The sequence below is a fragment of the Streptomyces tibetensis genome (genome assembly GCF_007655005.1).
Taxonomy (GTDB): domain Bacteria; phylum Actinomycetota; class Actinomycetes; order Streptomycetales; family Streptomycetaceae; genus Streptomyces; species Streptomyces tibetensis.
In genome coordinates, this window is the sequence record NZ_SZVW01000014.1 from 111669 (window position 1) to 166723 (window position 55055).

58 protein-coding genes, 1 pseudogene and 1 riboswitch (1 of these 60 only partly in view) are annotated in these 55055 nt (G+C 72.0%); of the genes and pseudogenes, 21 read left to right on the forward strand and 38 right to left on the reverse strand.

All coding sequences use genetic code 11. The annotated features are described in order from the left end of the window. From FDO69_RS24155 to FDO69_RS24170, 4 genes are all read right to left on the reverse strand, one after another. A protein-coding gene (locus tag FDO69_RS24155) for a hemolysin family protein (RefSeq protein WP_104781949.1) crosses the window boundary here: on the reverse strand, positions 1-299 show its 5' end (the start). Its footprint begins 1042 nt before the window's first position; the window shows 299 of its 1341 coding nt (coding positions 1-299); the start codon lies at positions 297-299; its stop codon lies beyond the left edge, outside the window. A gap of 176 nt (positions 300-475) precedes the next feature. Further along, entirely contained in the window at positions 476-901 is a 426-nt protein-coding gene (locus FDO69_RS24160; RefSeq protein ID WP_104781950.1) for a GNAT family N-acetyltransferase, read from the reverse strand. A gap of 55 nt (positions 902-956) precedes the next feature. Further along, positions 957-3524, reverse strand: a complete 2568-nt coding sequence (locus tag FDO69_RS24165) for an ABC transporter permease (RefSeq protein WP_104781951.1) — start codon at positions 3522-3524, stop codon at positions 957-959. A gap of 4 nt (positions 3525-3528) precedes the next feature. Next, on the reverse strand, positions 3529-4350 hold the full coding sequence (locus FDO69_RS24170; protein ID WP_104781952.1) for an ABC transporter ATP-binding protein: 822 nt from the start codon (positions 4348-4350) through the stop codon (positions 3529-3531). A 134-nt stretch (positions 4351-4484) separates the two neighbouring features. On the opposite strand from FDO69_RS24170, the gene FDO69_RS24175 reads away from it, so the two are divergent. Further along, positions 4485-4760 carry a toxin-antitoxin system HicB family antitoxin gene (locus FDO69_RS24175; protein WP_104781953.1) on the forward strand — a complete coding sequence of 92 codons (276 nt, stop codon included), beginning with the start codon at positions 4485-4487 and terminating at the stop codon, positions 4758-4760. 4 nt (positions 4761-4764) lie between these two features. Then, entirely contained in the window at positions 4765-5139 is a 375-nt protein-coding gene (locus FDO69_RS24180) for a fic family toxin-antitoxin system, toxin component (RefSeq protein WP_104781954.1), read from the forward strand. Here the strand turns inward: FDO69_RS24180 and FDO69_RS24185 are convergent, their stop codons facing one another. The 6 genes from FDO69_RS24185 to bioB form a co-directional block, all read right to left on the reverse strand. Then, positions 5140-5814, reverse strand: coding sequence for a class I SAM-dependent methyltransferase (locus tag FDO69_RS24185; RefSeq protein ID WP_104781955.1), 675 nt, complete (start codon positions 5812-5814; stop codon positions 5140-5142). 255 nt (positions 5815-6069) lie between these two features. After that, a complete protein-coding gene (locus tag FDO69_RS42905; RefSeq protein WP_199838304.1) occupies positions 6070-6390 on the reverse strand; it encodes a hypothetical protein in 321 nt (106 codons plus the stop codon). Between the two features lies 1 nt (position 6391). Further along, positions 6392-7249 carry a class A beta-lactamase gene (bla, locus tag FDO69_RS24200; protein ID WP_104782086.1) on the reverse strand — a complete coding sequence of 286 codons (858 nt, stop codon included), beginning with the start codon at positions 7247-7249 and terminating at the stop codon, positions 6392-6394. Positions 7250-7378: 129 nt separating this feature from the next. Then, positions 7379-8104 (reverse strand): dethiobiotin synthase, encoded by a 726-nt coding sequence (gene bioD, locus FDO69_RS24205; RefSeq protein ID WP_104781956.1) that lies wholly within the window; start codon positions 8102-8104, stop codon positions 7379-7381. A gap of 1 nt (position 8105) precedes the next feature. Then, positions 8106-9422, reverse strand: a complete 1317-nt coding sequence (locus tag FDO69_RS24210) for an adenosylmethionine--8-amino-7-oxononanoate transaminase (RefSeq protein ID WP_104781957.1) — start codon at positions 9420-9422, stop codon at positions 8106-8108. Further along, the gene (gene bioB / locus FDO69_RS24215) at positions 9415-10590 is read right to left on the reverse strand and encodes a biotin synthase BioB (protein WP_104781958.1); all 1176 of its coding nucleotides are present in this window, start codon (positions 10588-10590) and stop codon (positions 9415-9417) included. The genes FDO69_RS24210 and bioB overlap by 8 nt, the downstream gene beginning before the upstream one ends. A gap of 150 nt (positions 10591-10740) precedes the next feature. Between bioB and FDO69_RS24220 the strand changes: the two genes are divergently transcribed. Then, positions 10741-11868 carry an 8-amino-7-oxononanoate synthase gene (locus FDO69_RS24220; protein WP_104781959.1) on the forward strand — a complete coding sequence of 376 codons (1128 nt, stop codon included), beginning with the start codon at positions 10741-10743 and terminating at the stop codon, positions 11866-11868. Positions 11869-11931: 63 nt separating this feature from the next. On the opposite strand, the gene FDO69_RS24225 is transcribed toward FDO69_RS24220, so the two are convergent. Together FDO69_RS24225 and FDO69_RS24230 are read right to left on the reverse strand one after the other, a co-directional pair. Beyond that, positions 11932-12162: a DUF397 domain-containing protein gene (locus FDO69_RS24225; protein ID WP_104781960.1), complete on the reverse strand. Its 231-nt coding sequence runs from the start codon at positions 12160-12162 to the stop codon at positions 11932-11934. A 9-nt stretch (positions 12163-12171) separates the two neighbouring features. Next, entirely contained in the window at positions 12172-13032 is an 861-nt protein-coding gene (locus FDO69_RS24230; RefSeq protein ID WP_104781961.1) for a helix-turn-helix domain-containing protein, read from the reverse strand. A 213-nt stretch (positions 13033-13245) separates the two neighbouring features. Here FDO69_RS24230 and FDO69_RS24235 point away from each other — a divergent pair, with 213 nt between their 5' ends. Further along, entirely contained in the window at positions 13246-13704 is a 459-nt protein-coding gene (locus FDO69_RS24235; RefSeq protein ID WP_104781962.1) for an ATP-binding protein, read from the forward strand. Positions 13705-13866: 162 nt separating this feature from the next. Here the strand turns inward: FDO69_RS24235 and FDO69_RS24240 are convergent, their stop codons facing one another. From FDO69_RS24240 to FDO69_RS24255, 4 genes are all read right to left on the reverse strand, one after another. After that, a complete protein-coding gene (locus FDO69_RS24240) occupies positions 13867-14496 on the reverse strand; it encodes a DUF6328 family protein (RefSeq protein WP_104781963.1) in 630 nt (209 codons plus the stop codon). Between the two features lie 82 nt (positions 14497-14578). Next, positions 14579-15052 carry a C40 family peptidase gene (locus tag FDO69_RS24245; protein ID WP_104781964.1) on the reverse strand — a complete coding sequence of 158 codons (474 nt, stop codon included), beginning with the start codon at positions 15050-15052 and terminating at the stop codon, positions 14579-14581. Between the two features lie 3 nt (positions 15053-15055). Beyond that, a riboswitch (cyclic di-AMP (ydaO/yuaA leader) is annotated at positions 15056-15252 on the reverse strand. 351 nt (positions 15253-15603) lie between these two features. Beyond that, entirely contained in the window at positions 15604-15912 is a 309-nt protein-coding gene (locus FDO69_RS24250) for a hypothetical protein (RefSeq protein ID WP_104781965.1), read from the reverse strand. Positions 15913-15919: 7 nt separating this feature from the next. Continuing rightward, positions 15920-16555: an ATP-dependent Clp protease proteolytic subunit gene (locus tag FDO69_RS24255; protein ID WP_104781966.1), complete on the reverse strand. Its 636-nt coding sequence runs from the start codon at positions 16553-16555 to the stop codon at positions 15920-15922. A 90-nt stretch (positions 16556-16645) separates the two neighbouring features. Here FDO69_RS24255 and FDO69_RS24260 point away from each other — a divergent pair, with 90 nt between their 5' ends. After that, positions 16646-16930, forward strand: coding sequence for a type II toxin-antitoxin system Phd/YefM family antitoxin (locus FDO69_RS24260; RefSeq protein ID WP_104781967.1), 285 nt, complete (start codon positions 16646-16648; stop codon positions 16928-16930). Between the two features lie 184 nt (positions 16931-17114). Here the strand turns inward: FDO69_RS24260 and FDO69_RS24265 are convergent, their stop codons facing one another. Next, a complete protein-coding gene (locus tag FDO69_RS24265) occupies positions 17115-18107 on the reverse strand; it encodes an ABC transporter permease (protein ID WP_104781968.1) in 993 nt (330 codons plus the stop codon). 126 nt (positions 18108-18233) lie between these two features. On the opposite strand from FDO69_RS24265, the gene FDO69_RS24270 reads away from it, so the two are divergent. The 8 genes from FDO69_RS24270 (at position 18234) to FDO69_RS24305 (ending at position 25451) form a co-directional block, all read left to right on the forward strand. Further along, a complete protein-coding gene (locus tag FDO69_RS24270; RefSeq protein ID WP_104781969.1) occupies positions 18234-18875 on the forward strand; it encodes a TetR/AcrR family transcriptional regulator in 642 nt (213 codons plus the stop codon). Between the two features lie 113 nt (positions 18876-18988). Then, positions 18989-19291: an urease subunit gamma gene (locus FDO69_RS24275; RefSeq protein WP_104781970.1), complete on the forward strand. Its 303-nt coding sequence runs from the start codon at positions 18989-18991 to the stop codon at positions 19289-19291. Positions 19292-19304: 13 nt separating this feature from the next. Further along, positions 19305-19616 carry an urease subunit beta gene (locus FDO69_RS24280; protein ID WP_104781971.1) on the forward strand — a complete coding sequence of 104 codons (312 nt, stop codon included), beginning with the start codon at positions 19305-19307 and terminating at the stop codon, positions 19614-19616. Further along, on the forward strand, positions 19609-21330 hold the full coding sequence (locus tag FDO69_RS24285) for an urease subunit alpha (protein ID WP_104781972.1): 1722 nt from the start codon (positions 19609-19611) through the stop codon (positions 21328-21330). Before FDO69_RS24280 ends, FDO69_RS24285 begins: the two co-directional genes overlap by 8 nt. Before the next feature lie 17 nt (positions 21331-21347). Beyond that, positions 21348-22022, forward strand: a complete 675-nt coding sequence (locus FDO69_RS24290; protein ID WP_104781973.1) for an urease accessory protein UreF — start codon at positions 21348-21350, stop codon at positions 22020-22022. Positions 22023-22140: 118 nt separating this feature from the next. After that, entirely contained in the window at positions 22141-22818 is a 678-nt protein-coding gene (ureG, locus tag FDO69_RS24295; protein WP_104781974.1) for an urease accessory protein UreG, read from the forward strand. Further along, a complete protein-coding gene (locus tag FDO69_RS24300; RefSeq protein WP_420878536.1) occupies positions 22815-23588 on the forward strand; it encodes an urease accessory protein UreD in 774 nt (257 codons plus the stop codon). Before ureG ends, FDO69_RS24300 begins: the two co-directional genes overlap by 4 nt. Positions 23589-23843: 255 nt before the next feature. Continuing rightward, positions 23844-25451 carry an alpha/beta hydrolase gene (locus FDO69_RS24305; RefSeq protein ID WP_104781976.1) on the forward strand — a complete coding sequence of 536 codons (1608 nt, stop codon included), beginning with the start codon at positions 23844-23846 and terminating at the stop codon, positions 25449-25451. Positions 25452-25507: 56 nt separating this feature from the next. Here the strand turns inward: FDO69_RS24305 and FDO69_RS24310 are convergent, their stop codons facing one another. Then, positions 25508-26539, reverse strand: a complete 1032-nt coding sequence (locus tag FDO69_RS24310; protein WP_234388060.1) for an NAD-dependent epimerase/dehydratase family protein — start codon at positions 26537-26539, stop codon at positions 25508-25510. Between the two features lie 60 nt (positions 26540-26599). Next, positions 26600-27319 (reverse strand): lysophospholipid acyltransferase family protein, encoded by a 720-nt coding sequence (locus FDO69_RS24315; protein WP_104781978.1) that lies wholly within the window; start codon positions 27317-27319, stop codon positions 26600-26602. Between the two features lie 354 nt (positions 27320-27673). On the opposite strand from FDO69_RS24315, the gene FDO69_RS24320 reads away from it, so the two are divergent. Beyond that, on the forward strand, positions 27674-28129 hold the full coding sequence (locus FDO69_RS24320) for an RpiB/LacA/LacB family sugar-phosphate isomerase (protein ID WP_104781979.1): 456 nt from the start codon (positions 27674-27676) through the stop codon (positions 28127-28129). A 1-nt stretch (position 28130) separates the two neighbouring features. Here the strand turns inward: FDO69_RS24320 and FDO69_RS24325 are convergent, their stop codons facing one another. The 5 genes from FDO69_RS24325 to FDO69_RS24345 all read right to left on the reverse strand — a co-directional run bounded on the left by FDO69_RS24325 (position 28131) and on the right by FDO69_RS24345 (position 35010). After that, positions 28131-29369 carry a PP2C family protein-serine/threonine phosphatase gene (locus FDO69_RS24325; protein WP_104781980.1) on the reverse strand — a complete coding sequence of 413 codons (1239 nt, stop codon included), beginning with the start codon at positions 29367-29369 and terminating at the stop codon, positions 28131-28133. Positions 29370-29434: 65 nt separating this feature from the next. Further along, on the reverse strand, positions 29435-31894 hold the full coding sequence (locus FDO69_RS24330; RefSeq protein WP_104781981.1) for a SpoIIE family protein phosphatase: 2460 nt from the start codon (positions 31892-31894) through the stop codon (positions 29435-29437). A gap of 366 nt (positions 31895-32260) precedes the next feature. After that, positions 32261-33541 (reverse strand): ornithine--oxo-acid transaminase, encoded by a 1281-nt coding sequence (gene rocD, locus FDO69_RS24335; protein WP_234388061.1) that lies wholly within the window; start codon positions 33539-33541, stop codon positions 32261-32263. Further along, complete coding sequence (gene ddaH, locus FDO69_RS24340; RefSeq protein ID WP_104781982.1) at positions 33538-34368, reverse strand: dimethylargininase; 831 nt, start codon at positions 34366-34368, stop codon at positions 33538-33540. The genes rocD and ddaH overlap by 4 nt, the downstream gene beginning before the upstream one ends. 126 nt (positions 34369-34494) lie before the next feature. Beyond that, a complete protein-coding gene (locus tag FDO69_RS24345) occupies positions 34495-35010 on the reverse strand; it encodes an Lrp/AsnC family transcriptional regulator (RefSeq protein ID WP_104781983.1) in 516 nt (171 codons plus the stop codon). 122 nt (positions 35011-35132) lie between these two features. Between FDO69_RS24345 and FDO69_RS24350 the strand changes: the two genes are divergently transcribed. Genes FDO69_RS24350 through FDO69_RS24365 form a run of 4 tightly spaced genes read left to right on the forward strand, consistent with a single transcriptional unit; the run spans position 35133 to position 39234 of the window. Beyond that, a complete protein-coding gene (locus tag FDO69_RS24350) occupies positions 35133-35882 on the forward strand; it encodes a LytR/AlgR family response regulator transcription factor (protein ID WP_104781984.1) in 750 nt (249 codons plus the stop codon). 2 nt (positions 35883-35884) lie between these two features. Continuing rightward, positions 35885-36283, forward strand: a complete 399-nt coding sequence (locus tag FDO69_RS24355; protein WP_104782088.1) for a hypothetical protein — start codon at positions 35885-35887, stop codon at positions 36281-36283. Between the two features lie 27 nt (positions 36284-36310). Further along, positions 36311-38023, forward strand: a complete 1713-nt coding sequence (locus tag FDO69_RS24360) for a sodium/solute symporter (protein ID WP_104781985.1) — start codon at positions 36311-36313, stop codon at positions 38021-38023. After that, positions 38020-39234: a sensor histidine kinase gene (locus tag FDO69_RS24365; RefSeq protein WP_104781986.1), complete on the forward strand. Its 1215-nt coding sequence runs from the start codon at positions 38020-38022 to the stop codon at positions 39232-39234. Before FDO69_RS24360 ends, FDO69_RS24365 begins: the two co-directional genes overlap by 4 nt. A gap of 60 nt (positions 39235-39294) precedes the next feature. Here the strand turns inward: FDO69_RS24365 and FDO69_RS24370 are convergent, their stop codons facing one another. The 5 genes from FDO69_RS24370 to FDO69_RS24390 form a co-directional block, all read right to left on the reverse strand. After that, positions 39295-39474: a hypothetical protein gene (locus FDO69_RS24370; protein WP_167526674.1), complete on the reverse strand. Its 180-nt coding sequence runs from the start codon at positions 39472-39474 to the stop codon at positions 39295-39297. Positions 39475-39554: 80 nt separating this feature from the next. Next, complete coding sequence (locus tag FDO69_RS24375) at positions 39555-40505, reverse strand: cytochrome c oxidase assembly protein (protein ID WP_104781987.1); 951 nt, start codon at positions 40503-40505, stop codon at positions 39555-39557. A gap of 184 nt (positions 40506-40689) precedes the next feature. Beyond that, positions 40690-41715: a 6-phosphofructokinase gene (locus FDO69_RS24380; protein WP_104781988.1), complete on the reverse strand. Its 1026-nt coding sequence runs from the start codon at positions 41713-41715 to the stop codon at positions 40690-40692. A gap of 203 nt (positions 41716-41918) precedes the next feature. Next, a complete protein-coding gene (locus FDO69_RS24385; RefSeq protein WP_104781989.1) occupies positions 41919-42647 on the reverse strand; it encodes a type 1 glutamine amidotransferase in 729 nt (242 codons plus the stop codon). A 23-nt stretch (positions 42648-42670) separates the two neighbouring features. Next, a complete protein-coding gene (locus tag FDO69_RS24390; RefSeq protein WP_104781990.1) occupies positions 42671-43909 on the reverse strand; it encodes a MurT ligase domain-containing protein in 1239 nt (412 codons plus the stop codon). 158 nt (positions 43910-44067) lie between these two features. Here FDO69_RS24390 and def point away from each other — a divergent pair, with 158 nt between their 5' ends. Then, the gene (gene def / locus FDO69_RS24395; protein ID WP_104781991.1) at positions 44068-44616 is read left to right on the forward strand and encodes a peptide deformylase; all 549 of its coding nucleotides are present in this window, start codon (positions 44068-44070) and stop codon (positions 44614-44616) included. A gap of 53 nt (positions 44617-44669) precedes the next feature. On the opposite strand, the gene FDO69_RS24400 is transcribed toward def, so the two are convergent. Further along, a complete protein-coding gene (locus FDO69_RS24400) occupies positions 44670-45314 on the reverse strand; it encodes a TetR/AcrR family transcriptional regulator (RefSeq protein WP_104781992.1) in 645 nt (214 codons plus the stop codon). Positions 45315-45485: 171 nt separating this feature from the next. On the opposite strand from FDO69_RS24400, the gene FDO69_RS24405 reads away from it, so the two are divergent. Next, positions 45486-46712, forward strand: coding sequence for an acyl-CoA dehydrogenase family protein (locus tag FDO69_RS24405; RefSeq protein ID WP_104781993.1), 1227 nt, complete (start codon positions 45486-45488; stop codon positions 46710-46712). Here the strand turns inward: FDO69_RS24405 and FDO69_RS24410 are convergent. From FDO69_RS24410 to FDO69_RS24445, 8 genes and pseudogenes are all read right to left on the reverse strand, one after another. Next, entirely contained in the window at positions 46709-47230 is a 522-nt protein-coding gene (locus tag FDO69_RS24410) for a cupin domain-containing protein (protein WP_104781994.1), read from the reverse strand. The two genes, FDO69_RS24405 and FDO69_RS24410, sit on opposite strands and share 4 nt — an antisense overlap. Positions 47231-47237: 7 nt before the next feature. Next, positions 47238-48209: pseudogene (locus FDO69_RS24415) on the reverse strand (cytochrome P450 family protein); the annotation flags it as partial. Next, entirely contained in the window at positions 48169-49230 is a 1062-nt protein-coding gene (locus FDO69_RS24420) for a type III polyketide synthase (RefSeq protein WP_104781995.1), read from the reverse strand. The gene FDO69_RS24420 and the pseudogene FDO69_RS24415, both read right to left, overlap by 41 nt. A gap of 211 nt (positions 49231-49441) precedes the next feature. Continuing rightward, entirely contained in the window at positions 49442-49678 is a 237-nt protein-coding gene (locus FDO69_RS24425; RefSeq protein WP_033307522.1) for a DUF6213 family protein, read from the reverse strand. Between the two features lie 25 nt (positions 49679-49703). Beyond that, positions 49704-51089, reverse strand: a complete 1386-nt coding sequence (locus FDO69_RS24430; protein WP_104781996.1) for an NADP-dependent succinic semialdehyde dehydrogenase — start codon at positions 51087-51089, stop codon at positions 49704-49706. 76 nt (positions 51090-51165) lie between these two features. Continuing rightward, positions 51166-51624, reverse strand: a complete 459-nt coding sequence (locus tag FDO69_RS24435) for an NUDIX hydrolase (protein WP_104781997.1) — start codon at positions 51622-51624, stop codon at positions 51166-51168. Then, positions 51621-53159 carry an ATP-dependent DNA ligase gene (locus FDO69_RS24440; RefSeq protein ID WP_104781998.1) on the reverse strand — a complete coding sequence of 513 codons (1539 nt, stop codon included), beginning with the start codon at positions 53157-53159 and terminating at the stop codon, positions 51621-51623. The genes FDO69_RS24435 and FDO69_RS24440 overlap by 4 nt, the downstream gene beginning before the upstream one ends. A 136-nt stretch (positions 53160-53295) precedes the next feature. Then, a complete protein-coding gene (locus FDO69_RS24445; protein ID WP_234388063.1) occupies positions 53296-54345 on the reverse strand; it encodes an NAD(P)/FAD-dependent oxidoreductase in 1050 nt (349 codons plus the stop codon). A 77-nt stretch (positions 54346-54422) separates the two neighbouring features. Here FDO69_RS24445 and FDO69_RS24450 point away from each other — a divergent pair, with 77 nt between their 5' ends. Further along, a complete protein-coding gene (locus FDO69_RS24450) occupies positions 54423-54995 on the forward strand; it encodes a helix-turn-helix domain-containing protein (protein WP_104781999.1) in 573 nt (190 codons plus the stop codon). Positions 54996-55055 lie beyond the last annotated feature (60 nt).

Consider the following 55055-nt stretch of genomic DNA (forward strand, 5'->3'; position numbering starts at 1 on the left):
GACGCCGAGCGCGAGACGCCGAGGTCCTCCAGTGGCCCGGCGATCAGGGCGGCGATCGACGGCTCGGCGAGCATGCCGACCACCAGGTTCGTGACCGTGATGCCGAGCTGCGCCCCGGAAAGCTGGAACGTCAGGTTCCGTACGGCCTTCAGCGCACCCTGCGCACCCCGCTCGCCGCGCTCGACGGCCTGCTCCAGCTCGGCGCGCTCGACCGTGGTGAGGGAGAACTCGGCCGCCACGAAGGCACCGCAGGCCAGCGAGAGCGCGATCGCCGCCAGAAGGAGGAGCACTTCGGTCATCGGTTCACCCCCGTTCCATGGTTCTCCAGGACGGGGCGGAACGCGCGGTGTCGCGCGCGGGCAGGCTCGCCCATGGGTGGAGGCTCACAACCTTTCATGCAGGACCGAGTGGCCACTCAAGAGTAAAGGATGGGCAAAGTCCGCCTCTGGTCGTGATCACGGCCTCGCGGTCATGACTACTCGGTGAGCGGCTTCACCCAACGTCGCCACTGCTCCTCTGCCCCGTATCCGGCCGCTCCCCACGTCCGCTGCGCGGTCTCGTTGCGCGTGAGCACCATCGCGTCTGCGCGGCGCCCGCCGAGCCGTACGAACCGCGCCTCCGCGGCGGCGAGCAGCGCGGTCGCGATGCCCCGGCGGCGCTGGTCCGGATGCACGGCCAGCCGGTACAGATGGCAGCGCCAGCCGTCGAACCCGGCGATCACCGTGCCGGCCAGTTCGCCGCCACGTTCGGCCAGGATCAGCGCCTCGGGGTCACGCGCGACGAGCCGCTCCACCCCGGCGCGGTCGTCGCTGATGCTCGTGCCCTCGGCGGCGACCTTCCAGAAGGCCAGCACGGCGTCGAGGTCCTCGGGCGTCGCGGCCCGGATATGCAAGTCGGTCATCGCATGATCACATCACTCGCGCCTGCCCGTGGCAGACCGTTTCACCATCCGGACCTCACTCGTGCGCGATGGCCGCCAGCACGTTCATGCGGGAGGCGCGCAACGCCGGCAGCAGCGCCGCCACCACTCCGACCACCGCCGAACCGGCCACCACCAGCACGATCGTGACCCACGGGATCGCCAGGGCCGTCATGCCCTGGAGCGCCAGTACCTGATGCATGCACACACCCCACACCAGCCCCAGCGCCAGCCCGAGGACCGCGCCGAACACCGCGATCACCACCGACTCCAGCCGGATCATCCGCCGCAGCTGGCGCCGGGCCAGCCCGATCGCCCGCAGCAGGCCGATCTCCCGGGTGCGTTCGACGACCGACAGCGCGAGCGTGTTGACCACGCCCAGTACCGCGATGATGATCGCCAGCCCGAGCAGCGCGTACACGAGGTACAGCAGGACGGCGATCTGGTCATGGACCAGCTGCTTGTAGTCGGCCAGGTCCCGCACCTGCACCTGTGGGTACGGGTCCAGGGTCTGCTCCAGGTGCGCGCGCAGATCGTCGTCGCTCGTGCCTGCGGCGGCGTTGACGTACAGCGCGGAGTCCCGCCCGCCCGGCGCGTACCGCTCCAGGGTGCCCAGCCCGAAGAACAGCCCGCCCTGGGTGCCGAACCCCTCGGCGGCGTCCTGATCGGTGAGCGCGCCGACCGTCAGCCCGGCCGAGCGTCCGCCCGGGAACTCCACCGGGAGGACGCCGCCCACCCGGACGCCGTGGTCGCGTGCGAAGTCCCGGTCCATGGCCAGGTGCCCGCGTGCGAGCGCGGCAGCCGAGTGCCCTTGCGCGTAGGTGATGTCGGCGACCTCGTCGAGCCGCGGATCGTAGCCCGCCGCCGTGGTCTCCACGCGGTCGCCGTCCGGGAGGCGCACCGCGACCGGTGTGAACCTTCCGCGCACGACCAGGCCCACGCCGTCCGTGCGGCGCACCTTGTCGGTGACCTCCTGCGGGAACGGCTGGAAGTTGGTGTTCTGCACGACGAAGTCGGCGCCGAGCGTCGTGTCGATCTGCCGGTCGAACGACGCGGTCATCGACTCGCTCGCCACCGACATCCCGCCGACCAGGGCGATTCCCACCATCAGAGCCGCCGCGGTGGCTCCGGTGCGACGAGGGTTGCGCAGGGCGTTGCGCTGGCTCATCCGGCCGATCGGACCGAACAGCGCGGGGAAGGCCGCGCCGAGCACCCGGATCACCGGGCGCACCAGCAGGGGCCCGGCGATCACCGTCGCGATCAGGGTGAGCACCACGCCGAGCCCGAGCAGGGAAGCCGCCGACGACGTCTGCCGGGACACGGCGCAGCCCGCGAGCGCCGCCGCACCGGCCGCCCCCACGAGCGCACCCGCCACCGCACGCACCCGCAGCGGCCGGCCCACCCCGGCCACCTCGGCGTCCGAGAGCGCGGCCATCGGCGAGACGCCCGCGGCCCGCCGGGCCGGGAGGTACGCGGCGACGAAGGTGACGCCGAGCCCGACGACGTACGCCGCCACGGGGGTCACCCAGCCGATCTGCATCTCGTCGGCGTCGATGTTCATGCCGAACAGGCCCATCAGCCCGATCAGCCCGGCCGCCAGCCCGATGCCCGCGGCGAGTCCCAGCGTGGAGCCGACCAGGCCGAGCAGCAGCGCCTCGGTGAGCACCGAGGCGCGGACCTGGCGCCGGTCGGCGCCCAGCGCCCGCAGCAGGCCCAGCTCGCGGGTGCGCTGGGCGATGAGCATGGAGAAGGTGTTGACGATCAGGAAGACGCCGACCAGGACGGCGATCCCGGCGAAGCCGAGCATCACGTACTTGATGACGTCGAGGAACCCGCCCAGCTGCTCGACGTCGGACTCGGCCTGTTCGCCGGCCGTCCTGAAGTCATAGGTGTGCGCGCCGAGCGCGCCGGCCACGCGCTGTTCGAGCCGGTCGTCGCCGACGCCCTGTGCCGCGTCGACCGAGATGCTCGTGGCCGTGCCCGCCCGGCCCAGCAGCTTCGTCTGGGCGGTCGGGGTGTCGAAGTAGAGCAGGGCGGAGCCGGGGTTCGTGGTCGTGAACGTGACGATGCCGACCACCCGGACCCGGAACGACCCGGGGGGTGCGATGACCGTGAGGGCGTCACCGATGTGCACGTTCTTGCGGTCGGCGGTCTCGGAGTCGAGCAGCGCCTGCGCGGGTCCGCGCGGGGCGTTGCCCGAGGTCAGCCGCACGGGGCTGCGTTCGTGCGGGTTCCAGGCGTAACCGAGCGTGGGGGCCCCGGTGGTCGGGCCCACCGGTTCGTTCTCCTCGTTCACGACCGTGAGGCCGTTGACCTTGACGTCGGCGCGGGCCGCTACGACCCCGTCGACCTGCCGGACCCGTTCGGCGAGCGCGGCCGGCAGGGTGGCCGTGCGGCCCGACGGCAGCGCCTCGTCGAGGTCCTTCTTCGGGCTGACCGTGACATCGGCCGCGGTGGAGGCGAACAGCCGGTCGAACGTGTGGCTGACGGTGTCCGAGAAGATCAGGCTCCCCGTGACGAACGCGACGGACAGCAGGACGGCGAGCGCGGAGAGCAGCAGCCGCCCCTTGTGCGCCAGGAAGCTCCGCAGGGTCGCCTTGAGCACGGGCTCAGTTCTCCTCGCCCGACGCCGGGGCGCCGGCGTCCTCGGAGCGGGTGCGGATCACGTCGAACCTCTTCATCCGTTCCAGGACCGCCTCCGCCGTCGGGCGCCGCATCTCGTCGACGATCCGGCCGTCCCCGAGGAAGAGCACCAGGTCCGAGTGGGCGGCGGCGCCCGGGTCGTGGGTGACCATGACGACCGTCTGCCCGAGCCGGTCCACCGCCTCGCGCAGGAAGCCGAGCACCTCCAGCCCGGCGCGCGAGTCGAGGTTGCCGGTCGGTTCGTCCGCGAAGATCAGCTCGGGCCGGGAGGCCAGCGCCCGCGCGCAGGCCACGCGCTGCTGCTGCCCGCCGGAGAGCTGCGAGGGCCGGTGCCCCAGCCGGTCCCGAAGGCCCAGGGTGTCGATCACCTGGTCCAGCCACTTCCCGTCCGGTTTCCGGCCCGCGATGTCCATGGGCAGGGTGATGTTCTCCAGTGCGTTCAGGGTCGGGATGAGGTTGAACGACTGGAACATGAACCCGATCCGGTCCCGGCGCAGCCGCGTCAGCTCGCGCTCCCTCAGCCCGGTGATCTCCGTGTCCCCCAGCCACACCTGACCGGCCGAGACGGTGTCGAGCCCGGCCAGACAGTGCATCAGCGTGGACTTCCCGGAACCCGACGGGCCCATCACCGCGGTGAACCGGCCCCGGACGACGTCGACGTCCACCGAGTCGAGCGCGAGCACGGCCGTCTCGCCCGTGCCGTACGCCTTGGTCAAACCGCGGGCGCGGGCCGCGATTCCGTCGGCCGGCGCGAGGCCGGGAGCGTGCTCCGCAGCAGGTGTGGACAAGGCCGCCTCCTCTGGGTGGACGTGCGTGGCTCCAACCCTGCCCGAGAGTAATGTGACCCGGCCCACACTCGGTATCCTCCGCGGGTCGGACACCGCCCTTGCCGGTGCTAGCACCTCCGCGCTAGCTTCGAGGTATGGCGAAGACCCAGCTGAACGTGCGCGTCGACGAGGGCACCGCGCGCGCCGCCCGCGAACGCGCCCTGGCCCGTGGGATGAGCGTCAACCGTTACATCGAGGAGTTGGTCAGACAGGACACCGGCGAGGTGGGCCACACCTTCGTGGAGGCCGCCGCGGACTTCATGAAGCAGTACGAGTCCGTCTTCGCCGAGGAGTTCGGTGGGGGTGCCCCCGCTCGAGCGAAGCCGAGAGTGGGGGAGGACCGCGAGGGCACGCGCGAAGGTCGCCACTGAACCGTTGAACAACCTCGAGATCGACCTCGCCTGGCTGCTGATGCTCGCCGAGCACAAGACCCCGGGGGACCCCCAGGTCACAGACTGGGGAGCCCTCGTCGCCGCCGTCGCCCGCCACCAGGCCGCCGTGTTCGACGTCCCCGTCTACGACAGCCCGCACGCCCGCGCCGCCGCCCTGCTCCAGCTGCTGATCCACGTCCCCGCGCTGGAACGCTCCAACGCCCTGTTCGCCTCCGCCGTCGCCTATGCGTACCTCGTCGCCAGCGGCGTCAAGGTCATCACCTCGCCCGAGCAGGTCCGCGACCTCGCCCGGCTGGTCAAGAGCGGCGAGGCCTCCGTGCGGGAGATCGAGCAGGAGCTGCGTCAGTGGAGCCTGTGATCACCCGCCGACCGGGCGCCACGCGGTCCCGAGCACGCAGTACGAGGTGGGCAGCTGCGGCCCCTCCGCAGGCATCAGCACCTGCCGGTAGGGGCCGAGTTCGAACCCGGCGTCCCGCAGCGCCCGCACGGGTTCCCGCGCCACATGGCAGCCCCCGCTCAGCACCGGCCACACCGTCCGGTCCAGCGCCTGCTGCGTGAGGGTCATCGCTCGGCCGCCGCCCCGGCCGTGTTCGAAGAACCGCACCTCGCCGCCCGGCCGCAGCACCCGCCGCAGCTCCGCGAGCGCCCGGGGCACGTCCCGCACGCTGCACAGCACCAGCGACACCACGGCCGCGTCGAAGCCCTCGCTCTTGACCGGCAGCGCCTCGGCCGCACCCGGCACCACGTCCACCGGCACCTCGGCTCGCAGAGCGGCCTCCACGGCCAGGTGGCGCAGCCGCCGCTCCGGTTCGATCGCCACGACCTCCGCGACGGTGCCCGGGTAGTGCGCGAAGTTCAGCCCGTTGCCCGCGCCGATCTCGATCACCCGCCCCGACAGCCCGCCGAGCAGTCTCCCGCGTATCGGGCCCATGCCCATCCGGGTCTCTGCGGCCACGCTGATCCGGGCGTAGCAGCGGGCGAACAGCGGATGGTGCACGGCGTCTTGCGACACCTTGCCGGAGCGGAGCGGCATGGGAACCTCCCTGACGAGGCCGGCCTTGCGCCTTACCGGGATTGTCCCCCGGACGAGCCCGGCGCACCCCTGCCGCCTACCGCAGGAGTACGCGGCCCAGCACCGGAAGGTGGTCGCTGTCTGGCTCTGGCTGTTCGGCGGGATGTGGTTCTCCTCGCCCCCGTACGACCTGACCGTCGTCCAGCACCACGTGGCCGACGACAACGTCGATCCCGCTCACCTCCCGGTTGCACGCGCCGTCCGGGAGCTTCGCGTTCAGCCGGCCGGCCTGCCGGTGCCGAGGACCGACCAGGTGCTGGGCCGGGGGGTGAGGCTGACGGAGGTGTCGGCGCTGGAGGCGACCGCGACGACGGCGGGTGCCAGACAGGCGAGCAGTCCCGGCACCGACCGTCTGAGCGCGGCGAGGCGGGCGAGCAGCGGCACCGCCGAGCCCAGCCACGGCAGGAACGTCTCCAGCAGGCTCCCCAGCCGCCCGACCCCGTCGGGCACGGCGGAGTGCAGGGCGAGCAGACCGGCGACCCCGAGGGCGCCGGTCACCGGCCAGGCGTCCCACGACGTCCTGCCGAGGCCGGTCACGCTAGGCGAGTTCCGCCGCCAGCAGTGCGGCCGTCCGGGCCACCAGCGGGTTGTCGGCCGGGGCGTCCTCCTCCGACCGGGTGGTCAGCACCGACATCACGATCGGCGGACCGTCCGGCGGCCAGGTGATGCCCACGTCGTTGTTGCTGCCGTACTGCCCGCCCCCCGTCTTGTCGGCGAGCAGCCAGTCGGCCGGCAGACCCTTGCGGAACCTCTCCAAGCTCGTGGTGTTGCGCAGCAGCCAGTCCGTGAGCCGGGCCTTGTCCCGGGGCTCAAGCACGTCGCCGAGCACCAGCCGGGCGTAGGTCAGGCCGATGGCGCGCGGGGAGGTCGTGTCGGTGACGCGCCACGGCTCCGCGGAGTTGAGCTCGGGCTCCCAGCGGTCCAGCCGGGTGACACGGTCACCCGTCGAGCGGGCGAAGCGCGTGATCGCGGTCGGTCCGCCCAGCTCCTTCAGCAGCAGGTTGCCCGCGGTGTTGTCGCTGAAGCGGATGGTGGCGTCGCACAGTTCGCCCACGGTCATTCCGGTCGCCACGTGATTCTCGGTGACGGGGGAGTGTTGCGACGCGTCGACGTAGGCCTGGGTGTAGTGGATGCGCCGGGCCAGGAACTCGCCGTCGCGGTCGAGGTCGCGCAGTACCGCCGCGGCGGCCAGTGTCTTGAACACCGAGGCCATCGGGAAGCGCTCGTCGGCCCGGTAGGCCACCGTCCGGCCCGTGCGCATGTTGCGGGCGTACACGCCCAGCCGGGCGGTGTGCTCCTGCTCCAGTTCCCGTAACCGCGCGGTCGCCCCGCCGGTGGCGGTCGAGGCGTGTGCCGTGCCGCCGCCCAGCGCGAGAGCGGCTGCGGCCGTGCCCATCGCGAGGGCCGTGCGGCGGGACGGGCGTGATGCGTTCGTGTGCAAGGTGGTCCCTTCGGAGGCGATCAGGTACGTGGTTGAACACGCGATCACGTCCGCTCCGGTTTCACCGCGCGTCAGCCGGGACCCTCAGAGCGCCTCGGGCGCCTCCCGTACCCGGAAGGCCTCCGCGTCCCAGGAACCGTCCAGCCCGGGCGCGAGCCAGTGCGGCGCTGCTGCCCGGAAGGCGGTGGGGGGCAGGGCGCCGGACCCCTCCGGGACGGAGCCCAGCAGCGGCGCTCCGGCCACGTCCGGCAGGTCCGCGAGATTGCAGCGCGCGGCGAGATCCGGGGCCGCGGGCCAGCTCCCGATCACGATCCCGGCCGGTTCCAGCCCCCGGGAGCGCAGTTCACGCGCCGTCAGCTCCGTGGTGTTGAGGGTGCCGAGCCCCGCGGGCGCCACGACCAGCACCGGCGCCGACAGCGACCGGGCCGCGTCCGCCAGGGTCCCGCCGGCCGCGTCGAACCGGACGAGCAGTCCGCCCGCCCCTTCGACCAGCACCAGGTCGTGCTCGGCGGCCAGCTTGGCGGCGGCCTCCGCCACCTCGTGCGGATGGACCGGGGCCCGGCCGGCCCGGCGCGCCGCCGTGGCCGGGGCCAGCGGCTCGGGATACCGGGCCAGTTCGGCCGTCGTCACCGGGCCCGCCAGGCGCGCCACCTCGGCGGCGTCCCCGGGCTCGTCCGGCCGTACGCCCGTCTGTGCGGCCTTCAGCACGGCCACCGAACGGCCCGCCGCCAGCGCCGTCGCCGCGACGGCGGCGGTCACGACCGTCTTGCCGACCTCCGTGCCCGTGCCCGTGATCACCAGTACCGGCATGTCACCCCTCCCGCGCCGCCGCGCACACGGCGCGCGCGATCCTGGCCAGGTCCGCGTCGCCCGTCACGTACGGCGGCATGGTGTAGATCAGATCGCGGAACGGCCGCAGCCACACGCCCTCGCGCACGGCAGCCCGCGTCGCCGCCTCCATGTCCACGGCGTGGTCCAGCTGGACCACGCCGATGGCGCCGAGGACGCGTACGTCCTTCACGCCCGGCAGGTCCCGGGCGGCCGCGAGCCCGTCCCGCAGTCCCGTCTCGATCCGCTTGACCTCCGCGAGCCAGTCCTGACCGAGCAGCAGCTCGATCGAGGCGCAGGCCACCGCCGCCGCGAGCGGATTGCCCATGAACGTCGGCCCGTGTGCGAGCACCGGCACCTCGCCCCGCGAGATGCCGTCGGCCACCCGCGCGGTGCACAGCGTCGCCGCCATGGTCATATAGCCGCCGGTCAGCGCCTTGCCCACGCACATCACGTCCGGCGTGACGGCCGCGTGCTCCGCCGCGAACATCGCACCCGTACGGCCGAAGCCGGTCGCGATCTCGTCGAACACCAGCAGCACGTCGTGCGCGTCGCACGCCTCGCGCAGCACCCGCAGATAGGCAGGGGAGTGGAACCGCATCCCGCCCGCGCCCTGCACCACCGGCTCGACGATCACCGCCGCCAGTTCACCGGCGTGCTGTTCGATCAGCGACCGCAACTGCTCGGCGTACGCCTCCTCGAACTGTGCCGGGGGCGGGTCGGCGAACACCTGACGTTGCAGCACCCCGGTCCACAGGCCGTGCATCCCGCCCTCGGGATCGCACACCGACATCGGCTGCCAGGTGTCGCCGTGGTAGCCGCCGCGCCAGGTCAGCAGCCGCTGCTTGCCGGGGCGGCCGAGCGAACGCCAGTACTGCAGACACATCTTGACCGCCACCTCGACCGACACCGACCCGGAGTCGGCCAGGAAGACGTGCTTCAGGCCCTCGGGCGACATGTCGACAAGGAGCTTCGCCAGCCGCACGGCGGGCTCGTGGGTGAGCCCGCCGAACATCACGTGGGACATCCGCCCGAGCTGCTCGCGGGCGGCCTCGTTGAGCACCGGGTGGTTGTAGCCGTGGATCGCCGACCACCAGGACGACATCCCGTCGACGAGCTCGCGCGGGCCGTCCGGCACACCGGAACCGTCTGCGACGTGCGAGCCGTGGGCGAGCCGCAGTCGCACCCCGCTCGCCGACTCCACGACGAGCGGTTCCTGCCGCCCGGGCATCGGGCCGTACGGATGCCACACATGCCGCCGGTCGAGCTCCAGCAGCTCGGGCACCGTCAGCTCAGGCATTGGGCGCGAGGTCCGTTCCGGCGCCCCGGCGGCGGACGGCGATCAGGTCGGTACGGGCGTCCGGGGCCGTACGGGGCTCGGAGACCTCCGGCGCGGCGTCGGAGCCGCAGGCTCCGCCACCCCCGGAACCGCAGGCGCCGCCACCGTCGTGGCAGCCCCCGGCGGCCCGGTGCTCCGGCAGCGTCACCTGGTCGGTGCCCTCCACCTCGAAGCCGGCGTCCGCGATCATCTCCAGGTCGGCCTTGCCGGCCTGGCCCTCACTCGTGAGGTAGTCGCCGAGGAAGATCGAGTTGGCCAGGTGCAGCGCGAGCGGCTGCATCGTGCGCAGATGGACCTCGCGCCCGCCCGCGATCCGCACCTCGACGTCCGGGCAGACGAACCGCGTCATCGCCAGGATCCTGAGGCACCGCTGGGGGGTCAGGTTCCACTCCTTGCCGAGCGGAGTGCCCTCGAACGGGATCAGGAAGTTGACCGGAACCGAGTCCGGGTCCAGCTCACGCAGCGAGTAGACGACGTCCACCAGGTCCTCGTCCGTCTCGCCCATGCCGGCGATCAGCCCGGAGCAGGCGGACAGACCGGCCGCGTGCGCCTTCTGCACGGTGTCGACGCGGTCCTCGTAGGTGTGCGTGGTGGTGATCTCCCCGTACGTCGCCTCGGACGTGTTGAGGTTGTGGTTGTAGGCGTCGGCGCCGGCCTCGCGAAGCCGCTCCGCCTGGCCGTCGGAGAGCAGTCCGAGGCAGGCGCACACCTCGACGCCCTCGTTGTTGTCCTTGATCGCCTTGATCGTCTCGGAGACCCGGTCCACGTCCCGGTCGGTCGGGCCGCGCCCGCTCGCCACCAGGCAGACCCGCTTGGCGCCGCCGGCCACCCCGGCCGCCGCCGCGTCGGACGCCTGGTCGGGCTTCAGCCAGGTGTACTTCAGGATCCCGGCCGTCGAGCCGAGCCGCTGCGAACAGTAGGAGCAGTCCTCGGGGCAGAGGCCGGACTTGAGGTTGACGAGATAGTTCAGTTTCACCCGTCGGCCGAACCAGTGCCGGCGCACCTTTCCGGCCGCGGCCACCACATCGAGCAGATCGTCGTCGGACGTCGCGAGGACGGCAAGTGCCTCGTCGCGGGTCGGCAGCTCGCGCCGAAGCCCCTTGTCCACCAGCGTGTTCAGCAGGTCCATGGGAGCCGATCCTGTCCTAAGGAGGCGCCCGGGGCAAAGGAGAGTTCGCACAACAGAGTCGCTTCGAGGTGTGGGTATTGCCACACACTGACCTGCTGGTGGCCCCGCTAGTGTCTGTGCACTGCCTACAAATTCCCCGGGAGACCACCCATGGCGTTCGGCTGGATCGACGAGCAGGCGGAGCTGCGCGCCCGCGCCGGACTCGTACGGACTCTGCGCCCCCGTCCGGCCGATTCGCCGCTGCTCGACCTGGCAAGCAACGACTACCTCGGGCTGGCCCGCCACCCCGAGGTCACCGAGGGCGCCGCCCGGGCCGCGCGGGACTGGGGCGGCGGCTCGACCGGCTCCCGGCTCGTCACCGGAACGACCGAACTGCACGCCGAACTCGAGCGGGAACTGGCCGATTTCTGCGGTTTCGAGGCGGCCCTCGTCTTCTCCTCCGGCTACGCCGCCAACCTCGCCGCGGTCACCGCGCTGGGCCCCCACGGCTCCCTGATCGTCTCCGACGCGGGCAACCACGCCTCGCTCATCGACGGCTGCCGGCTCGCCCGCGGCACCACCCAGGTGGTGGCGCACGCCGAGCCGGACGCCGTGCGCAAGGCGCTGGCGACCCACGAGGGCACGGCGATCGCCGTGTCCGACACGGTCTTCTCGGTCGACGGCGACGCGGCCCCCCTCGCCGCGCTCGCCGGGGCCTGCCGGGAGCAGGGTGCCGGGCTGGTCGTCGACGACGCCCACGGACTGGGCGTTCTCGGTGACGGCGGCCGCGGCGCTCCGCACGGGGCGGGCCTCGCGGGCGCCGGCGACGTCGTCGCGACGGTCACCCTCTCCAAGTCGCTCGGCAGCCAGGGCGGAGCCGTCCTCGGCCCCGCGCGGGTCGTCGACCACCTGGTCAACGCGGCCCGGACGTTCATCTTCGACACCGGACTCGCCCCCGCGGCGGCGGGGGCGGCCCTGGCGGCCCTGCGGCTGCTGCGCCGCGAGCCGCAGCGGGCGGCACGGGCCCGCGCGGTGGCGGGCGAACTGCACGCACGCCTGACCGCCGCGGGTCTGGAAGCGGTCCGTCCGGACGCCGCGGTGGTCTCGGTGCGGGCGGCCTCTCCCGAGGACGCCGTGCGCTGGGCGGCACAGTGCCGCGCGGCGGGCCTGGCCGTGGGGTGCTTCCGGCCCCCTTCCGTGCCGGACGGGATCTCACGGCTCAGGCTGACCGCACGCGCGGACCTGACCGGTCAGCAGATCGAACGCGCTGTACGGCTGATCGGCGAGACGCGGCCATGAGTCGGCGTGACACGGCCGTGCGTCGCACGATGACGGTCTGATCGAACGCGCCCGCAAGCGCGCCTACATACGGTCCACCCCGGCCGCGAAGGCCTGCCAGCTCCCCGCGGAGAAGAGCAGCGCGGGTCCGGCCGGGTCCTTGGAGTCGCGCACGGCGAGCAGCCCGGCCCAGGGCGGGGCATCCGGGCACCCGGTCTCGACGCAGTTGTTCGCGCCGGTGCTGTAGCTGCTGCGCAACCACCGCACACCGTGCAGTTCGATGCTTGAGGGGACGTGACGAGGCAGTGCACGCATGGTGCCTCCTTACGCGCCGGCGGCTGTCCCGGCGATGAAATCCAACGAGTCCTCGGGCGAAAGGGCGTGGATCTGAAGGGCGTTGAAGGCCTCCGTGTAGGCCTGGAGGTCTTCTTTCCGTTCGAGGTAGAGGCTACTCGTCAAGTGGTCGAGAACAACCACATCCAGATCAGAAGTGCTCGAAAATGAGAAGATAACGAAAGGTCCGGTGACGCCGATGTGTGCTCCGGCGGCGAACGGCAGTACCTGCAGGCGCACTTGGGGCAGCCGGGCCGCCTCGACGAGTCGTTCCAGCTGGCGGGCCATGACCCCGGGTCCGCCCACTTCCCGCCGCAGTACCGCCTCGTCCAGCACGGCGCTCAGTTCCAGCGGGGGATCGGCGCGCAGCACGTCCTGCCGGGCCAGCCGCACCTCGACCAGTGTGTCGAGCCGGTCCTCCGGGAGCCCCTCCACCGCGGCCCGGGTCACCGCACGCGCGTACTCGGGCGTCTGGAGCAGGCCCGGGACGACGGTGGTCTCCAGCGTGCGCATCGCGCCGGCCTGGGACTCCAGGCTGATGAAGTCCCGGTAGGTCGGCGGCAGCACCCCGCGGTAGGCGTGCCACCAGTGGTGGCGGCCGTCGCTGTCCTCGGCGCCCGCCAACATCATGAGCAGTTCGCGGAGTTGGGCGTCCGTGACACCGTAGGCATTCAGAAGTAACCGCACATCGGCCGGTTTCACCCCGCTCGTGCCCGTCTCGATCCGGCTGACCTTGGACTGGTGCCAGCCCACCAGCCGGGCCGCCTCACCGCTTGTGAGCCCCGCCGAGGAGCGCAGCGCACGCAGTTCGGCGCCCAGTTTCCGGCGGCGCACCGCGGGACCGTGCTGCATGCGCTCCTCCTTACTCCTTCGGAGCCACCCAAATACGGTTTCGCGGCGCAGAGTTCACCGCTTTGAGCGACAGATATATGCATATCTTGGTGGATCGCCGACCTTCACGGGTGTTCTGGTGGCAGTCTGACGACGAAGCACCAGTCCGGGACCGTACTCGAACCATCCGCTCCGTGTCGGGCTACGGTCCCGTGGGAAAGGGACGACGTCGCCATGGCAGACCATCTGGAAGCATCCGTCACTCTGCCGAGCGATCCCGCCTCGGTCTCCGCAGCGCGTGCCTATGTGGTGAGCACGCTGGCGGAGTGGGGCCTGCCGGCGGACACGGACGTGTCCGACACCGTCCGGCTCATCATCTCGGAACTCGCCACCAACGCCGTCCAGCACACCTTCGGCCAGTCGCCCACCTTCACCGTGGACGTCGTGCTGGACCGCGACGAACAGCTGCGCATCGGTGTCACGGACAGTCACCCGCGTTTCCCCAGACGCCTGCCCGCAGCCGTCCAGCAGGACAACGGCCGCGGCCTGGTCATCATCCGCTGGCTGACCGCCGAGTGCGGCGGCAGACTGCGCATCCGCCCGACCCGCGAGGGCGGCAAGACCGTCTCGATCGAACTCCCGTGGGCCGTTCCGGTCCGGCCGGTGACGACGGCGGGCCAGCAGGAGCCGTAGCCGGTCGCAGCAGGACCCTGAAAGACCTGAGAACCTGACAGACCTGAAGGCCCCCCATCGGGTGCCCTCGACGCACGCCGGCCCGCGCGACCCGCATCCGGGCCGTCCCACGGCTCTACGCAGCCCACTGAGCGCCTCGCGGCCCTCCGGAGCCCGTGACCGTCACCGGTGCCGAGCCGACGCCTCCCGGTGTGCTGCCGCCCCTCGAAGCCCTGACGGCTGCCGGACAGTGCGCCGCAGCGGTGCGGGGATCCTGATCTCGGCCCCCTCCGGATCCTCCTCGGTGGCCCCCTCGGCGCCGTCCCGTTCCCCGTGCAGCCCCGCCCGTCGCACCAGCCGCGGAAGCACCCCCCACAGTCCGACGCAGACCAGGAAGGTCGCGGCGCCCGCGGCGATGCCACCGGGACGGCCCGTGGTCACGTCGACCACCAGCAGCACCGAGCCGCTGAACGCGAACACCAGCACGCTCAGACCTGTCGTGGCCAGGCGCGAGGAGACCTGCACTATGCGGGGCTTGGCGCCCTGCTGGAAGAGGGAGCGGTGCAGCGCGGCCGGCGCGGTGAAGAGCGCGGCGGCCAGGACCGCCAGCAGCAGCGTGATCACGTAGGTGACGCGCTGGACCGTGTCGAGGTCCCCGAAGCGCGAGGTGAAGGCCAGCGACAGCAGGAAGGCGAAGAGGATCTGCACACCCGTCTGGGTGACGCGGAGCTCCTGGAGCAGCTCGACGAAGTTGCGGTCGGCGCGTTGCAGCGGAGTCTCGTTGCGCGCGGTGCAGGGACGGTGCTCGGCCATGACATCACGGGTATCCACAAGAGCCCGTGTCACGCTCCGGCGTGCGGCGGCGCGTGAAGGACGCCGCCGCACGCCGGGCGGATCACTTCACGCGCCCGTACCAGACGCTCTTGGTCCAGATCTTCTGCAGCCGCACCACGTCCCCGCTCTTCGGGGAGTGCCAGAGCTTGTTCTTACCCGCGTAGATGCCGACGTGGTACACGTTGCTGCCCGAGTGGAAGAACACCAGGTCTCCCGCCTTGCGGCTCTTGGCGGAGATGTGGCGCGTCTTGTTGTACTGCTGGGCAGCCGTGCGGGGGAGCTTTTTGCCGGCCTTCTTGAACGAGTAGAGCGTGAGCCCGGAGCAGTCGAACCGGTGCGGCCCTATCGCCCCGTACTTGTAGGGCGAACCCTTCTTGGATGCCGCGATCTGGAGTGCCTTGGTCGCCGGTGTGGCTGCCGCGGCCTCGGAGGCGAAGCCGGGGGCCACGATCGAACCGCCCACAGCGGCGATGGTCAGCGCCGAGGCCGTACCGGCTCGGGCCATGAGCGACGGGACACGATTGAGCGCAGTCATGCGCAACCCTTCGTCAGCCGCCTGTGAAGGATGACCTGTCGGATTCGGGCTGACAAAGTTGCCCGGCCGCTGACGCGGCTTCACCCCAAGGGCTGCTCGGATCCGGTCATGGCGTGACCGTCCCGGCGACCCGTCGTGCTTGGGTCCTCCACTCCTGCCGATCCACTCCTGTCGACCGGTCATCCGGGCGGCGGCAGGACTCGGCGTCCGCCCGGATCGCCCCGCCACAGCGGCGGGGGCTTGTCGTCAGTAGGGGATCTTGGCGTATGCCTGTCCGGATTTCCCAACGGAACCGGGGATTTGTGTTGTTACTCACCACTCACCCGTTCGGGTGGACACGTGTGCGTTCGCGCCACTGTTCACGGGTTCGCGGACCGTCGGACCAGCGACGGAATGTCCCATTCCCCCCTGCGGCTACGCGCGTTGCGCAACCGGAAGGGTCCCCAAATTGGTCCCCCGCCTACTCCGAACAGGGGTACGTCTTTTGGTTCGTTTCGACTCAGCTCCCCACGCTCCGACGTCGCGTCGGGCATCCGGGCCGACGGCGCGCGTCAACTGACGGACTCCGGGGGCAGGGTGAGCCGGGCCGTGCGCCGCTCGCCGTCCAGTACCCGCAGCGCCCGGGCCAGGGTGGCGGCGTGCAGTTCCGTCTCGCCCCGCTGGTGCATCAGGGCCAGAGCGTCACGCAACGCGGTCGCCTTGCCGACGAGGGCCTGGGCGGCACGCAGCCCGCGGTAGGTGTCACCGTCCCGGGCCGGGTTGATGCGGCCGAGCAGGTCGACCACGTCGAGGTAACGGTCGATCAGTTCCGCCTCGGCGCGGGTCAGGGCGGGCAGCGGTGGCAGTTCGGGCGGGAGCACCGGGTCCTCACTGTCCGGTCGGCGGGGCGAGGGTGGCCTTGCGGCTGGGGATGATGCCGTCCACCAGGCCGTACTCCACCGCTTCGCGCGCGCTGAGGACCTTGTCCCGCTCGATGTCCGCGCTCACCTGCTGCCGGGTGCGGCCCGTGTGCAGCGCGAGCATCTCCTCCATCCGGCTCCGGATGCGCGTCAACTCGTCCGCCTGGATGGCCAGATCGCTCGCCTGACCCCGGATCGGCTCGGGCAGCGCCGGCTGATGAATCACCAGACGCGCGTCGGGCAGCGCGAATCGCTTGCCGGGCGTGCCCGCCGCCAGCAGCACCGAGGGGGCGGCACCGGCCTGACCCAGGAGAATCGTCTCCACGTCGCAGGAGACGTACTGCATCGTGTCGTAGATCGCCGTCATCGCATGGAAGCTGCCGCCGGGAGAGTTGATGTAGAGCGAGATGTCGCGCTCGGGGGCCTGGTGCTCCAGATGCATGAACTGGGCCATCACGTCGTTCGCCGAGGTCTCGTCCACCGGCGCCCCGAGGAAGACGATCCGCTCCTCCAGGAGCTTCGCGTACGGATCCATCGTCCGTTGCCCGGACGTCGTGCGTTCGGTGAACTCGGGCAGCACGTAGCGGGCGGACGGTCGGGTCATGGCGAACCCCTCCTCGCGGGCAGAGCTGTCTCCGGCGACAGCCGTGTCTGTAAAAAATGTACAGGACGTACGTCACGTTATGATGGGGGTATGGCCTACGAGATTCCGGTGACGCAAGCCAGGGCTGAGCTCGCCGACCTGATCAACCGTGTGGTGTACGCCGGTGAACGCGTCGTCGTCACCCGGCACGGCAAGCCCCTCGTCGCCCTCGTCTCGGCCGATGACCTGCGGCGACTCGAAGAGGGCCAGGAGCTCGCGGAGGCCGTGGAGGAGCAGGTGGTCAGCGCGGTGTCCACGGTCCGCCAGGTTGCGTCCGCTCCCGGCGAACCACAGCGGTTCGGCATCGCGGCGGAGCACCGGAGGGCCGGCCACTAGATCCCCGCCCCGTACGGACGGTCCCGGCCCCGTGCAGACGGAAGACCGTGCCCCCCGTCCGCTGCGGCGGGGACGCACGGTCTCCTCATGTGGGCGCGGGCCGGCCGACGGCCGGTAGCTCCCGCCGGTCAGCCGACGGCCGGGAGCTCCTGCCGGTCGCCCGACGGCCGGGAGCTCCCGCCGGTCAGCCGACGGTCGAGAGCTCCCGCCGGTCGGCCGCGGGCGCGGCGCCCGCCTTCCGTGCCCTGAGCGAGCCGCCGAGCAGCACGGCACCCAGGCCCAGCACCGCCCACCAGGTCAGCGTCAGGGCGGGCCCGGTCGCCGCCGCGCCGTCGAAGTACGACACCGAGCGCAGCAGGGTCGTACCCGCGCCGGGCGGCAGCCACTGGCCGATCGCCCCGGCCGGCTCCGGCAGCATCTGAGGGGCCGAGGTGGCGCCGGAGAAGGGGTTGCCGATCAGCATCACCACGGCGGCTCCGACGCCCACGCCGGCGGTGCCGATCAGGGCGGCGAGTCCGGCGACGGCCCCGCCGACGGCCAGCGTGGACAGGCCGAGCACCGACGCCTCCGTCCACCAGTCACCGCTGAGCGCCCCGAGCCAGCTGTGCGCGATCCCGGCCGCGGCCACACCGACCAGGGCGGACGCGCCGAGCAGCGCGATCACGGCCCGGGAGCCGCGCAGCCCCAGCAGGGTGACGACCGCGCCCGCCGCGATGCCGGCCAGGGCGAGGGGCAGTGCGGCGGCGTTCAGCACCGCGCCCCGCGGATCGCTGGCCGGGGCGGACACGACGTCGACCGTCTTGATCTGTGTGCCCTGGGCGACGGCCTGTTGGGCCACGGCCTGCTGGAGGAACTGCGCGACGACCGGACTGGCCGCCGAAGCGGTGAGCAGTTCGGGCCCCTGCGGCGTGACCACGACGGCGCCGTACACGCTCCGCTCCTCGATGGCGTCCCGGGCGGCGGCCTCGTCGGCGTAGCGGTGGATCTCGAAGGCGCCCTCGTGTCGCTCCAGCTGCCGCTCGACCTGGGCCGCCGCGGCGGGCGGTCCGGCCACGCCGAGCGGTAGGTCGCGGGGTGCGATGCGGGAGGCCGGCCAGGCGAAGGCCCACAGGGCCAGGGCTGCCAGGACGGGGACGAGGGCGACGACCGCGATCACAGTGCGGTTGCGGGAAGGCATGAGGGTCTCCTGAAGCGAGCGGAACCGGAACGTCAAAAAGAAGGATCGTTCGTTTTTGCTCTGCCCTCACGGTGCTCCGATGGTGGCCTCTTGTCAAGAATGAATATTCGTTTTACTTTGGGGATCATGGCCCGCGTGTCCCAGGAACATCTCGACGCCCGCCGCCGCCAGATCCTCGACGGCGCCGCGCTCTGCTTCGCTCGCAACGGCTTCCACGCCACGTCCATGCAGGACGTGCTCAAGGAGGTCGATCTCTCGGCGGGGGCTGTGTACCGCTACTTCAGCGGCAAGGAGGAGCTGATCGGCGCGATCGTCACCGAGACGCTCGGTTCCGTCCGCGAGGCGTTCGAGGAGGCGGCACGGCAGAGTCCGCCCCCGCCGCCGGACGAACTCGTCGCCTCCGTCCTCGGCAGGACGCTCGCCGCCCGTGAGTCCCTGGTCGTCGACGGCCGGCCCGCCTTCCCCCGGCTCGTCGTCCAGGTGTGGACGGAGACCCTGCGCAACGAAGAGCTGGCGCTCCTGCTGGGGGAGGGCTACGGCTCGGTCCGCGCGGCCTGGGCGAAGATCGTCGAGGGCTATCAGGAGGCCGGCATGATGCGGGCGGACGTGGCGCCGGACCATGTGGCCCGCACGATGATCGCCGCCGTGCTCGGTTTCATCGCGCAGCAGTCCCTCTTCGGACCCGCCCCGGTGGAGGTTCTCCAGGACGGCCTGCGGGCCCTGACGGGCATGCGGGGCGAGGGCACCGGTGGATCACAGCTCGGTTAACGTGCCCGAAACGCGGTCCAATTAGCCTGCCGATCCACGCCACCTGGCACTTTGCCCCGTGGCCGCGGCAACCGGGCCCCGCACGGCCCCGAGTGACGACTGTGAGGTGGGACGTGCAGCTGACCCCGCACGAGCAAGAACGACTGCTGATCCACGTGGCGGCGGACGTCGCCGAGAAGCGCCGGGCCCGTGGGCTGAAGCTCAACCACCCCGAGGCGGTCGCGCTCATCACCTCGCACATCCTCGAAGGCGCGCGGGACGGCCGGACCGTCGCGGAGCTCATGTCCTCCGGGCGCAAACTCCTGACCAGGGACGACGTCATGGAGGGCATCCCCGAGATGATCCACGACGTCCAGGTCGAGGCCACCTTCCCGGACGGCACCAAGCTTGTCACCGTCCACGAGCCGATCGTCTGACGGGGAGACCGCCGTGATTCCCGGAGAGTTCCTGTTCGCCGAGGACCCGATTGCCTACAACGAGGGCCGCGAGGTCACCCGCCTCACCGTCCTCAATGCCGCCGACCGGCCCGTCCAGGTCGGCTCCCACTACCACTTCGCCGAGGCCAACCCCGGCCTGGAGTTCGACCGTGCCGCCGCGCGCGGCAAGCGGCTGAACGTCGCCGCCGGCACGGCCGTGCGCTTCGAGCCCGGGATCCCCGTCGACGTCGAACTCGTTCCGCTGGCCGGCGCCCGTGTGGTGCCCGGCCTGCGCGGGGAGACCGGAGGTGCCCTCGATGCCTGAGATCTCGCGTGCCGCTTACGCGGACCTGTTCGGCCCGACGACCGGCGACCGGATCCGCCTCGCCGACACCGACCTGCTGGTCGAGATCGAGGAGGACCGTTCCGGCGGCCCCGGTCTCGCCGGTGACGAGGCCGTCTTCGGCGGCGGCAAGGTCATCCGCGAGTCCATGGGCCAGGCGCGGGCCACCCGCGCGGAGGGCACACCGGACACGGTGATCACCGGTGCGGTGATCATCGATCACTGGGGGATCGTCAAGGCCGACGTCGGCATCCGCGACGGCCGGATCACCGGCATCGGCAAGGCCGGCAATCCCGACACCATGGACGGCGTCCACCCGGAGCTGGTCATCGGCCCGGAGACCGAGATCATCGCGGGCAACGGGCGGATCCTCACGGCCGGCGCGATCGACGCGCACGTGCACTTCATCTGCCCGCAGATCGCCGACGAGGCCCTCTCCTCGGGCATCACGACCCTCGTCGGCGGCGGTACGGGCCCCGCGGAGGGCTCCAAGGCCACCACGGTGACCCCCGGTCCCTGGCACCTCGCCCGGATGCTGGAGGCGATGGAGGCCTACCCGCTCAACATCGGCCTCCTCGGCAAGGGCAACACCGTCTCCCACGAGGCGATGCTGTCGCAGATCCGGGGCGGTGCACTCGGCCTGAAGCTGCACGAGGACTGGGGCTCCACCCCGGCCGTCATCGACGCCTCGCTGACCGTCGCGGAGCAGACCGGCATCCAGGTCGCCATCCACACCGACACCCTCAACGAGGCCGGGTTCGTGGGCGACACGCTTGCCGCGATCGCCGGGCGGGGCATCCACGCGTACCACACCGAGGGTGCGGGCGGCGGGCACGCGCCGGACATCATGACGGTGGTCTCCGAGTCGTACGTCCTGCCCAGCTCCACCAACCCGACCAGGCCGTTCACCGTCAACACCGCCGAGGAACACCTCGACATGCTGATGGTGTGCCACCACCTCAACCCGGCGGTGCCGGAGGACCTGGCCTTCGCCGAGTCCCGGATCCGCCCCTCCACGATCGGGGCGGAGGACGTGCTGCACGACCTGGGCGCGATCTCGATCATCTCCTCCGACTCCCAGGCCATGGGGCGCGTGGGCGAGGTCGTGATGCGGACCTGGCAGACCGCGCACGTGATGAAGCGGCGGCGGGGCGCGCTGCCCGGGGACGGCCGGGCCGACAACCGTCGCGTCCGTCGCTATGTCGCCAAGTACACGATCAACCCCGCGCTCGCCCAGGGCCTGGCCCGGGAGATCGGATCGGTGGAGAGCGGCAAGCTGGCCGACCTGGTGCTGTGGGAACCGGCGTTCTTCGGCGTCAAGCCGCAGCTCGTCATCAAGGCCGGGCAGATCGCGTACGCGCAGATGGGCGACGCGAATGCCTCGATCCCCACTCCGCAGCCGATTCTGCCGCGGCCGATGTACGGGGCGATCGGGCGGGCGCCGGCCTCCAACTCCCTCAACTTCGTCGCCCCACTGGCCGTCGAGGCCGGGCTGCCGGAGCGGCTGGGGCTCGGGAAGCGGTTCGCGGCGATCGAGTCGACGCGCGGGGTCACCAAGGCCGACATGCGCGAGAACGACGCGCGGCCCGACGTGCGGGTCGATCCCGACAGCTTCGCCGTGCACATCGACGGGGAGCTGGTCGAGGCGGCCCCGGCGACCGAACTGCCCATGGCCCAGCGGTACTTCCTGTTCTGAGTTCTGAGGGTGTTCTGATGTCACGTGCGGCGCTGCTCGTCCTGGCCGACGGGCGATTCCCCGCCGGGGGACATGCCCACTCCGGCGGTGCCGAGGCCGCGGTCAAGGCCGGGCGAATCAGTGGGGCGGCGAGCCTGGGGGAGTTCTGCCGGGGTCGGTTGCACACGGCGGGGCTGGTCGCGGCGGGGCTGGCGGCGGCTGCCGCGCTCGGGATCGACCCTGTCGCGCTCGACCGTGCCGCGGACGCCCGTACGCCGTCGCCCGCGCTGCGGGTCGCCGCGCGCAAACTGGGGCGGCAGCTGCTGCGGGCCGCCCGTGCGACCTGGCCGTCCGCCGAACTGGACGCGCTCGGCCGGGAGTTCCCGAAGGGTGCGCATCAGCCGGTGGTGCTGGGGCTGGCGGCCCGGGCGGCCGGGCTGGGTCCGGTGGACGCGGCGTACTGCGCGGCATACGAGAACGTGAGCGGGCCCGCCTCGGCGACGGTGCGGTTGCTGAGTCTCGACCCGTTCGACGCGACCGGGGTGCTGGCCCGGCTGGCGCCGGAGGTGGACCGGGTCGTGGACCGTGCGGTCGAGGCGGCACGACAGGCCGTCGACGGCGGGGTCGACGCCCTGCCCGCCGCGTCGGCGCCGCTGCTGGAGATCGGGGCGGAGGCGCACGCGGGGTGGCATGTACGGCTGTTCGCCTCATAGCCGCCCTCCGAACGCCGTGCAGACCGACCCCCTCAGGGGCGCGGGGAACTGCGCGACCAGCCCCCACCCACCCGCACTCCACACCAGCGACCACCCCCCACCCACCAAGGAGCCGCACATGCACCTCGACCACACCGACCACGGCCCTGCCGCGCTCAGCGCCGACGCCCACCGCCCCGACGGCACCCGCAGAGCCCTCCGCATCGGGCTCGGCGGCCCCGTGGGGTCCGGGAAGACCGCCACCGTCGCCGCGCTCTGCCGGGCGCTCAGGGACGAGCTGGCGCTCGCCGTCGTCACCAACGACATCTACACGCGGGAGGACGCCGAGTTCCTGCTCCGCGAGGCCGTGCTGCCGCCCGAGCGGATCACCGCCGTGGAGACCGGCGCCTGCCCCCACACCGCGATCCGGGACGACATCTCCGCGAACCTGGAGGCGGTGGAGGATCTGGAGGACGCGGTCGGGCCGCTGGATCTGGTGCTCGTGGAGTCCGGCGGGGACAACCTCACCGCGACCTTTTCCAAGGGGCTCGTCGACGCGCAGATCTTCGTGATCGACGTGGCCGGGGGCGACGACATCCCGCGCAAGGGCGGACCGGGTGTGACCACCGCGGACCTTCTCGTCGTCAACAAGACCGACCTCGCCCCGTACGTCGGCTCCGACCTCGCCCGGATGGCCGCCGATGCCAAGGCCCAGCGCGCCGAACTGCCGGTGGTCTTCCAGTCGTTGCGCAGCGAGGCCGGGGTGGCGGACGTCGCCGCGTGGGTGCGGGCGCAGCTCGCCGCGTGGCGGGCGTGAGCGTGCGTACCGGTGCCGGGGTGCGGTCCCTCGCACGGATCGTCGCCCGCGACGACGGGCGCGGCGGGACCTCGCTGCCCGTGCTGGAGAGTGACGGGCCCCTGGCACTGCGGCGCACCCGGGCCGCCGGCTCCGAGGCGCGGGTCATGCTGGTCGGCGCGATGAGCGGGCCGCTCGGCGGTGACCACTTCACTGTGCAGGGCCGGGTGGAGGAGGGCGCGCGACTGTCCGTCGGGTCGGCCGCCGCCACCATCGCACTGCCCGGGCAGGCGAAGGGCGAGGCCCGCTACGACGTCCGGCTCGATGTCGCCGATCATGGCGAACTGCACTGGCTGCCGGAGCAGTTGATCTCTGCCCGGGGCAGTGACCTGTACGTCACCACCCGCGTCGAGCTCGCACCCACCGCCCGGCTCGTGCTGCGCGAGGAGCAGGTGCTCGGACGCGTCGGCGAGGAACCCGGACGGCTCACGAGCCGTCTGACCGTGCGGGTCGCCGGGCAGGCCGTGCTCGACCAGGAACTGTCCTGTGGGCCCGGCGCGCCGGGCGGCTGGGACGGACCCGCGGTGCTGGCGGGGCATCGCGCCGTCGGCCAGCTGGTCGTGGTGCGGCCGGAGTTCGCCGCCGAGCCGGTGACGGCCGGGGTGCTGGGGGAGGGAGCCTCGCTGGTGCCGCTCGCCGGGCCCGCCGCGCTGGTGACCGCGGTGGCGCCGGACGCCCTCCGGCTCAGGCGGCTGCTCGACGAGGCCCTGTCGTCGCTGCGGCAGACTTAGGCGTCCGTCCCCGCGGCCCGGGTCCGCCCCCATGGGCCCAGGCGTCCGCCCCCATGGGCCCAGGCGTCCGTCCCCATGGGCCCGGGCGGCCCCCCCGGACCCGGGCATCCGACCTCGCGGACCGGCCGTCCGCAGAGAAGTACACCTTCTCCGTTTATCGGATTGGCAAAGAAGGGCGCTTGCCTCTGTTGTCAGGGACCCCACAACCGGGAGGATCCCCCGTACTGATCTCAACGAGGTACGGGGAGGTCCCCCTTGAGGGGTTCGAGACCGAAGAGGCGGGTGGCGGCGCTCGGTTCGGCCGGCGCGCTCGTCACGGCCACGCTGATAGCCGGCGCCGTCGCGGCGCCCACCGCGAACGCGAACGCGAGCGCGGGCAGCGGACACGGCCGGGACCGGGAGGCCAAGGGCGCCGCGATCGCCGCCGCCCGGGCCGCGAAGGCCGGCATCGACTGGCAGGACTGCCCCGCCGACTGGAACCTGGCCAAGCCGATCCAGTGCGGGTACGTCACCGTGCCGCTCGACTACGCCAAGCCCTACGGCAAGCAGATCAAGCTCGCCGTCGACCGCATCGGCAACACCGGCACCAAGGCCGAGCGGCAGGGCGCGCTCCTCTACAACCCGGGCGGCCCCGGCGGCTCCGGGCTGCGCTTCCCGGCCCGGGTCACCAACAAGAACGCCGTCTGGGCCAACGCGGCCAAGGCCTATGACTTCGTGGGCTTCGACCCGCGCGGCGTCGGCAAGTCCGCGCCCATCTCCTGCGTCGACCCCCAGGAGTTCGTCAAGGCGCCCAAGGCCGACCCGGTGCCCGACTCCGAGGCCGACAAGCTCGCCCAGCGCAAGCTGGCCCGCGAGTACGCCGAGGGCTGCCAGGAGCGCAGCGGCGCGATGCTGCCGCACATGACCACGCCGAACACCGCGCGCGACCTCGACGTCATCCGCGCCGCCCTCGGCGAGAAGAAGCTCAACTTCCTCGGCGTCTCCTATGGCACCTACCTGGGCGCCGTCTACGGCACCCTCTTCCCGGGTCACGTGCGCCGCATGATCGTCGACAGCGTGGTCAACCCCTCGCGGGACAAGATCTGGTACCAGGCCAACCTGGACCAGGACGTCGCGTTCGAGGGCCGCTGGAAGGACTGGCAGGACTGGGTCGCCGCGAACGACGCGACCTACCACCTCGGCACCACCCGTGCCGCCGTCCAGGCGAAGTGGCTGGAGCTGCGCGCCACCGCGAAGAAGAACCCCATCGGCGGGGTCGTCGGCCCGGCCGAACTCATCTCCTTCTTCCAGAGCGCCCCGTACTACGACTCCTCCTGGGCGCCGACCGCGTCGGTCTTCAGCAAGTACGTCGCCGGCGACACGCAGGCGCTCGTCGACGCCGCCGCCCCGGATCTGTCGGACACGGCCGGCAACGCGTCCTCGGAGAACGGCAACGCCGTCTACACCGCCGTGGAGTGCGCCGACGCCAAGTGGCCCACCAGCTGGCAGCGGTGGGACCGCGACAACACGCGGCTCCACAAGGACCACCCGTTCATGACCTGGGCCAACGCCTGGATGAACCTGCCGTGCGCCACCTGGCCGGCCAAGCAGCAGACGCCGCTGAACGTCAAGACCGGCAAGGGCCTGCCCGGCGTACTCATCGTCCAGTCCGAGCGGGACGCGGCCACTCCGTACGAGGGCGCCGTGGAGCTGCACAAGCGGTTCAAGGGCTCCCGGCTGATCACGGAGAAGGACGCGGGCTCCCACGGCGTCACCGGCCTGGTGAACCCCTGCATCAACCCCCGGGTGGACAGCTACCTGCTCACCGGCAAGCTGGACGGCGCCGACGTGACCTGCGCGCCGCACGCCACGCCGAAGCCGTAGCCGTAGCCGTCGTCCGACGGTGGTGAGGGGCGGCCGGGACACCGGCCGCCCCTTCCTCATGCCTGCCGGACCGCGAACCAGGCGTCCTCCGCCGCGTAGTCGAAGAGGTCCGGGTACGCCCGGGCGAGGGTGGGGAACGCCTCCCGCCAGTCCTGCTCGGACAGCCGACGGGTGAGCCACTCGACCGTCTCCGGCAGGCTGTCCTGGTACGTCACGACCGGCCGGTAGCCCAGCTCCCGTGCCGCGGCGGACATGTCGCACAGCACGGGCAATTCCACCGACCAGGGCGTACGGCCCACGGACGCACGCGCGGGACCGTCCAGGGGCACCGTCTCCGTCTCCACGCCCATGACCGCGTCCACCGCCGCCCCGATCTGCGACACGGTCGGCGGCTGCGGATCGCAGGCGCCCAGCACCCGCGAGCCCGGCCGGGCCGCCGCCAGCCGGATCAGTTCGGCGACGTTGCGCGCCGCCGAGGTGTGGAAGAGGCTCTCACCCCGGAACGCGAGCACCCTCCTGCGCCGGCCGTCGAGGTTCCGCTTGACGAAGTGCAGCTCGCGGGGGAGCGGGCTGTGCGGCCCGTGGACCGCGCCCGGGCGCAGCACGGTCGTGGGCAACCGGTCGGCAGCCGCGAGGAGTTCACGCTCCAGGGCCACCTTGCGGGTGCTGTACGTGGCGTCCCCCGGCGGGACCGTGACCTGGTCCTCCGGGATCGGCACCGGGTATTCCGGTAGCCCGTCCGGTTCGCCCATCGTGTCGAAGCCGCGGCCCTTGCCGTCCTCGTACACCGACACTGTCGACACCACCACGGCCGAGCCGATCCGGTCGGCCAGGCCCGTGAGCTGCCGTGCGTGCCGGGCCCCGTAGGCGACCAGGTCGACCACGAGGTCGCAGCCGTCGCCGATCAGAGCGCCGAGCGCCGCGTCGTCCTCGCGGTCCAGTCGCGGTGTCCGCACCTCTGCGGGCCAGTCGTCCCGCCGGCCGCCGCCGCGTGAGGCGGCGGTCACCTCCCAGCCGTCCCGCACCAGCGCCGTCACCGCCGGTCCCCCGATCTGCCCGCCCGCCCCGATCACCACAGCACGTCTCATGCCGCGACCGTAGATCGCCGAAGGCCGGCCGGGGAACGGGATTCTGCCGACAGCAGAGCCTCAACTGAGGGGCATGCGCCGGAACTTCCGCTCCTTCGTGGCGGCGGCCTCCTCGGCCTTCACCACCGCCGCGTAGCGGTCGACGTACTCCTGCTCGGACAGGGAGAGGATCGCGTACATGATCTCGTCGGTGATGGCGCGCAGGACGGCCTTCTCGTTCTCCATGCCCTCGTAGCGGGAGAAGTCGAGGGGCTCGCCGAAGCGGATCACCACGGGGTGGATGTTGGGGATGACCTTGCCGGGCGGCTGGGCCTCGAAGGTGCCGATCATCGCGCAGGGAATCACCGGGACACCGGCCTTGAGGGCCATCACCGCCACCCCGACCTTGCCCTTGTAGAGCCGGCCGTCGTGCGAGCGGGTGCCCTCCGGGTAGATGCCGAGCAGTTCGTCCTTGCTCAGCACCCCGAGGCCCTCGCGGATCGCGGCCTGGCCTGCGTCCTTGCCGGAGCGGTCGACCGGGATCTGCCCCGCGCTGCGGAAGAAGAAGGCCGTCAGCCTGCCCTTGACGCCCGGCCCCGTGAAGTACTCGGCCTTCGCGAGGAAGGTGATGCGCCGTTTGAGGATGGCGGGCATCAGGAAGTGGTCCGAGAACGACAGGTGGTTGCCGGCGATGATGGCGGCGCCCTCCGCGGGAACGTGCTCCAGGCCCTCTATTCGAGGCCGGAAGACCAGTCGCAGCAGCGGGCCCAGCAGCACGTATTTCAGCAGGTAGTAGAACAAAGCGGGCGCTCCTCGACTCTCGCGGTGGCCTCAACCGCCGCGTTCCAGCAGGTCAACCGGCATGTCGTGGGGTGCCAGTGTAGGTGTAGGCGCGGTCACCGGGCACCTCGTGCGGGCGGAGGACACAGATCCTTCGCCAATTGACTGATGGTCAGTCAGGCGCGCGTGTCCGGTGATGCTCCTGCGGCTGGGGAGGGTCGCGGGACCAGCGTGCTGCGCCACCCGGGTGACGGGCAAGCCGAACAGGCGGGGTGGCGCGATAGCGGGGGTGCGTGACCTGCCGGTGGCTCTTGCGGGCGGGACGGCCGCTGTGGGCCGGTGGCCACGGCCGCCCCGGCGAGTAACCTGCCAGGCATGCGGATCGCTGTTTCCTCGGACATGGACGAACCCGTCGCCCGCTTCCTCGTGGCCGCCCTGCGCGAGCGGGGTCATGAGGTGCGCCCGCACGGCGCGCTGCGCCCGGGGGACGACCCGCAGTGGGCGGTGTGCTCCGAGGCGGCGGCCCGCGAGGTCGCCGACGGTGCGGCGGACCAGGCGGTGGTGTGCTGCTGGACCGGCACGGGCGCCTCCATCGCGGCGAACAAGGTGCCCGGAGTGCGGGCCGCCCTGTGCACGGACGCCTACACGGCCGACGGCGCGCGTCGCTGGAACGACGCCAACGTGCTCGCGCTCAGTCTGCGGCTGACGTCGCAGCCGCTGCTGACGGAGATCCTCGACGCGTGGTTCGCCGGTGAGCCCAGCGCGGACGCCGAGGACCGGCAGAACGTCGACCGCGTCCGGCTGCTCGACCACGGCAAGACCCGCATGTAGGTCACAGCCGCACGATGATCAGCGCCGTGTCGTCGGTGGCGCCACCGGGTGGCAGCAACTCCGAGAGAACGGTGTCGGCGAGCGCTTCCGGGTCCTGGCCCCGATGGTCGCGCAGGGCGTCGGCGAGCCGGCCCAGGCCTTTGTCGATGTCCTCGTGGCGCCGTTCGATCAGGCCGTCGGTGTAGAGCACGAGCGTGGCGCCCGTCGCGTACGTGGTCTCGGCCTGGGGTCTCGGGATCGGGTCCGGGCGGGCGTCGAGCGGGGTGTCCGTGGCCTGGTCGAGAAACTCCGTGCGGCCGTCGGCGTGGACGAGCACGGGTGGGGGATGGCCGGCGCTGCTGTACGTGATGAGGTGGCGGTCGCAGTCGATGAAGGTCGTGGCGGCGGTCGCCGACTCGGCCCCGTCGATGACGTGGGCGTAGCGGCCCAGCACGTCCAGGGCCTGGGCCGGCCCGTCGGCGACCCGGGAGGCGGCGCTGAGCGCACTGCGCAGCTGCCCCATCACGCCGGCGGCCTCCAGCCCGTGCCCGACCACGTCGCCCACGGCCACGCCGATCCGGTCGCCGCCCACCAGATCGACCAGGTCGTACCAGTCACCGCACACGTTGAGCGCGCCCACGGCGGGCCGGTACCGGACGGCGGCCGGGTGGTTGCGGACCTGCCGGGGCGCGGGAAGCATCGCCGCTTGGAGCGCCAGCGCCACCTCCCTCTCCCGGGAGTGCGCCTGGCGCAGCCGCTCGTTGAGCTCCTGCAACTCACGAGCGCGGGTGTACAGCTCGGCCTCCAGCGTCCTCGCCCGGCTGCCCCGGTTCCCCGGGGAGCCGCCCCGGGCCCGGATCAGCTCCGTGACCTCCTCCACCCGGTGCAGGATCAGCACGACCTTGCCGTCCGAACCCAGCAGCGGCGCGTTCACCGGGCTCCAATAGCGCTTCTGCCACTCGCCGGGCCGCTCGGGGTCCTCGACGTCGTAGCGCTGCAGGGCCATGGCGTCGCGCTCCCCGGTGGCCAGGACGCGGTACAGCGAGGCCTCCAGATTGCGCATGCCCGTCGCGGCCGGGTCGTTCGGGTTGTCCGGGAAGACGTCGAACAGGTACTTGCCGACCAGCTGCTCCCGCGAGCGGCCGGAGACGCGGACGAACTCCTCGTTGACGTCCGCGTACACGAGCTCGGGTGTCAAGAGCGCCACCATGCCGGGCAGCGCCTTGAAAACCGCACCGTAGTCGATCGCCGTCTCCGCCATGGCTGCCGCCTCACCGCCGCCGGGGTCACACCAGTTTCGCACGGTATGGGCGAACCCCGGGCGTCTCACTCGGGACGATCGGCCAGGGACTGCTCGGCCCAGATGATCTTCCCCTCGGGAACGAACCGCGTGCCCCACCGCTGCGTGAGCTGGGAGACCAGCAACAGGCCGCGCCCGCCCTCGTCCGTCGTCCGGGGATGGCGCAGATGAGGCGCGGTGGCCCCGCCGTCGAGGACCTCGCAGACCAGGGCGCGCTCCCTGATCAGCCGGAGCCGGATGGACCCGGTGGCGTACCGGATGGCGTTGGTGACGAGCTCGCTCACCACCAGCTCCGTGGTGAAGGCCAGCTCCTCCAGGTCCCAGTGCGCGAGCTGCCGGGTGGCCGTGCGGCGGGCGTCGGCGACCACGGCCGGGTCCGACGGCAGGTCCCAGGCCGCGACCTGATCGCTGCCGAGACGTTTCGTCCGGGCCATCAGCAGGGCCACGTCGTCGTACGGGCGGGCCGGGACCAGCGCGTCGACCACGGACCGGCAGTACGACTCGAGCGGGCCCGTCCGCTCCAGGGCCCGGCGCAGCCGCTCCCGGCCCGCGTCGACGGCCCAGATCTCGCCCCGGGCCAGCAGCCCGTCGGTGTGCAGCGCGAGGGTGCTGCCCTCCGGCAGGGACAGCTCGACCGCCTCGAAGGGCGGGCCGCCCACGCCGAGCGGCGGTCCCTGCGGCAGTTCGACGAAGACGACCGAACCGTCGGGCCGTACCACGGCCGGGGCGGGATGCCCGGCCGCGGCCAGCGCGCACCCCCCGTCGACCGGGTCGTAGACGACGTACAGACAACCGGAGCCCACGCCCTGCGTGCCCGCGGAGCCCATCGTCCCGGGCTCCGCGCCCTCCTCCCGCGCCGAACGCGCCACCAGGTCGTCGAGGTGCGCCAGCACCTCCGCGGGCGGCAGGTCCAGGGCCGCCAGGGTCCGCACGGCGGTCCGCAACTGCCCCATGGCCGCGGCGGCGTCGATGCCGTGCCCCGGCACCTCACCCACGACCAGCGCCACACGCGCCCCCGACAGCGGGATGAGGTCGTACCAGTCGCCGCCGAGACCGGTCAGCTCGTCCGCCGGCCGGTAGCACGCGGACACCTCGACGGCGTCCTGGTCGGGCAGGCGGTGGGGGAGCAGACTGCGCTGCAGGACGAGCGCGGCGTCCCGTTCGCGGGTGTAGCGGCGGGCGTTGTCCACGCAGACGCCCGCGCGGGCGACGAGGTCCTCGGCCAGCCGCAGGTCCTCCTCGTCGAAGTGCTCCCGGTTCTCGCGCCGGTAGAAGGTCGTGATGCCCAGGGTGATGCCGCGCGAGCGGATCGGCACGGTCATCACGCTGTGCAGGCCCAGCTCCCGGAACGTCGCCCGGCGGCCGCTCGGGGTCCTCGTGGTCCAGTCCCGGGTCAGCGGGTCGAGTCGCTCGGTGCGCCAGGACCGTCCCGTGGCCAGACAGCGGAAGGGCGGCGTTCCGGCCCGGAAGGCCACCCCCTCGCCGATCTCGATGACGGCCTCCACGAGATCGTCCTGCGCGGACCGGTAGCCGGCGCGGCGCAGTTCCACCGGTTCCTCCGAGTCCGCGAGCGGCCCGGGTACCGGCTCGCCGCCCCGCAGCACCGACTCCAGCAGGTCGACGGTGACGAAGTCGGCCAGCCCCGGCACGGCCACGTCCGCCAGCTCCTGCGCGGTGCGCGTGAGGTCCAGGCTGCGGCCGATGCTCTGGCCCGCCCGGTCGAGCAGCGCCAGCCGCTGTCGCGCACGGTGCCGCTCGGTCATGTCCACGACCGTGTAGTACACGCCGATCGGATGGCCCCGGTCGTCCTCGAGCCGGGTGAACGACAGCATGTGCGCCGTCTCGCGCAGCGGGGCCGAGCGCACGTGGCCCACGTGCTCGTAGCCGATCACCGGCTCGCCGGTCTCCAGCACGTGCCGCATCTGCGCCTCGACCGCCTGGGCGTCCATGCCCGGCTGCACGTCCGCGAAGCGCAGCCCGAGCCGGCGCGCCGCCGGACCGCCGCCGAACTGCTCCAGGGCGGCGTTCGACCACACGAAGCGCAGGTCCGTGTCCACGATCGCGATACCGACCGGGGCGCCCGCCGCCATCTGCTCCAGGACCGTGCGGCTCATGTCCCAGCCGGGGGCGTCGGACAGCTCCGACAGGAGCAGCAGCCAGCGGGCGCCGCCCTGCGCCTCCTCGGCCGTGGTGATCCGGGTCGCGACCTTCACCGGCCGCCCGTCCCTGCGGCGGGCCGTCAGCAGTCCCGTCCAGCCGCCGTCCCTGCGGCACCGCTCGACCAGGTCCGGTACGCGCTGTGCGTCCTCGGCGGCCAGCAGGTCGGCCAGCTTCCTGCCGACCGCCTCGGCAGCCGGGTACGCCAGCAGCCGCCGGGCAGCGTCGGTCCAGCCCGTCACCACGCCCTGTGGATCGAGCAACAGGGGCGCCGCGTCGGCCACATCGAACCGCTGCCGGGCAACGCCGTACACCTCGTCTGCGCCCACGGCCGACCTCTCTGTCGCTGAGAGTGGTCTACCACCTCTTGCCTCAATCTTCACCCTTCCGGCGACGCGGGGCGGCTTGTGCGGGGCCGGTCGGGGCCCCGTGCCGGACGCACTGGGGGGCGGCCCGGATGCCGGATGGAGGGTGGCGGCCGCCCCGGGGACAGGCACGCCGGCCCGGTTCCGTCCGCGCGGCGAAAGGCCCGGTTGACGCGGGGACGAGGGCGGACGGCCCAGCTCGGGCCGTCGCCCTGCCTGTGTGGCTTGGGCCGTCGCCCTGCCTGTGTGGTTTGGGCCGTCGCCCTGCCTGTGTGGCTTGGGCCGTCGCCCTGCCCCTGCGGCTCGGTCCGCCGCCCCGCCCCTGTGACCTCAGCCCCCTTGTTCCAGTGCCTTCTCCAGTGCCCCGAGGGCCTCCGTCAGCTCCTCGCCCGTGATGGTGAGCGGTGGGGCCAGGCGGATCGTCGAGCCGTGGGTGTCCTTCGCCAGGACCCCCTGTCGCATCAGGCGTTCGCTGATCTCGCGGCCGGTGCCGAGTGCGGGGTCGACGTCGACGCCCGCCCACAACCCGCGCGAGCGGAAGCCGACGACGCCCCTGCCGACCAGCCCCGTCAGACCGTCGCGCAGGATCGCGCCCAGCTCGGCCGCACGGCGCTGGAACTCGCCCGTCTCCAGCAGCTCCACCACCGCCGTACCGACCGCCGCCGCCAGCGGATTGCCGCCGAACGTCGAGCCGTGCTCACCCGGGTGCAGCACCCCGAGCACCTCCCGGCGCCCGACCACCGCCGACACCGGCACGATGCCACCGCCCAGCGCCTTGCCCAGCAGCAGCACGTCCGGCACCACCGGCTCGTGCTCCACCGCCAGCGTCCGGCCCGTACGGCCGAGCCCGGACTGGATCTCGTCCGCGATGAACAGGCAGCCCTTGCGGCGGGTCAGCTCCCGCACGCCGGCCAGATAGCCCTCGTCCGGGATGATCACCCCCGCCTCGCCCTGGATCGGCTCGATCAGCACCGCCGCCGTCGTCTCGTCGACCGCGGCCTCCATCGCGGCCAGGTCGTTGTAGGGCACCACCCGGAACCCCGGGGTGAACGGACCGAAGCCCGCCCGGGCCGTCTCGTCGGTGGAGAAGCTGACGATCGTCGTCGTACGCCCGTGGAAGTTGTCCGCCGCGACCACGATCGTCGCCCGGTCGGCCGGTACGCCCTTGACGTCGTAGGCCCACTTGCGGGCCACCTTCACCCCGCTCTCCACCGCCTCCGCGCCGGTGTTCATGGGCAGCACCATGTCCATACCGGTCAGCGCCGCCAGCCGCTCCGCGAACTCGGCGAGCCGGTCGTTGTGGAAGGCGCGCGAGGTGAGCGTCAGCCGGTCCAGCTGCCGGTGGGCCGCCTCGATCAGCGCCGGGTGCCGGTGGCCGAAGTTGAGGGCCGAGTAGCCGGCCAGCATGTCGAGGTAGCGCCGCCCCTCCACGTCCTCCACCCAGGTGCCCTCGGCCCGGGCGACGACCACCGGCAGCGGGTGGTAGTTGTGCGCGAGGACCGGCTCCTCCGCGCGGATCAGCTCCTGCGAGCCACGCGTCTCCTGCGCGTCACGGGCCTCCCGCGGGCCACGGGCTCCCTGCGGGTCCTCGGTGCGGACGGGTGCGGTCATGAGCGGATCTCCCGGATCTCCTGGGTGCAGCACTTGATGCCGCCACCGGCCTTGTGGAACTCGGACAGGTCGACGGGGACGGGGACGTAACCGCGGTCGGCCAGTTGCCCGGCCAGGCTCGTCGCCCCCGGTGAGATGAACACGTGGCGCCCGTCGGAGACGGAGTTGAGCCCGAACGCCATCGCGTCCTCGCGGGTGGCGAGCACCGCGTCCGGGTACAGCCGGGCCAGCACCTCACGGCTGCCCGGCGAGAACGCCTCGGGGTAGTAGGCGATGTTCCCCTCGTGCCCCTCGTCGAGGACGAACAGCGCCGTGTCCAGGTGGTAGAAGTACGGATCCACCAGCTTCAGGCCGATCACCGGCGTCCCGAAGTACTCCTGCACCTCGCTGTGGGCCTCCCGGATCGTCCGGAAACCCGTCCCGGCCAGGATCCAGCGGCCGGCCGGCACCAGGTCGCCCTCGCCCTCGCACACCGACTCGGGGTGGTAGACGTCGTAGCCCTCCGTCTTGAACCACGCCTCGTACGGCACGGACTCGGGACGTCGCTCGGGCGCGTGGAAGAGCGAGCCGAAGACGCGGCCGTCGACGACGACCGCCGCGTTCGCGGCGAAAACCATGTCGGGCAGGCCGGGAACGGGTTTCACACTGTCCACGGTATGGCCGTGGACACGGTAGGTGTCGACCAGCGCCTGCCACTGGTCCAAGGCGCGGATGACGTCGACGGGTTCGTCGGGATGCATCCACGGGTTGATCGCGTACTGCACGGCGAAGTGTCTGGGTTCGCAGACGAGGTAGCGCCGCCGGCGCGGCACACGGGAGTCGGGCACAGAGGGGTCCCTCCGCTTCCTCACGGTGTGTGACAGGGTGTTGACACAACGGTAGGAACCGGGGGTGGTGCCCGACAAGAAACAAAGGTTGCGCGTTGACGCAGGAACGCTGCGTCTTCCAGCCGCTCAGCGCACGTCTGCTGCGTCGCCGGGAACCCCTTCCGGGGCCGGTTGACTCGCCCCCGCCTCCGGGCTCTCCGGCAGCAGATGGGACAGCACCATCACGCTGATCGTCTTCCGGATGAACGGCTCCTGCCGGATGCGCTCCAGCACCTCCTCGAAGTGCTCCACGTCCCGCGCCCGCACGTGCAGCAGCGCGTCCGCGCCGCCGGTCACGGTCATCGCCGCGGCGATCTCCGGGTAGTCGCGCACCACCTCGGCCAGCCGCCGCGGCGGGGCGGCGCCCTCGCAGTACACCTCGACGTAGGCCTCCGTGCGCCACCCGAGCGCCGACGGCTTCACCGTCGCGGAGAAGCCGGTGATCACGCCCGTCTCGCGCAACCGGTCGACCCGCCGCTTGACCGCCGTGGCCGACAGCCCGATCGCCGTGCCGATCTCGGCGAACGACGTCCGCGCGTTCGCCATCAACGCGGTGATGATCTTCCGGTCGAGTTCGTCGAACGGCGTGGACCTGCTGTTCATGCGGGCACTGTATCCACCGGCACCCCGGCCCGCGCCCGGCCCGACGCGAGCACCGCATCCAGCGGATACGTCCACCCCCGGCACATGTCCAGACGTACGGATCACCCCTACACTCCGGGTTCATGCTGCGCGCCCTGGCTGTCGACGACGAACGCCCCTCCCTGGAGGAGTTGCTGTACCTGCTGCACGCCGACCCCCGCATCGGCAGCGCGGAGGGTGCCGGCGACGCCACCGAGGCGCTGCGCCGCATGAACCGCGCGCTGGAGTCCGGCCCGGGCGGGCCCGAGGCCATCGACGTCGTCTTCCTCGACATCCAGATGCCCGGCCTCGACGGTCTCGACCTCGCCCGGCTGCTCACCGGCTTCGCCCGGCCGCCCCTGGTCGTGTTCGTCACCGCCCACGAGGACTTCGCCGTGCAGGCCTTCGACCTCAAGGCCGTCGACTACGTCCTCAAACCGGTCCGCAAGGAACGCCTCGCCGAAGCCGTCCGCCGGGCCGCGGAACTGCGCGGCGCCGCCCCGCGCATCCCCGTGCACGAACCCGACCCGGACCACATACCCGTAGAACTCGGCGGCGTGACCCGCTTCGTCGCCGTCGACGACATCACCCACGTCGAGGCCCAGGGCGACTACGCCCGTCTGCACACCGACAAGGGCAGCCACCTGGTGCGCATCCCGCTGTCCACCCTGGAGGAGCGCTGGCGCACCCGCGGCTTCGTCCGCATCCACCGCCGCCACCTCGTCGCCCTGCACCACATCGGCGAACTCCGCCTCGACGCGGGCACCGTCAGCGTCCTCGTCGGCTCCGAGGAACTCCAGGTCAGCCGGCGCCACACGCGCGAACTGCGCGACCTGCTCATGCGGAGGCCGTGACCGTGCCCCAGGACCACACCGAACGCCGCGTCGTCGTGACCGGCCCGCCGCGGCAGACCCTTCCCCACGCCCGGCTTCGCTCGCGCGGGCGGTACCCGCAGGCATCCTCCGGCCCTTACCGTCCGCGCACCGAGATCGACGAGCAGACCACCCTCGGCCACACCTACGTCCGCTCCCTGATGCGCACCCAACTGCGCGCCGCCCTCACCGTGTTCGCGGTCCTCGGCCTGCTCGTCGGCCCGCTCCCGCTGCTCTTCGCGGCGATGCCCGACACCCGGCGCCTGGAATGGGCCGTCCTCGGCTTCGGCCTCTACGTCCCGCTGGTACTGCTCGCCCGCTGGTACGTCCGCCGCGCCGAACGCAACGAACGCGACTTCGTACGCCTCGTCGAAGACCGCTGAAGTCCCACCGATGAACTCCGGCCCGTGATGAACTCCAGCTACGCCATCCCCGCCGTCGCCCTCGTCGTCGTCGCGACCGTCCTCGTCGGCGCCTTCGGCCTGCGCATCTCCCGCACCACCTCCGACTTCTACGTCGCCTCCCGCACCGTCGGCCCCCGCCTCAACGCCACCGCCATCAGCGGCGAATACCTCTCCGCCGCCTCCTTCCTCGGCATAGCGGGCCTCGTCCTCGTCCAGGGCCCCGACATGCTCTGGTACCCGGTCGGCTACACCGCCGGCTACCTGGTCCTGCTGCTCTTCGTCGCCGCCCCGCTGCGCCGCTCCGGTGCCTACACCCTCCCCGACTTCGCGGAGGCGCGCCTCGGATCCCAGGCCGTGCGGCGGCTCGCCGGCGCCTTCGTCGTCGGCGTCGGCTGGCTGTACCTGCTGCCCCAGCTCCAGGGCGCCGGACTGACCCTGACCGTGCTGACCGGGGCGCCCGACTGGCTCGGCGGAGTGATCGTCGCCGTCGTCGTGACCGCCACCGTCGCCGCCGGCGGCATGCGCAGCATCACCTTCGTCCAGGCCTTCCAGTACTGGCTGAAACTCACCGCCCTGCTCGTCCCAGCCCTGTTCCTGGTCCTCACCTGGCAGAGCGACGGAGCACCCCGGCACGCCTTCGACGAACCGGCCAGCTTCCGCGAGCAGCGCGTCGTGCGCGTCGACGACTCGATCGACCTGAAGCTGGACCGGCCCCTGAGCGTCACGGTGACCGGCACCGTCGACGGCCGTTCCCACACCGGCACGCGCCTGGAACTCACCGCCGGAAGCCACCACATCGAGCGCGGCACCCGGCTGACCTTCGCCCGGGGTGCCCCCGTCCCCGAGGCCGAGCGCAGCGGCGGCGACCTGTCCCCCTCGCAGGCCGAGAGCCGGGAGGAACGCCCGCTGTACGCCACGTACGGACTGATCCTCGCCACGTTCCTCGGCACCATGGGCCTGCCGCACGTCGTGGTCCGCTTCTACACCAGCCCGCACGGCGTCGCCGCCCGCCGCACCACCGTCGCGGTCCTCGGTCTGATCGGAGCCTTCTACCTCCTGCCCCCCGTCTACGGAGCCCTCGGCCGCCTCTACGCCCCCGAACTCACCCTCACCGGCGACCCGGACGCCGCCGTCCTCCTGCTGCCCGACCGCATGATCGGGGGAGTGGGCGGCGACCTGCTGGGCGCGCTGGTCGCCGGGGGCGCCTTCGCCGCGTTCCTCTCGACCGCCTCGGGCCTGACCATGGCGGTCGCGGGCGTCCTCACCCAGGACGTCCTGCCGTCCCGGGGCGTACGGCACTTCCGGCTCGGGACGGTCCTCGCCATGGCCGTTCCCCTCGCGGCGAGCGTCCTGGTCGGCGGACTGCCGGTCGCCGACGCCGTCGGGCTGGCTTTCGCCGTCTCGGCGTCCTCGTTCTGCCCGCTGCTCGTCCTCGGCATCTGGTGGCGGCGGCTCACCCCGCCCGGAGCCGCCGCCGGGATGCTGGTCGGCGGCGGTTCCGCGCTGCTCGCCGTCGCCGCGACCATGGCGGGCTACCCGGGCGAGGGAGCCGCCCTGCACGCCCTGCTCGCCTGGCCCGCGCTGTGGTCGGTGCCGCTGGGCTTCCTCACCATGATCCTGGTGTCCGTGGCCACCCCCGGCCGGGTCCCGCCCGGCACGGCGGCGGTCCTGGCCCGGTTCCACCTGCCCGAGGAACTGCGCACCGAGGTGACGGCATGAGCGGGTTCCTGGCGGGCTTGTGCGTCGCCGTGCTCCCGGTGCTCGCCCTCGGGGTCTGGCTCGGACGGCGCACCGCACGGGCCAAGAGCCTCGCCGGCCTCGGCACCCCCGTCGAGCACGCCACCTTCGAGACCCTGCACACGGCGTCCCTCGCCGCGCCCCCGCTGCGGGCCGGCCTGACCGAGGAGACCGCCCGCAAGTCCGCCCGCAAACTCCGCTCCCTGCTCGGTACGGACGCCCTGTGCCTCACCGACCGGGAACAGGTCCTGGTCTGGGACGGTGACGGCGCCCACCACCGCACCGAGATCATGGATCGTCTCGCGGGCCCCCTGGAAACCGGGCGTGGCGAGGCCTTCCGGCTCACCTGCGACAGGCTCGACTGCTCGGTGCGCTGGGCGGTCGTCGCCCCGCTCACCGTCGACGACCGGGTGCACGGCGCCCTGGTCGCCTGCGCGCCCCGCGAGTCGGCCGTACTCGTCCGGGCCGCCGGCGAAGTCGCCCGCTGGGTCTCGGTCCAGCTGGAACTGGCCGATCTCGACCAGTCCCGCACCCGCCTCATCGAGGCCGAGATCAAGGCGCTGCGGGCCCAGATCTCCCCGCACTTCATCTTCAACTCGCTCGCGGTGATCGCCTCGTTCGTCCGCACCGACCCCGAGCGCGCCCGCGAGCTGCTGCTCGAATTCGCCGACTTCACCCGCTACTCGTTCCGCCGGCACGGCGACTTCACCACCCTCGCCGAGGAACTCCACGCCATCGACCACTACCTGGCGCTGGTGCGGGCACGCTTCGGCGACCGCCTGTCCGTCACCCTCCAGATAGCGCCGGAGGTGCTGCCGGTGACCCTGCCCTTCCTCTGCCTTCAGCCGCTCGTCGAGAACGCCGTCAAGCACGGCCTGGAGGGCAAGGCCCCGTCCTCGGGCAAGTGCCACATCCAGATCACCGCACAGGACGCGGGCGCCGAGGCCCTCGTGGTCATCGAGGACGACGGCGCCGGCATGGACCCCGGCCTGCTCCGCCGCATCCTCGCCCGCGAGGTCAGCCCCTCGGGCGGCATCGGCCTCTCCAACGTCGACGACCGGCTCCGCCAGGTCTACGGCGACGACTACGGGCTCGTCATCGAAACCGCCGCGGCAGCCGGCATGAAGATCACCGTCCGGCTCCCGAAGTACCAGCCCGGCGTGCACTCGGCGGGCCGGCTGACCGGGGAGTGAGCCGCCCCACCGGCTGACCGGGGAGTGAGCCGCCCCACCGGCCGACCGCGCGGTGAGCCGTCAGGTGCTGCGCGTGGTGACCACCAGTCCCAGCGTGATCAGGCCCAGGACGACCCAGCCGAACCACAGCCAGCCGTTGCTCCCGAGCGCCACCGTGTAGGCCGTCACCAGGACCAGCCCGCCCAGCGTGAGCGCCCCCATGGTCTTGGTCGAGTTGAAACCGTTCGTGGAACCGGGCATCGCAACACCCTCCTCATGGTTCGGTCCCTCCATGGTGCCCGGCGGACGCCCGGCGCGCACGGCCCGTACCGAAGAGGTCTTCAGCGCCCCGGCGTGTTCAGGGAGGCCAGATAGGCGTTGTACGCCTCCAGCTCCTTGTCCCCGTCACGGTCGGCGGCCCGGTCCGTGCGCCTGGCCTGCCGCTGGTCCGAGGCGTACCACTGGAACAGCAGTGCCACCAGCACCAGCACGGAGGGGATCTCGCTGAACGCCCAGGCGATGCCGCCCGCCGCGTTCTGGTCGGACAGCGCCTCGACGCCGAGCGACGCGGGCGGGTTCTTGAACGTCTCGACCATCGGCTCGGACGCCATCATCAGCGAGATCCCGAAGAACGCGTGGAAGGGCATACCCGCGAACAACTCCAGCATCCGCATCAGGTAGCCGGGGCGGTGCGGGCCCGGGTCCACGCCCATGATCGGCCAGAAGAACACCAGGCCGACGGCGAGGAAGTGCACCATCATCGCGATGTGGCCCGCCTTGGAGCCCATCAGGGTGTCGAAGATCGGGGTGAAGTACAGCCCGTACAGGCTCGCGATGAACAGCGGGATCGTGAACGCCGGGTGTGTGATGATCCGCATGTACCGGCTGTGCAGGAACATCAGCAGCAGCTCACGCGGCCCCTTGCGGCCCCGCCCGGCCGTGGGCAGCGCCCGCAGCGCCAGCGTGATCGGCGCCCCGAGCAGGATGAGGATGGGCGAGACCATGCTGATGACCATGTGCTGCACCATGTGCACGCTGAACATGACCATGCCGTAGTCGTTCAGCCCGGTGCACATCATGAGCACGATGCTGAGCACGCCCAGGACATAGGCGACCGTGCGCCCCACCGGCCACTTGTCCCCGCGCCGGACGAGCCGGACGACACCCCACCCGTACAGGGCGAGCCCGGCCAGGCAGGCGACGAGAAAGAACGGGGCCGCGGACCACTCCAGCCCTCGCCCCAGCGTGAACGGCGGCAGATCCATGGTCATGCCGTGCCCGCTGTGATCCATTCCGCCGGCTCCTGTTTCGTGGGGGTGTGCAGCAAGTTGTCCGCCCACAAGAGTAGGACCGCCCCCGACCACACAAGTGACCGGGGGCAAGGTTCCAGGGGCGCGGGGCTGTGTTCGATATGCGGCTCCGCCGCGTGGGCGCGACAAGCCACGAACACCCCGCACCCGGCCGACTACAGCACCCTCAGAGAACGCACTCCGCCTCGTCGTACCGATCGTCGGGAACGGTCTTCAGCGTCTCCACAGCCTCGGCCAGCGGCACCATCACGATGTCGGTGCCGCGCAGCGCGGTCATCTGCCCGAACTCACCCCGGTGCACCGCCTCCACCGCGTGCCACCCGAACCGCGTGGCCAGCACCCGGTCGTAGGCGGTCGGCGTACCGCCCCGCTGCACGTGTCCGAGGATCACCGGGCGGGCCTCCTTCCCGAGGCGCCCCTCCAGCTCCACGGACAGCTGCCGGGCGATCCCGGCGAACCGCTCGTGCCCGTAGATGTCCTTGCCGCCCTCGTCGAACTCCATGCTCCCGGCCCGCGGCTTCGCCCCCTCCGCCGCCACGACGATCGCGAAGCGCTTGCCCGCCTCGAACCGCTCGCCGACCCGCCTGGTCAGTTCCTCTATGTCGAAGGGCCGCTCGGGCACGACGATGGCGTGCGCACCGGCCGCCATGCCGGAGTGCAGCGCGATCCAGCCGGTGTGCCGGCCCATGACCTCGACCACCAGGACCCGCTGGTGGGACTCGGCGGTGGTCTTCAGCCGGTCCAGGGCCTCGGTCGCCACGCCCACGGCCGTGTCGAAGCCGAAGGTGACGTCCGTGACCGCGATGTCGTTGTCGATGGTCTTCGGCACTCCCACGACGGGCAGACCGCTGTCCGACATCAGCCGCGCGGCCTTGAGCGTGCCCTCGCCGCCGATGGGGATGATCGCGTCGAGGCCGAGTTCCTCGACATGGCCCTTGGCCCGCTCCACGCCGTCCCGCAGATGGGAGGGCTGGACCCGGGAGGACCCGAGAATCGTGCCGCCGCGGGCGAGGATGCCACCCACCGCGTCGAGGTCGAGCTTGAGGTAGTCGCACTCCAGGAGGCCCTTCCAGCCGTCCCGGAAGCCGATGACCTCGTCGCCGTGGTCGACGACGGCGCGGTGCACGACGGACCGGATGACGGCGTTCAGGCCGGGGCAGTCGCCGCCGGACGTGAGGACACCAATGCGCATAGCCCGAAATACCTTCTCAACGTGGGCCGGGGGCCGGACCGCGTTGTCCGGCTGGAATCCCCGCCACCCTAGCGGCACCGAGGGGCCGGACCGAAGCACGCGTCCGCCTGCTGGACGACCCCGCTCACCTGTGCGGATGGGTCGTCATACGGGCTGTTGACCAGCAGGTTGACGCGTACCTCGGGCACGCTGCGCCGCTGTGCCTAGGCGGGCTGCTGAGCAGCGGCGATGCGCTCGTTGCGCAGGGCCTCGTACCAGCGGTCGTCCGTCGGCGGCAGCGCGTTGACGTCGAGGGCCAGCTTCAGCAGCAGGTCCGCGATCAGCGGGTTGCGCGCGAGCACCGGCCCGTGCATGTACGTGCCGAAGACGGTGTCGTTGTAGGCGCCCTCGGTGCCGTCGCCCGTGCCGTTGCCGTTGCCGAAGCGCACCTGGGCGAGCGGGCGGGCGGTGGGGCCGAGGTGGGTGACGCCCTGGTGGTTCTCGAAGCCGGTCAGCGGGGGCAGGCCGAGGCGGGCGTCGACGTCGCCCAGCACGTCACCGACGCAGCGGGCACCCTCGCCGCGAGTCGACACCACGTCCAGCAGGCCGAGGCCGGGCTCGCGCTGGCCGAGGTCGTTGATGAACTCGTGGCCGAGGATCTGGTAGCCGGCGCACACGGAGAACACGATGGCGCCGTTCTCCACGGCCCGCTGCAGTCCGCCGTCCCGGCGCAGCCGCTCGGCGGCGAGCCGCTGCGGCCGGTCCTCGCCGCCGCCGATCAGGTAGATGTCGCCGGAGGTCGGGATCGGCTGGTCGCTGCGCACGTCCAGCCGGGCCACGTCCAGGCGGCGCTGGCGCGCCCGGCGCTCCACGACGAGGACGTTGCCCTGGTCGCCGTAGGTGCTGAGCAGGTCGGGATAGATCCAGACGATGCGCAGTTGGTTGTCGCTCACAAAAGTCCCCTGACGTCTCGTGCTCAGTTGCCGACGCGGCGGCGGAGGTCCTGGAACGCCGTGTAGTTGGCGATGACCTCGATCCGGCCCGGCGGGCAGGCGGCCACGGCCTGGTCGAGGTTCTCGTAGACCTGGAAGTGCTGGTCGGCGACCTCCAGGCGCACCGCCAGGTCCAGTCGCCGGTCGCCGACGACGCAGATCGGGTGGCCGGTCAGACGCGTGTAGTCGACGTCCCACAGCCAGGAGGTGTCGGTGCCGTCGGCGCCGCGCGCGTTCACGGAGAGGATGACCGGCGTGGGCGGAGGGTCGATCAGGGAGAACGTCTCGAGCCAGCCGGCCGGGTTCTTCGCGAGCAGGAGTCGCAGGTCACGGCCCTGGAACTGGACGACGTCGTAGCGCCCGGCCACCGCCTGCACCTGGTACATGCGCTCCAGCGCGACCTGTGGCGGCACCCCGAACACGGCGGCGACGGCGGCCGAGGAGGCTGCGTTGGCCTTGTTGGCGCGACCGGGAAGCTGGAGATGGATCGGCCAGGCCGAGCCGTGCGGGTCGAGGACGTGGTCGCCCGAGAGCGCCCAGCTGGGCGTGGGACGGCGGAAGCCGCACTCGCCGCAGAACCAGTCGTCGCCCGGGCGCTGCATGACGCCACCGCACGACGGGCAGGACCAGGCGTCGTCCTTCCACATCTGCCCGGCGGCGACCCAGATCACATTGGGGGAGGACGACGCCGCCCACACCACCAGCGGGTCGTCGCAGTTGGCCACGACCACCGACTTGGAGCCCGCGAGGCCCTCCCGCCAGTTCTCGGCGAGCATGCGGGTCTCGGCGGCACGGTCGAGCTGGTCGCGCGAGAGGTTGAGCAGGGCGATGCACTTCGGGGCGGTGTCCCGGGCGACGCCGGCGAGGTACTTCTCGTCGACCTCGATGACGCCGTAGCGGGCGTCGGAGCTGCCGGCGAGGGCCGAGGTGATGCCGGCCGGCATGTTGGCGCCGAGCGCGTTGGAGACGACGGGTCCCGCCGCGCGCAGGGCCTCGGCGATGAGCCGGGTGGTGGTGGTCTTGCCGTTCGTCGCGGAGACCAGGATCACGTCCAGGTTCTGGGCGAGCCGGGCGAGGAGGTCGGGGTCGAGTTTGAGCGCGACCCGGCCGCCGATCACCGAACCGCTGCCGCGCCCTGCGGCGCGCGATGCCGCCGCGACCGCCTTGCCCGCGGTCACGGCCAGCTTGGCCCGCGGCGAGAGCGGGTCCGAGTTGCCTGCCATCAGTTCTCGATCCTCCTTGCGTACGCGCCGCGCCTTGAAGCCTGACGGCCACGTGGTGTGGACCTCAGCCTATCGAGATCCATTCGCACTCCCGAACCGCGGCACTGTGGCGAACTCGTGTGGGAGACGCGGACCGACAGGACCTTACTCTGGCCGTCATGCGAACCAGCTCCATCCCCGGCGCCCACGGCCGGGTGAGACCCCTCACCCTGCACGGCGATCCGCTGCTGCACACCCCCTGCGCGGAGGTCACCGACTTCGGCCCCGAACTGGCGCGCCTCGTCGAGGACTTGTTCGCGACGATGTACGCCGCCCAGGGTGTCGGCCTCGCCGCCAACCAGGTCGGCGAGGCGCTGCGGGTCTTCGTCTACGACTGCCCGGACGACGAGGACGTCCGCCATGTGGGCCATGTGGTCAATCCCCGCCTGACCGAACAGGACGGCGTGGTGATCCGGGGCCCGGAGGGCTGCCTGTCCCTGCCGGGCCTGGAAGCGGGCACGGAACGCCACGACCACGCGGTCGTCGAGGGCTTCACGGTGACGGGGGAACCCGTCACCGTTCACGGCACGGGCTTCTTCGCCCGCTGTCTCCAGCACGAGTGCGACCACCTGGAGGGGCGGATCTACGCGGACCACCTGACAGGCTGGCGCCACCGTCGGCTGATGCGACAGGTGGCCAAATCTTCCTGGCGCCGAGTGGATCGCTGACTAGGGGCGCGGGGAACTGCGCGAACAACAGGCCGTCAGGCGACATACGACGCTCAGAACCCCGGACCCCCCACCCGATCCCCGGCGGCCGCAAGCCGACCCCACAGAAGATCAGCCAGACTCCGCACCAACTCCGCACGAGAACAGGGCCGTTCCCCCAGCCACCAGTCCCCGGCCGCATGCATCATGCCGACGATCCCGTGCCCCCACACGCGAGCGAGCTGCTGCCCGCCCGGACCGAGATCCAGCCGCTCCTCGATGACCTGCGCCAGCTCCTCGCCCATCCGCCGCAGCAACGGCGCGCTGTGCTTGCCGACGTCGAACCCCTGGTCCCCCGGCTGGCCCCCCTCCGCGGGGTGCATCAGGAACCGGTACACCTGGGGCCGCAGCTCGATCGCCGTGAGGTACGTGTCCAGCGTCGCCTCGACCCGCTCCCGCCGGTCCGCCGGCGCGTCCAGCGCCGCCCGCAGCGAGTCCAGCAGGGCGTCCGTGTGCCGCATGGCAAGGGCCGCGTAAAGTCCGCCCTTGTCGCCGAAGTGCCGGTAGAGAATCGGCTTGGTGATGCCGGCCTCCGCCGCGATCGCGTTCATCGATGCCTGCGGTCCGTCGCGCAGCACCACCCGGTCGGCGGCCTCCAGCAGCTCACGCCGGCGGCGGTCGGCGGACCGTTGCTGATCGGTCCGCTGCGTGGTGTCCATGGTCTCTCCCCACCCGTGCTGTTTCCATGACGCCTGCGAAAACTAACACTGAAGCGTGCCCCCGACACCGAACGGGTGCCGACCGGTCGGTAGGAGTTGACTTCGACTACCCGCCGGTAACAGACTGTGTTACCGCAAGTAACATGCATGTGTGCCGCTGGAGGGGACGACATGGCCGAGTTCACCATGGAGCTCAACGACGAACAGAAGGAGGTCCGGGACTGGCTGCACGGCTTCGCGGCCGATGTGATCCGCCCCGCGGCCGCCGAATGGGACGAGCGTGAGGAGACTCCCTGGCCGGTCATCCAGGAGGCCGCCAAGGTCGGCATCTACTCCCTGGACTTCTACGCCCAGCAGTACTTCGACCCGACCGGCCTCGGCATCCCCATGGCGATGGAGGAGCTGTTCTGGGGCGACGCGGGCATCGCCCTGTCCATCGTCGGCACCGGCCTCGCCGCCGTCGGCGTCCTCGCCAACGGCACCGAGGAGCAGATCGGCACCTGGATCCCGCAGATGTACGGCGACGCGGACGACGTCAAGGTCGCCGCATTCTGTTCCTCCGAGCCCGACGCCGGCTCCGACGTGGCCTCCATGCGCACCCGGGCCGTGTACGACGAGGCCAAGGACGAGTGGGTGCTCAACGGCACCAAGACCTGGGCGACCAACGGCGGCATCGCCAACGTCCACGTCGTCGTCGCGGTCGTCGACGCCGAGCTCGGCTCCAAGGGGCACGCCTCCTTCATCGTCCCGCCCGGGACGCCGGGTCTCGCCCAGGGCCAGAAGTTCAAGAAGCACGGCATCCGCGCCTCGCACACCGCCGAGGTCATCCTGGACAACGTGCGGGTTCCCGGCTCCTGCCTGCTCGGCGGCAAGGAGAAGCTGGACGAGCGGCTGGCCCGGGCGCGGGAGCGGGCCAAGGCGGGCGGCGAGCGCGTGAAGAACGCGGCCATGGCCACGTTCGAGGCGTCGCGCCCGGCGGTCGGAGCCATGGCCGTCGGCACGGCCCGCGCCGCCTACGAGGTCGCCCTCGACTACGCGAAGACACGCGAGCAGTTCGGCCGGCCGATCATCGACAACCAGGGCGTCGCCTTCCAGCTCGCCGACATGCGGACGTCCATCGACGCGGCCCGGCTGCTGGTGTGGCGCGCGTCCTGGATGGCGATCAACGGCAAGCCGTTCACGGCGGCCGAGGGCTCGATGTCCAAGCTCTTCGCGAGCGAGACGGCCAAGAAGGTCACGGCCCAGGCGATCCAGATCCTCGGTGGCAACGGCTACACCCGGGAGTACCCCGTGGAGCGCATGCACCGGGACGCGGCCATCTACACCATCTTCGAGGGCACGAGCGAGATCCAGCGCCTGGTCATCGCCCGCACCCTCGCCGGCGTGCCCATCCGCTAACGGTGCCGGAGCGGCGTCAGCTGCTCGATGTCGTAGCGCGCCCGCAGCTCCTCGATCGCCGCCTGGTCCGGCGGGCCCCCGCCGCCGAGGATCTCCAGCAGTTCCTCGAAGTACCGCTCGTGGTCGGGCGGCGGGCTCGCCTGGAAGAACACCTTCGCCGGTGTGTCGGTCGGGTTGGCGAACGCGTGCGGGCATCCCGGGGGCACGGCGATCACCGTCCCGGGCGTCGCCCGCACCACCCGGCTGCCCGAAGCGGACTCCCACGTCCGCCAGTTGTCGGGTGTGCGGATCCGCGGCTCGAAGGCGAGGACGTCCAGCTCGCCCTCCAGCACGTAGAACAACTCCTCGCTGCGGGTGTGCACATGGGCGCCGACGTCGAAGCCCGGGGGCACGACCACCTCGAAGGTGGAGGCCATGCGGGAGTGCGTGCCGGTCACCTTGAAGGTGACGCGCTGGGCGGGCGTCTCCATGATCCGGCCGTGGCCGGGTGGGACGAGCAGCCCTTCCGTCGCCGTCATCGCCGGGTCACCACGTCACGGGCAGGGACTCGGGCCCGCGCGGCCGCGTGCCCGCCCTGAGGGGCAGCTCGTCGGCGGGAACGGAGAGCCGAAGGCCCGGTACGCCGTCGAGGAGCGCTTCGACGAGCAGCTCCGACACCATCCGGGCCGGCAGGCCGCCGGGCCAGTGGTGCGGGCCGAGGCCGAAGGAGACATGCGGGTTCGTGCCGCAGCCGAGGTAGCTCGTCCCCGGCTCGGGGAAGTCGTCCGCGTCGCGGTGGGGGAGTCGGCGCAGCAGTTCGTCGACGGCCCGGGGACGGGTCTCCGGTTCGGCGCGCAGCCGTTCGGCGAGGTCGGGCCGGGTCAGCAGGACGTAGAACAACCGGACACTCTGATCGGTGACCGCCTCGCCGCCGATCCGGAGCAGGACCGCGAGAGAGACGGCCTCGTCCAGGGTCACCTCCTCCCTGCCCACGGCGGCACCGAGCAGGGCGGCGACGTCCTCGCCGGTGCTGCCCTCGCGCAGGCCGATGAGATCGGAGAAGTAGGCGCCCATCTCCCTCCTGGCCTTCTCGCCGGCCTCGGCGCCGTGCGAGGAGGACAGGATCAGCCGGGTCCAGGCGTGCATGCCCTGCCGGTCGGCGGGCGGGACGCCCATCAGCTCGCAGATCACCGCGCTGGGGAAGGGGCTGAGCACGGCCTCGGTCAGATCGGCGGGCGGGCCGTCCTGCAGCAACTCGTCGACCAGTTCCGCCAGCATGCGCCGGCACCGTTCGCGCACCCGCTCCACCCCCTGCGCCGTGAACGCGGCGGCGACGGCGCGGCGCGAACGGGTGTGGGCCGACAGGTCCAGGAGGCCGTCGGCGTCGACGCCCGGGTCGACGGCGGCGCCGGCCGGGCCGGGCGCGGGCCGGTCCAGGACCGGGGTCGGGTCCTCGGTGATCGTCTCTTCGCTCATGTCACCTCGTCTCGTCCGCGCTGTGCCAGCGGCCCAGGGCCATCTCGGCGGTGATGCCGGGCCCGAACCCGGCGAGCAGCCCGCGCGCCCGGTGCTCGGCGCCGCCCTCGTCGAACAGCCGGCGCAGCGCGTCGAGGACGACGGCGCTGGCGATGTTGCCGTACTCGGTCAGCGTGGCCCGGCTGAACCGGAAGGCGTGCGGGTCGACATGCAGGAAGGTGCTGAGGTCGTCGAGGATGCGGGGGCCGCCCGCGTGGACGATGTAGAAGTCCAGGTCGGAGGCGTCCCAGCCATGATCACCGGCCAGGTCCTTCAGCACGGGCGCGAGCGGTTCCATCGTCGCCGGTACCCGCTTGTCCAGCAGGAAATGGAAGCCGGTCGCCTTCACGTCGTACGTGATCCAGTCCTCGGTCTTGGGGATCAGATACGAGCCGTTGCGCTCCAGCCGGATGCCCTCGCCGCCTCGGCCGCGGACCACGGCGGCGGCGATGCCGTCACCGAACAGGCCGTTCGACAGCAGCGAGCCGACACCCATGTCGGTGGGCTGGTAGCACAGCGAGCAGAACTCGCACGCCACGATCAGCGCGTTGGCCTGCGGGTAGGCCGTGCAGAAGTCGTGGGCCCGGTTGATGGCCGCGCCGCCGCCCGCACAGCCGAGCTGGGCTATCGGAAGCTGCCGGGTCGTCGGCTCGAAGCCCATCTCGTTGATCAGCCAGGCCGTGAGCGAGGGCATCATGAAACCCGTGCACGACACGTAGACGATCAGGTCCACTTCCGTGGTGAGCAGCTCGGCGTCGTCGAGTGCCCGCTGGACGACCGCGGGCACTCGGGCCTTCGCCTCGGCCTCGTAGAGCTTGTTGCGGTCCTCGAACCCGGGGTGCTTCAGCGTCTCCCCGACGGGCTGCACGATGTGCCGGGTGCGTACCCCGGTGTTCTCTATCAGCCGGAGGGCCAGCGGCAGTTGGGGGTGCCCGGCGTGGCGCTCACGCGCCAGCTCCAGGGTCTCCTCCATCGTGATCACGTGCTCTGGAACGGACACCGAGGGTCTGCACAAAGTCGCCATGAGCCGCGCCTGCTTTCGCCGCCCGGAAGGCTCTTGGCCCCCCGGTCAGAAGGTGGTTCACCGCAAGGGTGGTCCCCTCACGATCACCCGCCGGTAGGCCGACTTCGCGCGGAGCTACTCCGTACCGGGGACGTCGCGTTCCGCACCCGGTCGAGTCAGGTGAATCGAGAGCGCGGGGAACCGCACGAGCACCACCAGGCACCCGCACCACTCAGGTCGCGGTCCCACTGCTGTGCGCGATACAGGCCACATCGATCCGGTCGGCCAGCTTCGCCAGCTCAATGGCCAACTCGGCGACCGTGTCCTCGTCCAGCCCCGACTCCCCGCCCTCCACGAGCCGCACCCACCGCCCCCCCACCGTCCGCAAGAGCTTGCTGACATCCGCCGCAGCCACCTGCAGGGTCCCGCGGTCGTCGACGATCAGAGGCAGAGTCACTTCGCGGTTCACAGACGGGATCGTAGCCCCGCAACACTCACGCACCATGCCAAACAGTGGTGATGTTGCAGAACTCGCGGATTCCGTGCCCGGACAGCTCACGCCCGTACCCGGACCGCTTCACACCGCCGAACGGGAACGCCGGATGGGACGCGGTCATGCCGTTGAAGAACACCCCGCCGGCCTCCAGGTCGCGTACGAACCGGTCGACCTCCGCCTCGTCCCGCGTCCAGACGTTCGAACTCAGCCCGAACGGGGAGTCGTTCGCGATCAGCACGGCCTCGTCCAGGTCGGCCGCCCGGTACAGCGTCGCGACCGGCCCGAACGCCTCCTCCCGGTGGATCCGCATCTCGCGGGTGATGCCGGCCAGGATCGTCGGCGTGTAGTACCAGCCCGGCCCCTCCGGCCGTTCGCCACCGCACAGCACCTGGGCCCCGCTGCGCACCGCGTCGTCGACCAGTTCTTCCAGATCGCGCAGTCCCTGCTCGCTGGAGAGCGGGCCCACCTGGGTGTCGTCGGCCATCGGGTCGCCGACCGTCAGCGCCTTCATGCCTTCGGCGAACCGCTCGGCGAAGGCGTCGTAGACGTCCGTGTGCACGATGAACCGCTTCGCGGCGATGCAGGACTGCCCGTTGTTCTGCACCCGTGCGGTCACCGCGACCTCGGCGGCCCGGTCGATGTCGGCGGAGGGCATGACGACGAACGGATCGCTGCCGCCCAGCTCCAGCACCGTCTTCTTGATCATCTCTCCGGCGGTGGAGGCGACCGCGCGGCCCGCGGGCTCGCTGCCGGTGAGGGTGGCGGCCTTGACCCGCTCGTCGCGCAGGATCTCGTCGACCGCCCCGGAGCCGATCAGCAGGGTCTGGAAGGTGCCCTCGGTGAACCCCGCCCGGTGGAAGAGGTCCTCCAGGTAGAGGGCGGTCTGCGGGACGTTCGAGGCGTGCTTGAGCAGGCCCACGTTGCCCGCCATCAGGGCCGGCGCGGCGAAGCGGACCACCTGCCACAGCGGGAAGTTCCACGGCATCACCGCCAGCACCGGGCCGAGCGGCCGGTAACGCACCCGTACGCGTGAGGCGCCGGAGTCCTTCACGTCGGAGTCGGCGGGTTCCTCGTCGGCGAGCAGTTCCTCGGCGTGGTCGGCGTACCAGCGCATCGCCTTGGCGCACTTCGCCGCCTCGGCGCGGGCCTGCTGGATCGGCTTGCCCATCTCGGTGGTCATCACGCGGGCGATGTCCTGCTGGTCCTCTTCGAGGAGGTCGGCGGCCCGGTGCAGCAGCCGGGCGCGCTCGTCGAAGGTCGTCGTCCGGTACGTGCGGAACGTGGCCTCCGCGAGCTGGAGCCGGCGCTCGATCTCCTGCTCGCCCATGGCCTCGTACGTCTTGAGCGTCTCGCCGTTCGCCGGGTTCACCGTTGCGATGGGCATGACCGACCTCCCTCGGAGCGGGCTGTGTCTCGACCTTCCCGCGCGGCGGAGGGGACCGCAACGCGGGAGTGTCTCCTCAGTGCGAGTGCTCCGCCAGCCGGTCGAGAAACGCCGCCTGCGCCTTGACGATCACGGCGCGGGCCCGGTCCAGGCCGAACCAGGCCACCCGGTCCAGTTCGGGGAACTCCTCCAGCCGTCCGGACCTCGGCGGCCACTCCATCCGGAACGTGCCGGGCGTGATCGTCGCCGGGTCGAGGTCCGCCCGGACCGCCCAGGCTGTGACGATCTTGCCGCCTGTCTGCCGGACCTCGCCGAGGTCGATGGCCTCCCCGTCGGGCGGGGGCAGCCCCAGTTCCTCCTGGAACTCGCGGCGGGCGGCCTCCCAGGCGGGCTCGTCCGGTTCGTACTCGCCCTTGATCACGGTCCAGGCCCCGGCGTCGCGCCGGGCGAAGAACGGGCCGCCCATATGGCCGAGCAGCACCTCGATGCCGTCGTCGGTGGGGTGGAAGAGCAGCAGGCCGGCACTGCGCCTCACGGCTTCACCTCGGGGTGCGCGGCGAGCAGCGTCTCGACCGTGTCGGCGTCCTCGGGGCGCTTGTCCTCCCGGTAGCGGATCACGCGGGCGAAGCGGAGGGTGACGCCGGCCGGGTAGCGGGTGGAGCGCTGCAGTCCGTCGTAGGCGATCTCGACGACGAGTTCGGGGCGGACCCTCACCACGTGGTCGTCGGTCTCGACGGCGAGCTGCTGGAAGCGTTCGGTCTGCCAGGTGAGCATCGCGTCGGTCATGCCCTTGAAGGTCTTGCCGAGCATGGCGAGGCCGCCGTCGGCGGTGCGGGCGCCCAGGTGGAGGTTGGAGAGCTTGCCGGTGCGGCGGCCGTGGCCCCACTCGGCGGCCAGGACGACCAGGTCGAGGGTGTGCACCGGCTTGACCTTCAGCCAGGACGCGCCGCGCCGCCCCGCGCTGTAGGGGGCGTCGAGAGCCTTGGCCACAACGCCCTCGTGGCCGCGCTTCAGGGTCTCGGCGAGGAACTCCTCCGCCGTGGGCGTGTCGCCGGGCCCGGACACCAGTGTGCGCCGCACCCGCATCGGCTCCGGCACCAGCCGGGCCAGCTCGGCGTGCCGCTCGGCGAAGGGCAGGTCCAGCAGGTCGTGCCCGTCGACGGACAGCGCGTCGAAGAAGACGGGGGAGACCGGCACCGCCCGCGCGGCCGTCACCACGTCCGTGCGGGAGCCGACGCGGCCGGCGGTCTCCTGGAACGAGCGGGGGCGCCCGTCCGCGTCGAAGGAGATCACCTCGCCGTCCAGGATGAACCGCTCGCCCCGCAACTCCAGCGCGGCGGCCGTCACTTCGGGCAGGCGGTCGGTGATGTCGTCGAGGGTCCGGGTGTAGAGCCGCACGGTGTCGCCGTCCCGGTGCACCTGGACGCGGATGCCGTCCAGCTTCTCCTCCACCGCGCAGACGCCCAGCTTGTCGACCGCCTCGGCCACCGAGGAGGCGCTGTGCGCCAGCATGGGCAGTACCGGGCGGCCGACGGTGAGACGGAAGCGGTCGAGGGCGGCGGGCCCGTCCGCGAGCAGCGCCTCGGCCACCGCCTGGAGGGAACCCGCGAGCATCACGGCCCGCCGCACGTCCGCGGACGGCGCCCCGGTCGCCTGGGCCAGCCCCTCCACCGCCACCGCGTCCAGGGCGCCCTGCCGGACCTCGCCGGTGAGCAGCCCGAGCAGAAAACGCTGCTCCTCCTCGGTGGCGGCGCTCATCAACTCCCCGACCAGCCGGGCCCGTTCCGCCTGGGAGCCGGGGCCCGACACCTTGGCGAGCTCGGCCAGCCGGGCGTCCACCTCCCGCACGGTCAGGCCCGGCTCGGAGGCCGGCGCGACAGGGCGGCTCAGCACCTTCCAGCCGACGCCGATCCGGCCCTGTGGCAATCGTCCCGCCAGGTACGGGATGACGATCGGCACGTCCTGCGCCTCCGCGTCCCGGAAGAGCTCCGCGAGCAGGGCCGTCTTGCGGGACCGCGCCGAGGTGGCGGCGACCTCCCGGGACACTCGGGCCAGCCGGTGCAGCAGCATGCAGCCATGGTGCACCGGAGGCGGTGCCTCTACACCTGGGCGAGGGCGTCGAGGCCGGTGGGGGCAGGTCCGCGAGGAGGGTCGGTGCCGCTCCTCCCGGGCGACGGTGGGAGGTCCGTCATGGGGGCCGTTGCCCTTACCCCCGGGCGACCGCGTCGAGGTCGGTCATCAGCAGATCCCCGACGATCGCCGACGCCGCCCGGTATCCGCCGCTCGCCGCGTGGACGACCTGCTCGGCGAAGCCGATCGCGTTGCCCGCGGCCCACACGCCCGGCACGGTCGTCAGCCCGGTCGGATCGACCACCGGATATGCGCCGAACGGCGTCTCGTGCAGCTCGGCGCCCAGCCGCTCCAGCAGGCCGGTCCGCGGAACGGCCCGGGGTGCGAGGAACAGCACCGAGCGAGGATGCGTCGTGCCGTCCGTGAGCCGGACGCCCGTGAGCCGGTCGTCCTCCACCACCAGCCCCGCGACCTCCCCGGGCACCATCTCCACCCCGGCCGCAGCGAGCCGCCGTAGATCCTCATCCGACAGTTCGTCCTCGGCAACCGTGTGCAGGAAGAACCGCACGTCCTTCGACCACTGGGACACCATCAGAGCCTGGTGCACACTCGCCGGACCGGTGGCCAGCACCCCGAACGGCTGGTCGCGCACCTCCCAGCCGTGGCAGAACGGGCAGTGCAGCACGTCCCGGCCGAACCGCTCGGCCACCCCGGCGACCGCGGGCAGCTCGTCCTTCAGCCCGGTCGCGACGACCAGCCGCCGGGCCCGCACGGTCCGGCCGCCGGCCAGCACGACGGTGAAGTCCTCGCCCTGCGCCACGGTGAGGTCCTCGCCTTGCGCCACGGTGAGGTCCTCGCCTTGCGCCACGGTGAGGTCCTCGCCTTGCGCCACGGTGAGGTCCTCGCCCTGCGCCACGGTGAGGTCCTCGCCCCGAGTCACCTCCACCACCCGGTCCCGCACCAGCTCCACGCCGTAGCGTGCGATCTCCTCGCGGCCGGCCGCCAGGAACTCGGCGGGCGGCATGCCGTCCCGCGTCAGGTAGCCCTGCATGTGCGCGGCGGGCGCGTTGCGCGGCTCGCCCGCGTCGACCACCAGCGCGCGGTGCCGGGCCCGCCCCAGCACCAGCGCGGCGGACAGGCCCGCCGCGCCCCCGCCGATGACCACCACTGCGTACTTCTCGGTCATGTGACCACCTCCGCTGCCGAGCGTCGCCCCGGCCCTGCGGGATTGACAAACCCCTTTGCCGAACCTGCAATACAGCCATGACGACGGACGAGGTACTCGCGGGCGTGGGCCCCCGGCTGCGGCAGATGCGCAAGGACCGGGAGGTGACCCTGGCGGCGCTCTCCGAGACCACCGGCATCTCCGTCAGCACCCTCTCGCGGCTGGAGTCCGGCCTGCGTAAACCCAGTCTGGAACTGCTGCTGCCCATCGCGCGCGCCCACCGGGTGGCGCTGGACGAGCTGGTCGGGGCGCCGCCGGCCGGTGATCCGCGGGTGCGCTCCAAGCCGATCGTGATGGGCGGCCGCACCCACTGGCCGCTCACCCGCCAGCCCGGCGGCCTGCAGGCCTACAAGGTCCTCGAACCGAAGCGCGAGCAGGAACCGGATCCCCGGACGCACGAGGGCTACGAGTGGCTGTACGTGCTGTCCGGGAGGCTGCGCCTGGTGCTGGGCGAGCACGACGTGGTGCTCACGGCGGGGGAGGCCGCCGAGTTCGACACCCGGGTACCGCACTGGTTCGGGTCGGCGGGGGAGGGGCCCGTGGAGTTCCTCAGCCTGTTCGGGCCGCAGGGCGAGCGGATGCATGTGCGGGCCCGGCCCAAGGGTGCGTGACCCGGCGTGACCCACGGGTGAAACCGCTGCGCGGGACTTTGCCCGAAGACTGTTCCCTGA

Coding starts and splice junctions, on each gene's coding strand:
- FDO69_RS24185 (WP_104781955.1), bottom strand. CDS start 5,814: ATGCCGCTCCGCTCCGGCAAGGTGTCGCAAGACGCCGTGCACCATCCG.
- FDO69_RS24440 (WP_104781998.1), bottom strand. CDS start 53,159: ATGCTGCTGCACCGGCTGGCCCGAGTGTCCCGGGAGGTCGCCGCCACC.
- rocD (WP_234388061.1), bottom strand. CDS start 33,541: ATGACCGCACCCGTCCGCACCGAGGACCCGCAGGGAGCCCGTGGCCCG.
- FDO69_RS24290 (WP_104781973.1), top strand. CDS start 21,348: ATGTCACGTGCGGCGCTGCTCGTCCTGGCCGACGGGCGATTCCCCGCC.
- FDO69_RS24380 (WP_104781988.1), bottom strand. CDS start 41,715: ATGCGCATTGGTGTCCTCACGTCCGGCGGCGACTGCCCCGGCCTGAAC.
- FDO69_RS24255 (WP_104781966.1), bottom strand. CDS start 16,555: ATGACCCGACCGTCCGCCCGCTACGTGCTGCCCGAGTTCACCGAACGC.
- FDO69_RS24235 (WP_104781962.1), top strand. CDS start 13,246: ATGGCAGACCATCTGGAAGCATCCGTCACTCTGCCGAGCGATCCCGCC.
- bioD (WP_104781956.1), bottom strand. CDS start 8,104: ATGCCGGTACTGGTGATCACGGGCACGGGCACGGAGGTCGGCAAGACG.
- FDO69_RS24175 (WP_104781953.1), top strand. CDS start 4,485: ATGGCGAAGACCCAGCTGAACGTGCGCGTCGACGAGGGCACCGCGCGC.
- FDO69_RS24420 (WP_104781995.1), bottom strand. CDS start 49,230: ATGGCGACTTTGTGCAGACCCTCGGTGTCCGTTCCAGAGCACGTGATC.
- FDO69_RS24400 (WP_104781992.1), bottom strand. CDS start 45,314: ATGGACACCACGCAGCGGACCGATCAGCAACGGTCCGCCGACCGCCGC.
- FDO69_RS24405 (WP_104781993.1), top strand. CDS start 45,486: ATGGCCGAGTTCACCATGGAGCTCAACGACGAACAGAAGGAGGTCCGG.
- FDO69_RS24370 (WP_167526674.1), bottom strand. CDS start 39,474: ATGCCCGGTTCCACGAACGGTTTCAACTCGACCAAGACCATGGGGGCG.
- bla (WP_104782086.1), bottom strand. CDS start 7,249: ATGGGCACGGCCGCAGCCGCTCTCGCGCTGGGCGGCGGCACGGCACAC.
- FDO69_RS24230 (WP_104781961.1), bottom strand. CDS start 13,032: ATGCAGCACGGTCCCGCGGTGCGCCGCCGGAAACTGGGCGCCGAACTG.
- FDO69_RS24430 (WP_104781996.1), bottom strand. CDS start 51,089: ATGCCCATCGCAACGGTGAACCCGGCGAACGGCGAGACGCTCAAGACG.
- FDO69_RS24225 (WP_104781960.1), bottom strand. CDS start 12,162: ATGCGTGCACTGCCTCGTCACGTCCCCTCAAGCATCGAACTGCACGGT.
- FDO69_RS24345 (WP_104781983.1), bottom strand. CDS start 35,010: ATGAACAGCAGGTCCACGCCGTTCGACGAACTCGACCGGAAGATCATC.
- def (WP_104781991.1), top strand. CDS start 44,068: ATGCGAACCAGCTCCATCCCCGGCGCCCACGGCCGGGTGAGACCCCTC.
- FDO69_RS24260 (WP_104781967.1), top strand. CDS start 16,646: ATGGCCTACGAGATTCCGGTGACGCAAGCCAGGGCTGAGCTCGCCGAC.
- FDO69_RS24390 (WP_104781990.1), bottom strand. CDS start 43,909: ATGGCAGGCAACTCGGACCCGCTCTCGCCGCGGGCCAAGCTGGCCGTG.
- FDO69_RS24360 (WP_104781985.1), top strand. CDS start 36,311: ATGAACTCCAGCTACGCCATCCCCGCCGTCGCCCTCGTCGTCGTCGCG.
- FDO69_RS24210 (WP_104781957.1), bottom strand. CDS start 9,422: ATGCCTGAGCTGACGGTGCCCGAGCTGCTGGAGCTCGACCGGCGGCAT.
- FDO69_RS24265 (WP_104781968.1), bottom strand. CDS start 18,107: ATGCCTTCCCGCAACCGCACTGTGATCGCGGTCGTCGCCCTCGTCCCC.
- ureG (WP_104781974.1), top strand. CDS start 22,141: ATGCACCTCGACCACACCGACCACGGCCCTGCCGCGCTCAGCGCCGAC.
- FDO69_RS24410 (WP_104781994.1), bottom strand. CDS start 47,230: ATGACGGCGACGGAAGGGCTGCTCGTCCCACCCGGCCACGGCCGGATC.
- FDO69_RS24365 (WP_104781986.1), top strand. CDS start 38,020: ATGAGCGGGTTCCTGGCGGGCTTGTGCGTCGCCGTGCTCCCGGTGCTC.
- FDO69_RS24350 (WP_104781984.1), top strand. CDS start 35,133: ATGCTGCGCGCCCTGGCTGTCGACGACGAACGCCCCTCCCTGGAGGAG.
- FDO69_RS24375 (WP_104781987.1), bottom strand. CDS start 40,505: ATGGATCACAGCGGGCACGGCATGACCATGGATCTGCCGCCGTTCACG.
- FDO69_RS24270 (WP_104781969.1), top strand. CDS start 18,234: ATGGCCCGCGTGTCCCAGGAACATCTCGACGCCCGCCGCCGCCAGATC.
- FDO69_RS24320 (WP_104781979.1), top strand. CDS start 27,674: ATGCGGATCGCTGTTTCCTCGGACATGGACGAACCCGTCGCCCGCTTC.
- FDO69_RS24285 (WP_104781972.1), top strand. CDS start 19,609: ATGCCTGAGATCTCGCGTGCCGCTTACGCGGACCTGTTCGGCCCGACG.
- bioB (WP_104781958.1), bottom strand. CDS start 10,590: ATGGACCTGCTGAACACGCTGGTGGACAAGGGGCTTCGGCGCGAGCTG.
- FDO69_RS24445 (WP_234388063.1), bottom strand. CDS start 54,345: ATGACCGAGAAGTACGCAGTGGTGGTCATCGGCGGGGGCGCGGCGGGC.
- FDO69_RS24220 (WP_104781959.1), top strand. CDS start 10,741: ATGGCGTTCGGCTGGATCGACGAGCAGGCGGAGCTGCGCGCCCGCGCC.
- FDO69_RS24310 (WP_234388060.1), bottom strand. CDS start 26,539: ATGAGACGTGCTGTGGTGATCGGGGCGGGCGGGCAGATCGGGGGACCG.
- FDO69_RS24160 (WP_104781950.1), bottom strand. CDS start 901: ATGACCGACTTGCATATCCGGGCCGCGACGCCCGAGGACCTCGACGCC.
- FDO69_RS24245 (WP_104781964.1), bottom strand. CDS start 15,052: ATGACTGCGCTCAATCGTGTCCCGTCGCTCATGGCCCGAGCCGGTACG.
- FDO69_RS24325 (WP_104781980.1), bottom strand. CDS start 29,369: ATGGCGGAGACGGCGATCGACTACGGTGCGGTTTTCAAGGCGCTGCCC.
- FDO69_RS24450 (WP_104781999.1), top strand. CDS start 54,423: ATGACGACGGACGAGGTACTCGCGGGCGTGGGCCCCCGGCTGCGGCAG.
- FDO69_RS24240 (WP_104781963.1), bottom strand. CDS start 14,496: ATGGCCGAGCACCGTCCCTGCACCGCGCGCAACGAGACTCCGCTGCAA.